Annotated in this window: 55 protein-coding genes and 1 tRNA gene (1 of these 56 running past the window's edge); 37 read left to right on the forward strand and 19 right to left on the reverse strand. The window is 62.8% G+C overall.

Going from position 1 to position 57,671, the window contains the following annotated elements; all coding sequences use genetic code 11:
• Both LO50_RS02120 and LO50_RS02125 read right to left on the reverse strand, forming a co-directional pair.
• The coding region (locus LO50_RS02120) for an AMP-binding protein (protein WP_044313955.1) at positions 1-388 on the reverse strand (388 nt) is incomplete at its 3' end.
• Between the two features lie 147 nt (positions 389-535).
• Complete coding sequence (locus LO50_RS02125) at positions 536-1,468, reverse strand: LysR substrate-binding domain-containing protein (RefSeq protein ID WP_044313956.1); 933 nt, start codon at positions 1,466-1,468, stop codon at positions 536-538.
• A 162-nt stretch (positions 1,469-1,630) separates the two neighbouring features.
• On the opposite strand from LO50_RS02125, the gene LO50_RS02130 reads away from it, so the two are divergent.
• Positions 1,631-3,055 (forward strand): aspartate ammonia-lyase, encoded by a 1,425-nt coding sequence (locus LO50_RS02130; protein ID WP_014822023.1) that lies wholly within the window; start codon positions 1,631-1,633, stop codon positions 3,053-3,055.
• A gap of 90 nt (positions 3,056-3,145) precedes the next feature.
• A complete protein-coding gene (locus LO50_RS02135) occupies positions 3,146-4,405 on the forward strand; it encodes a dicarboxylate/amino acid:cation symporter (RefSeq protein WP_044313957.1) in 1,260 nt (419 codons plus the stop codon).
• Positions 4,406-4,416: 11 nt separating this feature from the next.
• Here LO50_RS02135 and LO50_RS02140 read toward each other — a convergent pair whose 3' ends face one another.
• Positions 4,417-5,235, reverse strand: a complete 819-nt coding sequence (locus LO50_RS02140) for a helix-turn-helix domain-containing protein (RefSeq protein ID WP_044313958.1) — start codon at positions 5,233-5,235, stop codon at positions 4,417-4,419.
• Positions 5,236-5,404: 169 nt separating this feature from the next.
• Here LO50_RS02140 and LO50_RS02145 point away from each other — a divergent pair, with 169 nt between their 5' ends.
• The 3 genes from LO50_RS02145 (at position 5,405) to LO50_RS02155 (ending at position 8,843) form a co-directional block, all read left to right on the forward strand.
• The gene (locus LO50_RS02145; protein WP_044313959.1) at positions 5,405-6,826 is read left to right on the forward strand and encodes an alanine/glycine:cation symporter family protein; all 1,422 of its coding nucleotides are present in this window, start codon (positions 5,405-5,407) and stop codon (positions 6,824-6,826) included.
• Positions 6,827-6,928: 102 nt separating this feature from the next.
• Complete coding sequence (locus LO50_RS02150; RefSeq protein ID WP_044313960.1) at positions 6,929-7,912, forward strand: asparaginase; 984 nt, start codon at positions 6,929-6,931, stop codon at positions 7,910-7,912.
• Between the two features lie 121 nt (positions 7,913-8,033).
• Entirely contained in the window at positions 8,034-8,843 is an 810-nt protein-coding gene (locus tag LO50_RS02155) for a substrate-binding periplasmic protein (RefSeq protein WP_044313961.1), read from the forward strand.
• Positions 8,844-8,884: 41 nt separating this feature from the next.
• Here LO50_RS02155 and LO50_RS02160 read toward each other — a convergent pair whose 3' ends face one another.
• The 6 genes from LO50_RS02160 to LO50_RS02185 form a co-directional block, all read right to left on the reverse strand.
• A complete protein-coding gene (locus LO50_RS02160) occupies positions 8,885-9,583 on the reverse strand; it encodes a carbonic anhydrase (protein WP_014822032.1) in 699 nt (232 codons plus the stop codon).
• 52 nt (positions 9,584-9,635) lie between these two features.
• Complete coding sequence (glsB, locus tag LO50_RS02165) at positions 9,636-10,544, reverse strand: glutaminase B (protein ID WP_044313962.1); 909 nt, start codon at positions 10,542-10,544, stop codon at positions 9,636-9,638.
• 66 nt (positions 10,545-10,610) lie between these two features.
• Positions 10,611-10,913, reverse strand: coding sequence for a P-II family nitrogen regulator (locus tag LO50_RS02170; protein ID WP_014822034.1), 303 nt, complete (start codon positions 10,911-10,913; stop codon positions 10,611-10,613).
• Between the two features lies 1 nt (position 10,914).
• Positions 10,915-11,856 (reverse strand): sodium-dependent bicarbonate transport family permease, encoded by a 942-nt coding sequence (locus LO50_RS02175; protein WP_044313963.1) that lies wholly within the window; start codon positions 11,854-11,856, stop codon positions 10,915-10,917.
• 199 nt (positions 11,857-12,055) lie between these two features.
• On the reverse strand, positions 12,056-13,873 hold the full coding sequence (oadA, locus tag LO50_RS02180; RefSeq protein WP_044313964.1) for a sodium-extruding oxaloacetate decarboxylase subunit alpha: 1,818 nt from the start codon (positions 13,871-13,873) through the stop codon (positions 12,056-12,058).
• Positions 13,874-13,883: 10 nt separating this feature from the next.
• Complete coding sequence (locus LO50_RS02185; RefSeq protein WP_044313965.1) at positions 13,884-15,299, reverse strand: acetyl-CoA carboxylase biotin carboxylase subunit; 1,416 nt, start codon at positions 15,297-15,299, stop codon at positions 13,884-13,886.
• 239 nt (positions 15,300-15,538) lie between these two features.
• On the opposite strand from LO50_RS02185, the gene LO50_RS02190 reads away from it, so the two are divergent.
• Positions 15,539-16,498: a LysR family transcriptional regulator gene (locus LO50_RS02190; protein WP_044313966.1), complete on the forward strand. Its 960-nt coding sequence runs from the start codon at positions 15,539-15,541 to the stop codon at positions 16,496-16,498.
• On the opposite strand, the gene LO50_RS23970 is transcribed toward LO50_RS02190, so the two are convergent.
• Positions 16,443-16,655, reverse strand: coding sequence for a PA3496 family putative envelope integrity protein (locus LO50_RS23970; protein ID WP_041754611.1), 213 nt, complete (start codon positions 16,653-16,655; stop codon positions 16,443-16,445). The two genes, LO50_RS02190 and LO50_RS23970, sit on opposite strands and share 56 nt — an antisense overlap.
• Before the next feature lie 101 nt (positions 16,656-16,756).
• Positions 16,757-17,623 (reverse strand): transcriptional regulator HexR, encoded by an 867-nt coding sequence (gene hexR, locus LO50_RS02195; RefSeq protein ID WP_014822039.1) that lies wholly within the window; start codon positions 17,621-17,623, stop codon positions 16,757-16,759.
• 142 nt (positions 17,624-17,765) lie between these two features.
• Between hexR and zwf the strand changes: the two genes are divergently transcribed.
• The 8 genes from zwf (at position 17,766) to trhP (ending at position 26,492) form a co-directional block, all read left to right on the forward strand.
• Positions 17,766-19,208, forward strand: a complete 1,443-nt coding sequence (gene zwf / locus LO50_RS02200; protein ID WP_031297446.1) for a glucose-6-phosphate dehydrogenase — start codon at positions 17,766-17,768, stop codon at positions 19,206-19,208.
• 629 nt (positions 19,209-19,837) lie between these two features.
• Entirely contained in the window at positions 19,838-20,353 is a 516-nt protein-coding gene (gene ectA / locus LO50_RS02205; protein WP_003297792.1) for a diaminobutyrate acetyltransferase, read from the forward strand.
• Positions 20,350-21,627 carry a diaminobutyrate--2-oxoglutarate transaminase gene (ectB, locus tag LO50_RS02210; protein ID WP_044313967.1) on the forward strand — a complete coding sequence of 426 codons (1,278 nt, stop codon included), beginning with the start codon at positions 20,350-20,352 and terminating at the stop codon, positions 21,625-21,627. The genes ectA and ectB overlap by 4 nt, the downstream gene beginning before the upstream one ends.
• A gap of 10 nt (positions 21,628-21,637) precedes the next feature.
• On the forward strand, positions 21,638-22,039 hold the full coding sequence (locus tag LO50_RS02215) for an ectoine synthase (RefSeq protein ID WP_003284068.1): 402 nt from the start codon (positions 21,638-21,640) through the stop codon (positions 22,037-22,039).
• Between the two features lie 67 nt (positions 22,040-22,106).
• Positions 22,107-23,015 (forward strand): ectoine hydroxylase, encoded by a 909-nt coding sequence (thpD, locus tag LO50_RS02220; RefSeq protein WP_044313968.1) that lies wholly within the window; start codon positions 22,107-22,109, stop codon positions 23,013-23,015.
• Between the two features lie 153 nt (positions 23,016-23,168).
• Positions 23,169-24,599 (forward strand): aspartate kinase, encoded by a 1,431-nt coding sequence (locus LO50_RS02225; protein ID WP_044313969.1) that lies wholly within the window; start codon positions 23,169-23,171, stop codon positions 24,597-24,599.
• A gap of 173 nt (positions 24,600-24,772) precedes the next feature.
• Positions 24,773-24,991, forward strand: coding sequence for an HP1242/YdcH family protein (locus tag LO50_RS02230; RefSeq protein ID WP_041015392.1), 219 nt, complete (start codon positions 24,773-24,775; stop codon positions 24,989-24,991).
• A gap of 127 nt (positions 24,992-25,118) precedes the next feature.
• Positions 25,119-26,492, forward strand: coding sequence for a prephenate-dependent tRNA uridine(34) hydroxylase TrhP (trhP, locus tag LO50_RS02235; protein ID WP_044313970.1), 1,374 nt, complete (start codon positions 25,119-25,121; stop codon positions 26,490-26,492).
• A 34-nt stretch (positions 26,493-26,526) separates the two neighbouring features.
• Here the strand turns inward: trhP and LO50_RS02240 are convergent, their stop codons facing one another.
• Entirely contained in the window at positions 26,527-29,379 is a 2,853-nt protein-coding gene (locus LO50_RS02240; protein WP_044313971.1) for a putative bifunctional diguanylate cyclase/phosphodiesterase, read from the reverse strand.
• 255 nt (positions 29,380-29,634) lie between these two features.
• Here LO50_RS02240 and uvrD point away from each other — a divergent pair, with 255 nt between their 5' ends.
• From uvrD to LO50_RS02255, 3 genes are all read left to right on the forward strand, one after another.
• A complete protein-coding gene (gene uvrD / locus LO50_RS02245; protein WP_044313972.1) occupies positions 29,635-31,824 on the forward strand; it encodes a DNA helicase II in 2,190 nt (729 codons plus the stop codon).
• Between the two features lie 73 nt (positions 31,825-31,897).
• A complete protein-coding gene (locus tag LO50_RS02250; protein ID WP_014822045.1) occupies positions 31,898-33,001 on the forward strand; it encodes a TRAP transporter substrate-binding protein in 1,104 nt (367 codons plus the stop codon).
• 174 nt (positions 33,002-33,175) lie between these two features.
• Positions 33,176-34,018, forward strand: a complete 843-nt coding sequence (locus tag LO50_RS02255) for a Tim44 domain-containing protein (RefSeq protein WP_044313973.1) — start codon at positions 33,176-33,178, stop codon at positions 34,016-34,018.
• A 130-nt stretch (positions 34,019-34,148) separates the two neighbouring features.
• On the opposite strand, the gene LO50_RS02260 is transcribed toward LO50_RS02255, so the two are convergent.
• Together LO50_RS02260 and LO50_RS02265 are read right to left on the reverse strand one after the other, a co-directional pair.
• Positions 34,149-35,099 (reverse strand): alpha/beta fold hydrolase, encoded by a 951-nt coding sequence (locus LO50_RS02260; protein ID WP_044313974.1) that lies wholly within the window; start codon positions 35,097-35,099, stop codon positions 34,149-34,151.
• A 37-nt stretch (positions 35,100-35,136) separates the two neighbouring features.
• A complete protein-coding gene (locus tag LO50_RS02265) occupies positions 35,137-35,577 on the reverse strand; it encodes an organic hydroperoxide resistance protein (protein WP_044313975.1) in 441 nt (146 codons plus the stop codon).
• A gap of 119 nt (positions 35,578-35,696) precedes the next feature.
• On the opposite strand from LO50_RS02265, the gene LO50_RS02270 reads away from it, so the two are divergent.
• From LO50_RS02270 to selB, 7 genes are all read left to right on the forward strand, one after another.
• Positions 35,697-36,533, forward strand: coding sequence for an AraC family transcriptional regulator (locus tag LO50_RS02270; RefSeq protein WP_044313976.1), 837 nt, complete (start codon positions 35,697-35,699; stop codon positions 36,531-36,533).
• A 166-nt stretch (positions 36,534-36,699) separates the two neighbouring features.
• Positions 36,700-39,774 carry a formate dehydrogenase-N subunit alpha gene (gene fdnG, locus LO50_RS02280; RefSeq protein WP_152623947.1) on the forward strand — a complete coding sequence of 1,025 codons (3,075 nt, stop codon included), beginning with the start codon at positions 36,700-36,702 and terminating at the stop codon, positions 39,772-39,774.
• Positions 39,774-40,712, forward strand: a complete 939-nt coding sequence (gene fdxH, locus LO50_RS02285) for a formate dehydrogenase subunit beta (RefSeq protein WP_023444802.1) — start codon at positions 39,774-39,776, stop codon at positions 40,710-40,712. The genes fdnG and fdxH overlap by 1 nt, the downstream gene beginning before the upstream one ends.
• 57 nt (positions 40,713-40,769) lie before the next feature.
• Entirely contained in the window at positions 40,770-41,393 is a 624-nt protein-coding gene (locus tag LO50_RS02290; RefSeq protein ID WP_044313978.1) for a formate dehydrogenase subunit gamma, read from the forward strand.
• 130 nt (positions 41,394-41,523) lie between these two features.
• Complete coding sequence (gene fdhE / locus LO50_RS02295; RefSeq protein ID WP_044313979.1) at positions 41,524-42,441, forward strand: formate dehydrogenase accessory protein FdhE; 918 nt, start codon at positions 41,524-41,526, stop codon at positions 42,439-42,441.
• Entirely contained in the window at positions 42,438-43,847 is a 1,410-nt protein-coding gene (gene selA, locus LO50_RS02300; protein WP_044313980.1) for an L-seryl-tRNA(Sec) selenium transferase, read from the forward strand. Before fdhE ends, selA begins: the two co-directional genes overlap by 4 nt.
• The gene (gene selB, locus LO50_RS02305) at positions 43,844-45,760 is read left to right on the forward strand and encodes a selenocysteine-specific translation elongation factor (protein ID WP_044313981.1); all 1,917 of its coding nucleotides are present in this window, start codon (positions 43,844-43,846) and stop codon (positions 45,758-45,760) included. The genes selA and selB overlap by 4 nt, the downstream gene beginning before the upstream one ends.
• Positions 45,761-45,961: 201 nt before the next feature.
• On the opposite strand, the gene LO50_RS23975 is transcribed toward selB, so the two are convergent.
• From LO50_RS23975 to LO50_RS25275, 3 genes are all read right to left on the reverse strand, one after another.
• Positions 45,962-47,674 (reverse strand): ATP-dependent nuclease, encoded by a 1,713-nt coding sequence (locus LO50_RS23975; protein ID WP_080902061.1) that lies wholly within the window; start codon positions 47,672-47,674, stop codon positions 45,962-45,964.
• Positions 47,675-47,692: 18 nt separating this feature from the next.
• The gene (locus LO50_RS02315) at positions 47,693-48,199 is read right to left on the reverse strand and encodes a hypothetical protein (protein ID WP_044313983.1); all 507 of its coding nucleotides are present in this window, start codon (positions 48,197-48,199) and stop codon (positions 47,693-47,695) included.
• Between the two features lie 74 nt (positions 48,200-48,273).
• On the reverse strand, positions 48,274-48,543 hold the full coding sequence (locus LO50_RS25275; protein ID WP_044313984.1) for a hypothetical protein: 270 nt from the start codon (positions 48,541-48,543) through the stop codon (positions 48,274-48,276).
• Between the two features lie 142 nt (positions 48,544-48,685).
• Here LO50_RS25275 and LO50_RS02325 point away from each other — a divergent pair, with 142 nt between their 5' ends.
• The 13 genes from LO50_RS02325 (at position 48,686) to LO50_RS02385 (ending at position 56,839) form a co-directional block, all read left to right on the forward strand.
• Positions 48,686-48,901 (forward strand): hypothetical protein, encoded by a 216-nt coding sequence (locus LO50_RS02325; protein WP_044313985.1) that lies wholly within the window; start codon positions 48,686-48,688, stop codon positions 48,899-48,901.
• A 39-nt stretch (positions 48,902-48,940) separates the two neighbouring features.
• Positions 48,941-49,270, forward strand: a complete 330-nt coding sequence (pflM, locus tag LO50_RS23980; protein ID WP_080902062.1) for a lysogeny maintenance protein PflM — start codon at positions 48,941-48,943, stop codon at positions 49,268-49,270.
• A gap of 4 nt (positions 49,271-49,274) precedes the next feature.
• Entirely contained in the window at positions 49,275-50,051 is a 777-nt protein-coding gene (locus tag LO50_RS02330) for a DNA cytosine methyltransferase (protein ID WP_044313986.1), read from the forward strand.
• Positions 50,052-50,226: 175 nt separating this feature from the next.
• A complete protein-coding gene (locus LO50_RS02335; protein ID WP_044313987.1) occupies positions 50,227-50,589 on the forward strand; it encodes a hypothetical protein in 363 nt (120 codons plus the stop codon).
• 15 nt (positions 50,590-50,604) lie between these two features.
• On the forward strand, positions 50,605-50,784 hold the full coding sequence (locus LO50_RS02340; protein ID WP_044313988.1) for a hypothetical protein: 180 nt from the start codon (positions 50,605-50,607) through the stop codon (positions 50,782-50,784).
• The gene (locus tag LO50_RS02345) at positions 50,781-50,996 is read left to right on the forward strand and encodes a hypothetical protein (RefSeq protein ID WP_044313989.1); all 216 of its coding nucleotides are present in this window, start codon (positions 50,781-50,783) and stop codon (positions 50,994-50,996) included. Before LO50_RS02340 ends, LO50_RS02345 begins: the two co-directional genes overlap by 4 nt.
• Positions 50,997-51,007: 11 nt before the next feature.
• Positions 51,008-51,214 carry a major capsid protein gene (locus LO50_RS02350; protein ID WP_044313990.1) on the forward strand — a complete coding sequence of 69 codons (207 nt, stop codon included), beginning with the start codon at positions 51,008-51,010 and terminating at the stop codon, positions 51,212-51,214.
• Between the two features lie 150 nt (positions 51,215-51,364).
• Complete coding sequence (locus LO50_RS25010; RefSeq protein ID WP_162484530.1) at positions 51,365-52,768, forward strand: virulence factor TspB C-terminal domain-related protein; 1,404 nt, start codon at positions 51,365-51,367, stop codon at positions 52,766-52,768.
• Complete coding sequence (locus LO50_RS02365) at positions 52,768-53,082, forward strand: DUF2523 domain-containing protein (RefSeq protein ID WP_044313992.1); 315 nt, start codon at positions 52,768-52,770, stop codon at positions 53,080-53,082. The genes LO50_RS25010 and LO50_RS02365 overlap by 1 nt, the downstream gene beginning before the upstream one ends.
• 4 nt (positions 53,083-53,086) lie before the next feature.
• On the forward strand, positions 53,087-54,283 hold the full coding sequence (locus LO50_RS02370) for a zonular occludens toxin domain-containing protein (RefSeq protein WP_044313993.1): 1,197 nt from the start codon (positions 53,087-53,089) through the stop codon (positions 54,281-54,283).
• 131 nt (positions 54,284-54,414) lie between these two features.
• The gene (locus LO50_RS02375; protein WP_044313994.1) at positions 54,415-55,695 is read left to right on the forward strand and encodes a hypothetical protein; all 1,281 of its coding nucleotides are present in this window, start codon (positions 54,415-54,417) and stop codon (positions 55,693-55,695) included.
• The gene (locus tag LO50_RS02380; protein WP_044313995.1) at positions 55,695-56,735 is read left to right on the forward strand and encodes a phage integrase; all 1,041 of its coding nucleotides are present in this window, start codon (positions 55,695-55,697) and stop codon (positions 56,733-56,735) included. Before LO50_RS02375 ends, LO50_RS02380 begins: the two co-directional genes overlap by 1 nt.
• Positions 56,736-56,743: 8 nt before the next feature.
• Positions 56,744-56,839 (forward strand) — tRNA-Sec (locus LO50_RS02385).
• A 58-nt stretch (positions 56,840-56,897) separates the two neighbouring features.
• Here LO50_RS02385 and LO50_RS24590 read toward each other — a convergent pair.
• On the reverse strand, positions 56,898-57,605 hold the full coding sequence (locus tag LO50_RS24590; RefSeq protein WP_146067160.1) for a hypothetical protein: 708 nt from the start codon (positions 57,603-57,605) through the stop codon (positions 56,898-56,900).
• Between the two features lie 32 nt (positions 57,606-57,637).
• Positions 57,638-57,671, reverse strand: partial view of a DUF4062 domain-containing protein gene (locus LO50_RS02390; protein ID WP_044313996.1) — the final stretch only. 977 nt of this gene lie beyond the right edge of the window; the window shows 34 of its 1,011 coding nt (coding positions 978-1,011); its start codon lies beyond the right edge, outside the window — the gene reads right to left on this strand; it ends in the stop codon at positions 57,638-57,640.

A 57,671-nucleotide genomic window follows, 5' to 3' on the forward strand; every position in this document is an offset into this window, starting at 1 on the left:
GGGCATCGAGCGGCAGCTGCTGGAGAAACTGGTCCAACTCGGCCGGGCCAAGACGTGGATCGAGCGGGACGGCAACCGCTGAGCAGGCGACGGCAATGATCGCGACCGCCGCCTGCGGGGCTTCTGGCAGCAATACGCCGATGCGCGCGTCGCGGCCGAAGCCGGCCAGGCGCAACTGGCGACGGGTCTGCTCGATCATCTGCTGCAGGCCGCGATGGTCCAGCGGCGCGAAGCGTGTCGAAAGCACCGCCGATCGATCAGGCGCGCCATGCGCCACGCGGCTCAGCGCGGCATGCAAAGTGACGGGCTCGATGCCGGCGGTCGCCGGGTCGGGCACAGCAAAGACCGAGCCCGCAGGGGGCACGGCGGCGTCGGAGTCGTAATTCACGGCTGTCTGTCCTTGGCTAGAGTCCGGCCTGGCCATGGCACGGATTGCTCAGCTAAGACAGCGTCGCCCGAAAAAGTTGCCTCGCGCGAAGCAACAAAATGTGTGCAGTTAACCGCTTGTTACGCACATTTGGCCGCGTGGGGCGCTTTAACTTGCCGTTTCGCCCGCCTGTCGCTGCGCTTGCGCGGCACGGTTTTCCAGCCTTCGCCAGAGCAAGCGCACTGCACCCTTGCGCATCAGCGAGCAACGATAAAGGCGAATTTCCAGCGGTACGCGCCATTGCTCGCTACCACAGATCGCCAGCTCGCCACGCTGCAGCTCGGGCTCGACGCTCAGGCGCGGCACCCAGGCGATCCCCAGCCCCTGCAGTGCCATGCTCTTCAGGCTGTCGGCCATGGCCGTCTCGTAGACAGTGGTCGAGCGCAGCGCGCGCTGGCGCAGCAGCAGGTTCACCGAGCGACCGAGAAAGGCGCCAGCGCTGTAGGCCAGCAGCGGCACGGTCTGGCCGCTATCGACGTCGTACAGCGGCACGCCGTCAGCGCCCGCCGCGCAGACCGGCAGCATTTCGGTGCGCCCCAGGTGCAGCGAGGGGAACAGCTCTGGGTCGAGCTGCAGCGCGGCATCCGGGTCGTAGTAGGCGAGAATCAGGTCGCAGCCGCCTTCGCGCAGCACATGCACGGCTTCGCCGACGTTGGTGGCGATCAGCCGGGTGGCGATGTTCAGCCCGTCGTGGCGCAGGCCGGCGATCCACGCTGGGAAGAAGCCCAGCGCCAGCGAGTGCGCGGCGGATATCTGCAACACCTCGCCCTGCCGGCCCTCGACGTGGTGCAAATGGCGCACCACTTCGCCGAGCTGTTCGACCATGTTGCGCGCACTGATCAGGAACAGCTGGCCGGCCTCGGTCAGCTCGATCGGCGTGCGCGAGCGGTTGATCAGTTGCAGGCCGAGCGCCTCTTCCAGCGAGCGTATCCGCCGGCTGAAGGCCGGCTGCGTGACGAAGCGGCGTTGCGCGGCCTGGGAGAAGCTGCGGGTCGCCGCCAGCGCCACGAAATCCTCCAGCCACTTGGTTTCCAGATTCACCTGAACATCCCTCGATACGATTGCGACCGGTACAAAGTCACACGGACATTATGCCGTTTCGGCATAGGGCAGCCAGCAACGGCATTGGCCGCGAAACGCCTGAAAGCCTTATTTTAGGCGCACTGCAGCACTGCCTGCGCCTACCGAAGCCACATTACCATCATGTCCGAAGTTGCATCATCGCGAGTCGAAAAAGACCTGCTTGGCACCCTCCCCGTTCCTTCCGACGCCTACTACGGCATCCAGACCCTGCGCGCACTGCACAACTTCCGCCTCTCCGGCGTGCCGCTGGCGCATTACCCGAAGCTGATCGTCGCCCTGGCGATGGTCAAGCAGGCCGCCGCAGACGCCAACCGCGAGCTGGGCTACCTGCCCGAAGCCAAGCACGTGGCGATCAGCCAGGGTTGTGCACGACTGATTCGCGGCGAATTCCATGAGCAGTTCGTGGTGGACATGATCCAGGGCGGCGCCGGCACCTCGACCAACATGAACGCCAACGAAGTAATCGCCAACCTCGGCCTTGAGGCCATGGGCCACGCCAAGGGCGAGTATCAGTACCTGCACCCGAACAACGACGTGAACATGGCGCAGTCCACCAACGACGCCTATCCGACGGCGATTCGCCTGGGCCTGCTGCTCGGTCACGACACCCTGCTCGCCAGCCTGGAGAGCCTCTGCCAGTCGCTGACCGGCAAGGGCCATGCCTTCGCCCACGTGCTGAAGATGGGCCGTACCCAGCTACAGGACGCCGTGCCGATGACCCTCGGCCAGGAGTTCCACGCCTTCGCCACCACCCTCGGCGAGGATCTGCACCATCTGCGCGGCTTCGCCCCGGAGCTGCTGCTGGAAGTGAACCTCGGCGGCACCGCGATCGGCACGGGCATCAATGCCGATCCGCGCTACCAGGCCATTGCCGTGCAGCGCCTGGCGCAGATCAGCGGCCAGCCGCTGCGCCAGGCCGCGGACCTGATCGAAGCCACCTCGGACATGGGCTCGTTCGTGCTGTTCTCCGGCATGCTCAAGCGCCTGGCGGTGAAGCTGTCGAAGATCTGCAACGACCTGCGCCTGCTCTCCAGCGGCCCGCGCACCGGCTTCAACGAGATCAACCTGCCGCCGCGCCAGCCGGGCAGTTCGATCATGCCGGGCAAGGTCAATCCGGTGATCCCGGAAGCGGTCAACCAGGTCGCCTTCGAAGTCATCGGCAACGACCTCGCGCTGACCATGGCCGCCGAGGGCGGGCAGCTGCAGCTCAACGTCATGGAACCGTTGATCGCCTACAAGCTGTTCGATTCGATCCGCCTGCTGCAACGCGCCATGGACATGCTGCGCGAGCACTGCATCGAAGGCATCACTGCCAACGAAGACCGTTGCCGCGAGCTGATGGAAAGCTCCATTGGCCTGATCACCGCGCTGAACCCCTACATCGGCTACGACAACAGCACCCGCCTGGCTCGTGAGGCGCTGCTCGGCGGCCGCAGTGTGCTGGAGCTGGTGCGCGAGGAACGCTTGCTCGACGACGCCATGCTCGCCGAGATCCTGCGCCCGGAAAACATGATCGCGCCACGCCTGGCACCGCTGGTGGTGTGATCGTCCCAAGCGCCCGGCACCCATGCCGGGCGTTCGCTTTACGAGCCACCAGCCCGGCTCGTTCGCACAATAAAAACAACAGGAAAACCCATGACTCAGAGTACGACCCTCTCCGCTCCCCTGCGCCTGCTCGTCCGCCTGCCGCTCTGGCAGCAGATCCTCATCGGCCTGGCCCTCGGCGTCGCCGCCGGCATGGCCTTTGGCGCAGACGCGCAGCTGCTGGCACCGATCGGCACGCTGTTTCTCAATGCGATCAAGATGCTCATCGTGCCGCTGGTGTTCGTTTCGCTGGTGGCCGGCATAACCTCGATGCAGGACAGCGCCAAGCTCGGCCGCATCAGTCTGAAGACCATCGCCATCTACCTGGTGACCACCGCCTTCGCGGTCAGCATCGGCCTGCTGTTCGGCGCGCTGTTCACCCCGGGCGAAGGCATGAACATGGTCGCCAGTGGCAGCGAACAGGCCAAGCAGGCGCCCTCGCTGGTGTCGATTCTGGTCGGCTTGGTGCCTTCCAATCCGGTCACTGCCTTCGCCGAGGGCAACATCCTGCAGATCATCGTTTTCGCCATCGCCCTGGGCGTCAGCATCAACCTGATCGGCGAGCGCGGCGCGCCGGCGGTGCGCCTGTTCGATGCGCTGGCCGAGAGTTTCTACAAGCTCACCGATCTGGTGATGCGCGTCGCGCCGATTGGCGTCTTCGCCCTGACCGCCGGCGTCGTCGGCAGCCATGGTGCTGAAGTACTGCTGCCGCTGGCGGGCGTGATCGGCGTGATCTACCTGGCCAGCATCGCCCACGTGCTACTGGTCTACGGCGGCCTGCTCGGCCTGCTGGCGCGGCTCAATCCGCTGCGTTTCTTCCAGGGCATCGCCCCGGCGCTGGCGGTGGCCTTCAGCACCTCGAGCAGCTCCGGCACCCTGCCGGTGTCCATCGAATGCGCGCGCAAGAACCTCGGCGTATCCGAAGGTGTGGCGGGCTTCGTGCTGCCAGTAGGCGCGACCATCAACATGGACGGCACGGCGATCTATCAGGGCGTGCTCGCACTGTTCATCGCCCAGGCCTTCGGCATCGACCTCAGTGCCGGGCAGTACGCGATGATCATCCTCACCGCGACGCTGGCCTCCATCGGCACCGCCGGCATCCCCGGCGCCGGGCTGATCATGCTCGGGCTGGTGCTCACCGCTGCCGGCCTGCCGCTCGAAGGCGTGGCGCTGATCGCCGGGATCGACCGCATCCTCGACATGGCGCGCACCACGGTGAACGTCGCCGGCGACCTGATGACCACCACCCTGGTCGGTCGCAGCGAAGCCGAACTCGACCGCGCGGTATACGACAGCAGCAACAAGGAGTGAGGACGCACGACTCACTCGATGCCGAACAGCCCGTTCTCCACACGCGGCGTCGCCAGACGCTCGCGGATGTCCGGGTCGATACGCGGGTCGCCCGGGCTGTAGAGCATCACCTGGCGGTAGGCACTGACGCGGTTGATCTCGCTGCCCAGATATTCCCACACCACCGGCGTGCTGGCCGGGGTACGGCGGTCACCGGAGGAGACGCCGGTCTTCAGCCCATTGAGGCGGGTGATGCGGCTCTTGAAGCTGGGAATGAGGATGGTCTGGCTCATCTCGTTGAGCGTCAGCGACTCGTAGTCGATCAGGAACAGCCGGTCCTGCAGGCCGAACGCCGCGCCGAGGTAGCGGCAGCGTACCCAGTCCTCGGCGTGGCCGAGGGTAGGGCTGGCGCGTTCCTGGCGCTCCTGACGCTCGAACAGGTAGAGGCCGTTTTCCTCGCGCAGATGCACCAGCGAGATCAGGATGCTGCCCGGCACCGACATGCAGTTGGCGTATTCGAAGTAGTAGCCGCAATAGCGCGACAGACTCGCGGCGTGCTCGCGCAACGGCTGCAGCAGGGCCAGCAGCGGATCGGTCCGCGGCAGCGCCTGGGCTTCCGGATGGCGCGCCCCGACCAGCCGGGCGAACTGCTCGGGCGGCATTTCCAGCTCGTAGCCCTCGACCCCGAAGAAGTCGCCGATGCGTTTGAGGTTGAACGGCGTGGGACGGCTCTGCCCGCCCAGGTACTTGTTGAACTGCGCCCGATTGATTGCCAGCTTGCGGCACACCTCGGCAATCGAGCGGTAGTGACTGCAGAGCAACTTGAGGTTTTCGGCGAGGTGGGAGGTCATGGGATGCCCTGACGGTTGGCGCGAGTGTCGCCATTCTAGCATCAGGTCGCGTCACATCGCGGCCACCTGCGAAATTGTCCTGTTGTCGCTACTGTTGAAACATCCCCCGCTTGCACGGCGCAGCGGCGCGCGCCGGCACCCTAACAACGACAACAAGGTGAACATTGCCATGCTCGACCTTCTGAATGACCTCATTTGGAGCAAGCTGCTGATCGTCATGCTGATCGGCCTCGGTCTGCTCTTCACGATTCGCTCCGGCTTCGTCCAGTTCCGTTATTTCGGCAACATGTTCAGCATCTTCGGCCACGCCTTCGAGCGTCAGCCGGGACAGCTCTCTTCCTTCCAGGCCCTAATGCTCTCGGTCGCCGGCCGCGTCGGCGCCGGCAACATCGCCGGCGTCTCGGTGGCAATCATGCTCGGCGGCCCGGGCGCGATCTTCTGGATGTGGGTGGTGGCGCTGGTGGGCATGGCGACCAGCTACTTCGAGTGCTCGCTGGCGCAGCTGTACAAGCGTCGCGAGCCGGACGGCACCTACCGCGGCGGCCCGGCTTTCTACATCCAGCACGGACTCGGCCAGCGCTGGCTAGGCATCGTCGTCTCGATCCTGCTGCTGATGACCTTCGGCTTCGGCTTCAACGCCGTGCAGTCGTTCACCGTCGCCAGCTCGCTGCATGACACCTTCGGCGTGCCGACCGTGGCCAGCGGCATCGCGCTGACGCTGGTGATCGCCGGCATCATCTTCGGCGGCATCCGCCGTATCGCCAAGTGGGCCGACGTACTGGTGCCGGTCATGGCCTTCTCCTACCTGGGCATGGCGCTGTTCGTCATCGGCAGCAACTTCGGTGCCGTGCCGGAAACCTTCGGCCTGATCTTCCGCAGCGCCTTCGGTCTGGAGCAGGCCTTCGCCGGCGGCATCGGCGCGGCGATCCTGATGGGCGTCAAGCGCGGCCTGTTCTCCAACGAGGCCGGCCTGGGCAGTGCGCCGAACGTCGCCGCGGTCGCCGAGGTCAAGCACCCGGTGGCGCAGGGCATCGTGCAGTCGCTCTCGGTGTTCATCGACACCATCATCCTGTGCAGCTGCACCGCGCTGATCATCCTGCTCTCGGGCGTCTACGAGCCGGGTATGGACCAGGCCGGTGTGGTGCTGACGCAGACCGCCATGGCGGCCGTGGTTGGCGAGTGGGGTCGGGTATTCATCAGCATCGCGCTGCTGCTGTTCGTCTTCACCACGCTGATCTACAACTACTATCTGGGTGAAAACGCGCTGGGCTTCTTCACCGAGAAGCGCATGCCGGTGGTGATCTACCGCATCCTGGTGGTCATCCTTGTGCTCTGGGGTTCGGTGCAGGATCTGGGCACCGTGTTCGCCTTCGCTGACGTGACCATGGGTCTGCTGGCCATCGCCAACCTGATCGCCGTGGCCCTGCTGTTCAAGGTCGGCCTGCGCCTGATGCGCGACTACGACCGCCAGATCCGCGCCGGCATCGAGCAACCCGTGCTCGATCCGAAGGACTTCGCCGACCTGGATCTCGACCCGGCCGTGTGGAAGGCGAACATGCCCGCCACACCCGACACCACCGAGCGCCGCTAAGCGCTCCGACGCGACCGGCCAGCCCTCTGCGCAACCGTGCACGGGGCTGGCCCCATCCGCCTGTATTTCTGATGGTCTGCGCCGAACGAGCGAGGAGCGCGTGTGAATCAATCAATCGAACGCCTGCTGGTACTCTACACCGGTGGCACCATCGGCATGCAACAGAGCGCCGCCGGGTTGATGCCAGCCTCCGGCTTCGAAGCTCGCCTGCGCGCGCAGCAGGCGCTGGAAGCCGGGCCGCTGCCGAGCTGGACCTTCCGCGAACTGCAACCGCTGCTGGACAGCGCCAACATGCAGCCGACCCACTGGCTGCAGATGGCGTCCGCCGTCCGCGATGCCGTGGCGCAGGGCGACTGCGATGCGGTGCTGTTGCTGCACGGCACCGATACCCTGGCCTACAGCGCCGCTGCGTTGTCCTTCCTGCTGCTGGATCTTGAGATCCCCGTGCTGCTCACCGGCGCCATGCTGCCGGCGGGAAGCCCGGGCAGCGATGCCTGGCCCAACCTGTTCGGCGCCATGCGCGCCCTGCAGGCCGGGCAGGTGCACGGCGTGCAACTGTTCTTCAACGGCGTGCTGCTGCACGGCGCGCGGGTCAGCAAACTGCGCAGCGACGCCTTCGACGCCTTTGCCGAGGCGCCGCGCAAGCGCCTCGCCGCAGCGGCCAGCGAACGTCCGCCGGCGCTGTTGCCGCAGCGACCGGCGCAGGTCGTGGTGCTGCCGTTGTACCCCGGCGTCGGCGCCGCGCAGGTCCGGGCACTGGTCGCCAGCGGCGCTCAGGCGCTACTGCTCGAGTGCTATGGCAGCGGCACCGGCCCGGCGGACGACGTCCCGTTCATCGAAGCGCTGCGCCAGGCGCATCGACAGGGCGTGGTGCTGGCGGCGATCAGCCAGTGCCCGGGCGGCCATGTCGATTTCGACGTCTATGCCACCGGCAGCGGCTTGCGCGATGCCGGTCTGGTCTCCGGCGGCGGCATGACCCGTGAAGCAGCGCTGGGCAAGTTGTTCGCCCTGCTCGCCGCCGGGCTCGACCACGCCGAGGTGGAACACTGGTTCTGCCGCGACCTCTGCGGCGAAATGGCCGACTGAATACGACACCGGCAAAAATGCGCGCTGCCCCGCAGGGCAGCGCGGCCGGCTGGCGATGTGCCTGCAGCACCGCTACCCTTGCTCACGCCAACAACAAGAAAAGCGTCAAGGAGCCGATGCCATGGCCAGATCCCGAACTGCCGGGGCGCTGTTCGCCCTGCTCATCAGCGCTGCATGTGCCGCCCAGGCCGAACTGCCTGCCAACTATCAGATCACTCTGCAAACCGACAGCTTCCCGCCATTCAACATGGGCCCCAACAGCAAGGGCTTCGCCCGCGGCGACGATGTGCAGGGCATCGATGCCGACACCGTGCGAGACATCTTTCGCCGCGCCGGCATCGCCTACAACATGACCCTGCGCGGCCCCTGGAGCCGGCTCTACGAGCAGACCCGGCAGCAGCCCGCCCACGGCCTGTTCTCAGTGGCGCGCACGCCGCAGAACGCCGGTCAGTTCAAGTGGGTCGGGCCGCTGGCCCATCACGCCAGCGTGCTGCTGGCGCCGGCCGACAGTGGCCTGAAGTTCGACAGCCTGGAGCAGGCGCAGGGCTACCAGATCGGCGGCCACGCCAACGGCAGCGTCAGCCTGTTCCTGGAAAGCCAGGGCATCGCCACCAGCAACAGCCTCAACGACGCCGAAAACCTGCGCAAACTGCTGACCGGGCGCATCGACCTGTGGGCGGTGGCCGACCCGGTGTGGCGTCATTACGCGCGGCTGCAGGGCGTCGACGAGAGCCAGCTGCGCATCGCGCTGAGCTATCGCAGCGAACCGCTGTATCTGGCACTGAGCCCTGATACGCCGGACGAAGTGGTCAACCGCCTGCAGAAGGCACTTGAGGAAGTGATCGCCGAAGGCTACGCCGGCTGCAGCAAGACCCCTGACCTGTGCTACCTGATTCAGGAGCGCGGCACGACGCTGGCCGGCGGTCGCTGACCCCGCGCCTCGTCAGCAGACCGAAACCGCCCGGAAGCGCTTCAGCTCACCTGATAGCGCGCCCGCGGCGTGGCCATCGGCAGCGGGCCGTCGCCGACCAGGCGGAACTCGCCCTTCTCGGCATCGTAGGCACGAATCTCGCTGGTCCCGATGTTGTACACCCAGCCGTGGATGAACAGCTGACCGCTGGCCAGCCGCGCTGCCACCGAGGGATGCGTGCGCAGGTGGTCGAGCTGGGCCACCACGTTCTCCTCGGTAAGGATGCCGAGGGTGTTGTGGTCGGCGCAGCCACAGTTCTGCTCGACGACGATCTTCGCCACCTCGGCATGCCGCAGCCAGCCCTTGACCGTCGGCATGCGCTCCAGCTGAGCCGGGTTGAGCACCGCCTTCATCGCGCCGCAGTCGGAGTGGCCGCAGACGATGATGTGCTGCACGCCAAGCGCCATCACGGCGAACTCGATGGCGGTCGACACGCCACCGTTCATCTGCCCGTAGGGCGGCACCACGTTGCCGACGTTGCGGGTGACGAACAGGTCGCCGGGCGAACTCTGCGTGATCAGCTCGGGGATGATTCGCGAGTCGGCGCAGGTGATGAACATCGCCCGCGGTGTCTGCTCGTAGGCGAGCTTCTCGAACAGCTCGCGCTGCTCGGGATAGACCTCTTCGCGGAAGCGCTTGACGCCCGAGACGATGTGTTCGAGGGCCTCCTGGGCGGTTTCGCTCTTCTTGCCGTCATTCATGCTTGGTTCTCTCCAGAGGAATTCGAAGGGTAGGCGCCGCCGCGACGGCGCGTCAGAAGATGGACCAGCCGATACGCTGCGACAGCGCTTCGAGGGAGGCCATGCCAATCAGCGAATTGCCCGCGGCGTTGAGCTCCGGCGACCAGACGCAGACGGTGAAGCGGCCCGGCACCACCGCGACGATGCCGCCGCCCACCCCGCTCTTGCCGGGCAGGCCGACGCGATAGGCGAAGTTGCCCGCCTCGTCGTACAGCCCGCTGGTGGCCATGATCGCGTTGACCTGCTTGGCCTGGCGCGGCGCCAGCACCGTCTCGCCGCTTTGCGGGCAGGCACCATCGCGGGCGAGAAATGCGAACGCGCGGGCCAGGTCGACGCAGTTCATGCGCAGCGCGCAGTGATGAAAATAGCTGCGCAATACCGCTTCGACATCGTTGTGGAAGTTGCCGAAGGCCTGCATCAGGTAAGCCATGGCCGCATTGCGCGCGCGGTGCTGGTATTCGGATTCGGCGACGCGGGTGTCGGAGACGATCTGCCGGTTGCCGGACAGGTGCCGGACGAAATCGCGCATCGACAGCTCCGGGGTGGCGAAGCGCGACTGGTTGACGTCGCAGATCACCAGCGCCCCGGCGTTGATGAACGGGTTGCGCGGGCGGCCGCGTTCGAACTCGAGCTGCACCAGTGAATTGAACGGCTGCCCCGAAGGCTCGTGGCCCAGCCGCTCCCATAACGACTCACCGCGATGAGCGATGGCCTGCACCAGGCTGAACACTTTCGAAATGCTCTGGATCGAGAACGGCGTCCGCGCGTCGCCGGCTTCGAAAATCTCGCCCTCGGCACTGCACACGGCAATACCCAACTGGTTGGGCGGCACGTCGGCCAGCGCCGGGATGTAGCTGGCCACGCGACCTTGCCCGAGCAGCGGGCGTACATCGTCGAGAATTTCCTGCAGCAGGGCGTGCATCGAAGGCTCCATCGGTCCTGAGTCCAGGGTGGACGCCCGCCGGCCGAGGGGCATCACAGCACGCGGTCAGAACTTCTCGGGCCGCAGCACTTCCACCTCGGCCAGGTAGCAGACCATGGCGAAGTTCTCGTAGTAGCGCGCCTGCAGGTGCTCGGCGATACGCTCGGCGATCTCGCGGCTGCAGATCACCTCCAGGCGGATATTGCCGTCGGTATCCCAGCCGGCGCTGCGCACCCCGCGGCTGCCGCTGCCACGGGCGTCCGACAGGGTCCAGCCCGGAGCGCCCAGGTTTTTCAGGTCGGCTTCCAGCTTGTGTTCCAGCGCTGCCTCGCAGATCACGGTCAGCAGCGTACGATTGTGCGCGTTCATCTCAGAACCCCCAGGCGATCAGCCGCTCGGCCAGGGCCAGGTAGAGCGGAATGCCGATCAGGATGTTGAACGGAAAGGTGATGCCCAGCGACGCAGTCAGCGACAGCGACGGATTGGCTTCTGGCACCGCCAGGCGCATCGCCGCCGGCACCGCGATGTACGAAGCACTCGCCGCCAGCGTGGCGAGCATTGCCGTACCGCCCAGCGACAGGCCCATGAAGCGCGCCAGCAGCGCGCCGATCAGCGCACCGATCAGCGGCATCAGCAGCGCAAAGGCAGCGAGCTTGAAGCCGTAGCGCTTGAGCGAGCCGAGCTGGCCGGAGGCGATCAGGCCCATCTCCAGCAGGAAGAACGCCAGCACCGGTTTGAACATGCTGGTGTACAGCGGTTCGAGCGGTTTGATGGCCTCCTTGCCGGCGATCGCACCGATCAGCAGGCCACCGAGCAGCAGCATGATGCTCTTGCCAAGGAAGATCTCGCGGCCCAGTTCCTTCCAGTCGGTATCGCGCGACACGCCCTTGGCCAGCAGAATGCCGACCAGGATCGCCGGGATTTCGAGAATCGCCACGAACAGCGGGATGTAACTTTCGAAGAAGATTTCCCGCGCCGCCAGATAGGCCACCACGACGGCGAAGGTACCGGCGCTCACCGAACCGTAGTGCGCCGCCACCGCCGCCGCGTTGACCCGGTCGAAGCGCAACCCGCGCAGCAGGATGAAGGCCAGGATCGGCAGCAACACGCCCAGCCCCAGCACCAGCAGCGACTGGCCCAGAAGCGCCGCACTGGCCTGTTCGGCCAGCTCCACACCACCGTGCAGACCGATCGCCAGCAGCAGGATGATCGACAGCGTCTCGTAGAGCGCCGGCGGCAACTTCAACTCGCTCTTCACCAGGCCCGCAAACAGGCCGAACACGAAGAACAGCACTACTGGGTCGATACCCATCTACAGTCTCCACAGCTTGGACAATGGACCGATCCCTGGCAGACATTGGCTCGAAAAAAAGGAGCCGCAAGGGCTCCCAAAGGGGACACACTGCCCGCGCCGTCCGTTCCGCTGGCTGCCGCGCATGCTTGCGCAGCGCGGCCAAAACAGTCGAAACGACGCTGGCGTGGCGTGATCAGACCGCCACGCCACCCTTCACTCAGCCCTCGATCTCTATCAAGACATCGCCCGGGTTCACCCGGTCACCTTTGGCGACATGCACGGCCTTGACCGTTCCGCTCATGGGCGCCTGAATCTCGGTTTCCATCTTCATCGCTTCGCTGATCAGTACGGCCTGGCCAGCCTTGACCACGTCGCCTTCCTTGACCAGCACGTCGACCACGTTGCCCGGCATGCTGGTGCTGACGTCGCCCGGACCGCTGGCCTGCTTGCGCTGGCTGCCGCCGCTGCCGCCGACGAAGTTGTTCAATGGCTCGAACACCACCTCTTCCGGCATGCCGTCGATGGAAAGGAAGAAGTGCCGCTTGCCTTCGCCCTTGACGCCGACACCGGTGATATCCACGCGGTAGGTTTCGCCATGCACGTCGATGACGAACTCGGTCGGCACGCCCTGCCCGCCTGCAGCGGTCGCGGTGCTGCCGTCAGGGATCGGCAGCAGTGTTTCCGGTACCAGCGTACCGGCCTCACGCTCCTCGAGGAACTTGCGGCCGATGTCGGGAAACATGGCGTAGGTCAGCACGTCTTCTTCGGATCTGGCCAGCGCACCGACTTCCTGGCGCAGCTTGTCCAGCTCCGGCTTGATCAGGTCGGCCGGGCGCACGTCGATGATCTCTTCACCGCCGATGGCCTGGCGCTGCAGCTTGGCGTCGATGGTGCCCGGCGCCTTGCCGTAGCGGCCCTGCAGGTAGAGCTTCACCTCGTTGGTAATGGTCTTGTAGCGCTCGCCGGCGAGCACGTTGAAGAACGCCTGGGTGCCGACGATCTGCGAGGTCGGGGTTACCAGCGGCGGGTAGCCGAGGTCCTTGCGCACGCGCGGAATCTCGGCCAGCACTTCATCCATGCGGTCGAGCGCACCCTGCTCCTTCAGCTGGTTGGCCAGGTTGGAAATCATCCCGCCCGGCACCTGGTTGACCTGCACACGGGTATCGACGCCGGTGAATTCGCTTTCGAACTGGTGGTACTTCTTGCGCACCGCGTAGAAGTACAGGCCGATCTCCTGCAGCAGCTCCAGATCGAGGCCGGTGTCATAGGGCGTGCCGCGCAGCGCGGCAACCATGGATTCAGTGCCGGGATGACTGGTGCCCCAGGCCATGGAGGAAATGGCGGTGTCGATGTGGTCGGCGCCGTTCTCGATGGCTTTCAGCTGGCACATGCTGGCGACGCCAGCCGTGTCGTGGGAGTGAATGAACACCGGCAGGTCGATCTCAGCCTTCAGCGCGCGCACCAGCTCGCCGGTGGCAAACGGCGTGAGCAGGCCCGCCATGTCCTTGATGGCGATGGAATCGACGCCCATGCCGCGCATCGCCCGACCCTGCTCGACGAACAACTCGACGGTATGCACCGGGCTGGTGGTGTAGGCGATGGTGCCCTGGGCGTGCTTGCCGGTCTTCTTCACGGCCTTGATCGCGGTTTCCAGGTTTCGCACGTCGTTCATAGCGTCGAAGATGCGGAACACGTCGATGCCGTTCTGCGCCGCCTTGGCGCAGAACGCTTCGACCACATCATCGCTGTAATGGCGGTAGCCGAGCAAGTTCTGCCCGCGCAGCAGCATCTGTAGTCGGGTGTTGGGCAGCGCCGCCTTGAGCTGGCGCAGGCGCTCCCAGGGGTCTTCCTTGAGGAAGCGTACGCAGGCGTCGAACGTGGCGCCGCCCCAGACTTCCAGCGACCAGTAGCCGACACGGTCGAGCTTTTCGCAGATCGGCAGCATGTCTTCAGTGCGCATGCGGGTGGCCAGCAGCGACTGATGGGCGTCACGCAGGATGGTGTCGGTAACGGTGATTTTCTTCTGAGCAGTCATGGTTCGTTCCTCACAGTCCTGCGTGGGCGGCGATGGCGGCAGCGATGGCCAGGGCCAGCTCGCCCGGCTTGCGTTTGATCGAGTAGTTCAGCAGTTCCGGATGGTTCTCGACGAAGCTGGTGTTGAACTGGCCGCTACGAAAATCCGGACTGGCGAGAATCTGCTGGTAATAGGTGGCGGTGGTCTTCACGCCCTGCACGCGCATGTCGTCCAGTGCACGCGAACCGCGGGCCAGCGCCTCTTCCCAGGTCAGCGCCCAGACGATCAGCTTCAGGCACATGGAGTCGTAATACGGCGGAATGGTGTAGCCGGTATAGATCGCCGTGTCGGTGCGCACACCGGGGCCACCCGGCGCGTAATAACGGGTGATCTTGCCGAAGCAGGGCAGGAAGTCGTTGCGCGGCTCCTCGGCGTTGATGCGGAACTGCAGGGCGAAGCCGCGATACTGGATGTCCTCCTGCTTGACCGACAGTGGCTGGCCGGAGGCGATGCGGATCTGCTCGCGGACGATATCGATCCCGGTGATTTCCTCGGTGATGGTGTGTTCCACCTGCACCCGGGTGTTCATTTCCATGAAGTACACCTCGCCATCGGCGAGCAGGAACTCCACGGTGCCGGCGTTCTCGTATCCCACCGCCTTGGCCGCGCGCACGGCCAGGTCGCCGATATAAGCGCGCTGCTCGGGAGTGAGCTGCGGGCTCGGGGCGATCTCGATGAGCTTCTGGTTGCGGCGCTGGATCGAGCAGTCGCGCTCGAACAGGTGCACGGTGTTGCCGAACGAATCGGCGAGGATCTGCGCCTCGATATGCTTGGGTTCGACGATGCACTTTTCCAGGAAAACTTCGGCACTGCCGAAGGCCTTGGTCGCTTCGGAGATCACTCGCGGATAGGCCGATTCCAGCTCTGCCTGCGAGTTGCAGCGGCGAATGCCGCGACCCCCGCCACCGGAGGTGGCCTTGAGCATCACCGGATAGCCGATACGCTCGGCTTCACGCAGCGCTTCGGCAAGGTCGGCGACGTTGCCTTCGGTGCCCGGCGTGACCGGCACGCCCGCCTTGATCATGCTGCGCCGCGCTTCGGTCTTGTCGCCCATGCGGCGGATGACTTCGGCGCTCGGGCCTACGAAGCGGATGCCACGCTCGGCGCAGATCTCCGCCAGTTCGGCATTCTCGGAAAGAAATCCATAGCCCGGATGCAGCGCATCGCAGCCGGTTTCCACAGCCAGGTTCACCAGCTTGCGGGGGTTCAGGTAGCCGGCCAGCGGGTCTTCGCCAATGAAATGCGCCTCGTCGGCACGCTTGACGTGCAGCGCGTGGCGGTCGGCTTCGGAGAATACCGCCACCGAGCGGACACCCATTTCGGCACAGGCGCGGACGATACGCACCGCGATTTCCCCGCGGTTGGCGATCAGCAGCTTCTTGATCACGCTGTCTTTCCTCGGATCGTTGAGCAGGGGACCCGCGTGCGGGTCATGATCACTCGCATTTGCAACGAGCCGTTTCACCCTACGCCCGCTGGGGGGATTACTGAAAATGAATAATTGTTTGCTTGAGAATAAGTAATTACTTATAGATACACCCTGAGCAGCACTAATCTGGCCGAACGGTCAGCGCCGCCGGCAACGGTGCAACGGGGCTACGCTTCAATAATTTTGCGGAGAACGTGATGCGAAAATCGCTGATGCGCATGACATTGCGCCAGCTTCAGGTATTTCGCGCCGTGTGCGAAACGCACTCATACAGCCGTGCCGCCGAGGAAATGGCACTGACCCAGCCCGCCGTCAGTTTGCAGATTCGGCAGCTCGAGGAACTGGTCGGTCAACCGCTTTTCGAGTACCTCGGCAAGAAGCTCTACCTGACCGATGCGGCCGAGGCGCTACAGCGCGCCAGTACCGACATCTTCGGTCGCCTGGACAGCCTCGACATGCAGCTCTCGGATCTGCAGGGCTCGTTGCAGGGCCAGCTCAACCTGGCGGTGGAGTCCAGCGCCAAGTACGTCACGCCGCACCTGTTCGCCGCCTTCAAGCGCCTGCACCCTGAGGTCAGCCTGCAGCTGGTGGTGGTCAACCATGCCCAGGCGGTCAAGCGCCTGTCGGTGAGCCGTGACGACCTGCTGATCATGTCTCAGGTGCCTACCGACATGGACCTGGAGTTCATGCCCTTCCTGAACAACCCGATCATCGCCGTGGCGCCACCCGACCATCCGCTGTGCAACGCCGCCACACTGTCCCTGCAGGACCTCACGGACTATCCCCTGCTGGTGCGTGAGCCAGGCTCGGGCACGCGACGGGCCGGCGAGGACTACCTGCGCCAGAAGCGCGCGCATTTCGCGCAGAGCATTCAGGTCGCCTCGCTGGATGCGCTGCGCGAATGCGTGGTGGCCGGGCTCGGCCTGGCGCTGCTGCCGCGCCATGCGGTGCATCTGGAGCTGGCCAGCGGGCTGCTACGCGAGCTGCCGGTCGAGGAATTGCCGCTGTATCGCAGCTGGTGCGTGGTGCATTCGCGCGGCAAGCGCCTGAGTCCGGTAGCCCAGGCGTTCTTCGCCTTCCTCCGTGAAGAGCGCGCGCAGATCAGTGCGCTGGCGGAGCGCTTCGCCGGCTCGCCGACGACGAGCGCAGCGAGCTGATCACCAGCGCATCGGCGTAGTCGTTCAACTCGGCATGCAGCTGACGCTGCTCGGTATAGCTTTCGATGGCGCGGCGGAAACGCATGCGCCGCTCATCCTGCTGTTTGCGACGGGACTTGCTGTCGAGCTGGCTGCTGTCGTCGGTGTGCCGGAGCATGAGGCGATCTCCCAGAACAGGTAAGGAGAGATCAGCATCGACGTCATGGATGACAAACTGAAGTCAGGGCGATTACGCGACCGTGAAGGTGCAGCGGCGCCTCAGTCGTCGTGCGTCTTGACCTTCTGCGGCGACAGGCGAAGGCTGCGCAGGCTGCGCTTCACGCTCTTGAGGTGATTGACCAGACTCGGTCCGCGCGCCATGGCAACACCCATCGCCAGCACGTCGATCACTACCAAGTGAGCGATACGCGAGGTCAGCGGGGTGTAGATCTCGGTGTCTTCCTGTACGTCGATTGCCAGGTTGATGGTGGCCAGCTCGGCCAGCGGCGTCTGGCTCGGGCACAGGGTGATGAGCGTCGCGCCGGATTCACGCACCACGTTGGCGGTGATCAGCAGATCCTTGGAGCGCCCGGACTGCGAGATGCAGATCGCCACGTCGGTGGGCTTGAGCGTCACCGCCGACATGGCCTGCATGTGCGGATCGGAATAGGCGGCAGCTGACAGCAGCAGGCGGAAGAATTTGTGCTGGGCGTCGGTGGCCACCGCGCCGGATGCGCCGAAACCGTAGAACTCCACGCGCTCGGCCTTAGCCATGGCAGCGATGGCGCGCTGCAGCGCTTCGGGGTCGAGCCGCTCGCGCACTTCCATCAGGGTGTGCAGCGTGGTGTCGAAGATCTTCAAGGCGAAGTCGGCCACCGAATCGTTCTCGCTGATGGCGAACTGACCGAAGCTGGCGCCAGCCGCCAGGCTCTGCGCCAGTTTGAGCTTGAGATCCTGAAAACCCAGGCAACCGATGGCGCGACAGAAACGCACGATGGTGGGTTCGCTGACGCCGACCACGTGGGCCAGGTCGGCCATGGAGCTGTGCATCACCGACGCCGGATCGAGCAGGACATGGTCGGCCACTTTCAGCTCCGACTTCCGTAGCAGGCTTCTGGATTGGGCGATGTGCTGCAGCAGATTCACGTTCCGGACTCGCTATGCTCTCGTCTGATGGCTTTGCTCGGGCGCGATCGACGCCGCTCAGCCGTCAGCGGGTTGTAGTGGGGCGGTAGTTATACTACAAGCCTCGCCACGACGCCCATTTTTTGGCCCTGGGAGAGAATCGATGTCGATATCCTGTGACATGCTCGTGTTCGGCGGGACCGGTGACCTGACGCTGCACAAACTGCTTCCGGCGCTCTACCACCTGCACCGTGACGGGCGCCTGCACGCCGACGTACGGATACTCGCCCTGGCGCGCAAAAAGCTCGACCGCGACGGCTACCTGGCCCTGGCCGAGCGGCATTGCCGCGCGCAGGTCGCCCGCAGCGACTTCAGCCCTGACACCTGGCAGGCCTTTGCCCAGCGCCTGGACTATTTCGCCATGGACGCCAACCAGCGCGGCGACTACGTGCGCCTTGCCCATCACCTCGGTCAGGCCGACGGCCGTGTGCGGGTGTACTACCTGGCGACCGCGCCGGATCTGTTTGAACCCATCGCCGCCAACCTGGAAAGCGCCGGGCTGGCCGGTGACGATGCGCGCATCGTGCTGGAAAAGCCGATCGGCCATTCGCTGGACTCGGCGCTGGAAATCAACGAATCGATCGGTGCCGTGTTCCCCGAGTCGCGCATCTACCGGATCGATCACTACCTGGGCAAGGAAACGGTGCAGAACCTCATGGCGCTGCGCTTCGCCAACGCGCTGTTCGAGCCGATCTGGCGCTCCGGGCATATCGACCACGTGCAGATCACCGTCGCCGAAACCCTCGGCGTGGAGAACCGCGGCGGCTACTACGACAACGCCGGCGCGATGCGCGACATGCTGCAGAACCACCTCCTGCAGCTGCTCTGCCTGGTGGCAATGGAGGCGCCGGTGCGTTTCGATGCCAAGCACATCCGCGGCGAGAAGGTGAAGGTGCTCGAGGCGCTGAAGCCGATCACCGGCAACGACGTGCTGGACAAGACCGTGCGCGGCCAATACGGCGCCGGCCGCATCGGTGGCCACGACGTGCAGGCCTACTACTTCGAGCCGAACATCGACAACGACAGCGACACCGAAACCTTCGTCGCGGTGAAGGCCGAGATCGACAACTGGCGCTGGGCTGGTGTGCCCTTCTACCTGCGCACCGGCAAGCGCATGGCGCGCAAGCGCTCGGAGATCATCATCACCTTCAAACAGGTGCCGCACCTGCTGTTCAGCAAGGGTGAAGTGAACCGCCTGGTGATCAGCCTGCAGCCGGAAGAAAGCATCAGCCTGCAGCTGATGGCCAAGGCACCCGGCAAGGGCATGCAGCTGGAACCGGTGGAGCTGGATCTGAACCTGGCGCACGCCTTCAGCAGCACCCGTCGCTGGGAAGCCTACGAGCGGCTGCTGCTGGATGTGATCGAAGGCGACTCCACGCTGTTCATGCGCCGTGACGAGGTCGAGGCGGCCTGGAACTGGGTCGATCCGATCCTGCGCGGCTGGCACAGCTACTACCGCAAGCCGCGCCCCTATCCGGCCGGCGAGGACGGCCCGGAACAGGCCCATCAATTCATCGAACGCCAGGGTCATCGCTGGTGGCAATGAAGTTGTCTGGCACAACTTCCGACAACTTCGCCACAGCCCCCGTATAACGCGAGATAGAGCGGATCGGTAGACTTTCTGAAATCATCGATCGCGGCCACCACAACTACGCCGAGCAACTAGCTCGGCCGTGGCCAGATCGCGCCGACATACAGACGTCACATCAGCGAAATATCATCGGTAGTTCACGCCGCCATTTAGCGCTATTTCCGCGTCGATTCTCAGCCTGATTCTTCCCCGCACACTTATCCGCAGCACACCATGCCCAACAGCGCGTGCATGACGAACGATTCGGGCATCGCTCAACCACCGCAAATCCAGCATTCATGCTGCTTTCAGCTACGTCATGGCCACTCAAGGCGAACTTCTGTGCATCACTGCCATCGAACTTCTCGCGGCACTCCTGAAACTTCCCCTTAACTATCAGCCTTCACCGCCAGCCTGGCGAAATGAAACAGACTGAAACATCCACGGCGCAATCGCCGTAATTACGCGGGATCGAGCGATATATGCAGCGCTCTTAACTTCGCATATTCAGAAGTTCGGGTTGAGAAACTTCTCCGGATATGCCTACCCTAAAAAGGAATTCAATCAACAACCCCAAAGGCATTGTTTTGAGTTTCCCTACCGTAGTGCTCCGTCGCCCAACCGACGGCGACGGTTACAACCTGCATCAGCTGGTGGCGCGCTGCCAGCCCCTCGATACCAATTCGGTCTACTGCAACCTGCTGCAGTGCTCCGATTTCGCCGACACCGCCATCGCCGCAGAGAACGCCCAGGGCGAACTGGTTGGTTTCATCTCGGGTTACCGCCCCCCTGCCCGCCCGGACACCCTGTTCGTCTGGCAGGTCGCCGTCGATAGTTCGATGCGCGGCCAGGGCCTGGCCCTGCGCATGCTGCTCGCGCTGACGGCCCGTGTGGCCCGTGAGCACGACGTGCGCTTCATGGAAACCACCATTTCCCCGGACAACGCGGCGTCGCAGGCACTGTTCAAGCGGGCATTCGATCGGCTGGGTGCCGACTGCACCACGCGCACGCTGTTCTCCCGCGCCGCGCACTTTGGCGGTCAGCACGAGGACGAGGTGCTCTACCGCGCCGGCCCGTTCACCGTTTCCCATCTAGAAGAAGAGCTCAAGGAGCACGCATGAAAACTTTTGAACTGAACGAATCCAAGGTTCGTAGCTACTGCCGTTCCTTCCCCGTGGTCTTCAACCAGGCCCAGGGTGCCGAACTGGTCACCAGAGACGGCAAGCGTTACATCGACTTCCTCGCCGGTGCCGGCACGCTCAACTACGGGCACAACCACCCGGTACTCAAGAAGGCGCTACTCGAGTACATCCAGAACGACGGCATCACCCATGGCCTGGACATGTACACCGCAGCCAAGGAGCGTTTCCTCGAAACCTTCAACCGCCTGATCCTCGAACCGCGCGGCATGGGCGACTACCGCATGCAGTTCACCGGCCCGACCGGCACCAACGCGGTCGAAGCGGCGATGAAGCTGGCGCGCAAGGTCACCGGGCGCAACAACATCATCAGCTTCACTAACGGCTTCCACGGCTGCAGCATCGGCGCGCTGGCCGCGACCGGCAACCAGCATCACCGCGGCGGCTCCGGCATCAGCCTCACCGATGTCAGCCGCATGCCGTACGCCAACTATTTCGGCGACAAGACCAACACCATCGGCATGATGGACAAGCTGCTCTCCGACCCCTCCAGCGGCATCGACAAGCCGGCCGCGGTGATCGTCGAGGTGGTGCAGGGCGAAGGCGGTCTCAACACCGCGTCGACCGAGTGGATGCGCAAGCTCGACAAACTCTGCCGCAAGCACGAGATGCTGCTGATCGTCGATGACATCCAGGCCGGCTGCGGCCGCACCGGGACCTTCTTCAGCTTCGAGGAGATGGGCATCCATCCGGACATCGTGACCCTGTCCAAGTCGCTGTCCGGCTATGGCCTGCCATTCGCCATGGTGCTGCTGCGCCCAGAGCTGGACCAGTGGAAGCCAGGCGAGCACAACGGCACCTTCCGCGGTAACAACCATGCGTTCGTCACCGCTGCCGCAGCCGTCGAGCATTTCTGGCAGAACGACGAGTTCGCCAACAGCGTGAAGGCCAAGGGCAAGCGCATCGCCGACGGCATGCAACGCATCGTCCGCCGCCACGGCCCGGATTCGCTGTTCCTCAAGGGCCGCGGAATGATGATCGGCATCAGCTGCCCGGATGGTGATATCGCCTCCGCCGTCTGCCGTCACGCCTTCGAGAACGGCCTGGTTATCGAAACCAGCGGCGCCCACAGTGAAGTGGTCAAGTGTCTCTGCCCGCTAATCATCAGCGAAGAGCAGATCGACCGCGCACTCGCCATCCTCGACAAGGCCTTCGCCGCCGTGATGAGCGAGCAGACCGAAAACCAAGCTTCCTGAGGTATTTGCAATGATCGTCAGAACCCTCGCCGAGTGCGAGCAGACCGACCGCAAGGTCCACAGCAAGACCGGCACCTGGGACAGCACCCGCCTGTTGCTCAAAGACGACAACATGGGTTTCTCGTTCCACATCACCACCATCTACGCCGGCAGCGAGACGCACATCCACTACCAGAACCATCTGGAGTCGGTGTACTGCATGAGCGGCAACGGCGAGATCGAGACCATCGCCGACGGCAAGATCTACAAGATCGAACCCGGCACGCTGTACATCCTCGACAAGCACGACGAGCACCTGCTGCGTGGCGGTAGCGAGGACATGAAGATGGCCTGCGTCTTCAACCCGCCGCTCAACGGCAAGGAAGTGCATGACGAGAGCGGCGTCTATCCGCTGGAGGCCGAAACCGTCTGATACCGGTTTACCGGGGCGGCCGCCGAGCCGCCCCCCATCACAAGAAAAGGAGGTAAGCGTGAACCCTATGCAAGCCGACCTGTATCCCTCGCGCCAGGAAGACCAGCCCAGCTGGCAGGAACGCCTGGATCCGGTCGTCTACCGCAGCGACCTGGAGAATGCGCCGATAGCGGCGGAGCTGATCGAGCGTTTCGAGCGCGACGGCTACCTGGTCATTCCCAATCTGTTCAGCGCCGACGAAGTGGCGGTGTTCCGTGCCGAACTCGAGCGCATGCGCCAGGACCCCGCCGTCGCCGGTTCCGGCAAGACCATCAAGGAACCCGATAGCGGCGCAATCCGCTCGGTGTTCGACATTCATAGCGACAACGATCTGTTCGCCCGCGTGGCTGCCGACGAGCGCACCGCCGGCATCGCCCGCTTCATTCTCGGTGGTGATCTGTACGTGCATCAGTCGCGGATGAACTTCAAGCCCGGCTTCACCGGCAAGGAGTTCTACTGGCACTCAGACTTCGAGACCTGGCACGTCGAGGACGGCATGCCGCGCATGCGGTGCCTGTCCTGCTCGATTCTGTTGACCGACAACGAGCCGCACAACGGCCCGCTGATGCTGATGCCTGGCTCACACAAGCACTACGTGCGCTGCGTCGGCGCCACGCCGGAGAACCACTACGAGAAATCCCTGCGCAAGCAGGAGTTCGGTGTGCCTGACCAGAACAGCCTGAGCGAGCTGGCCAGCCGCTTCGGCATCGACTGCGCCACCGGCCCCGCGGGCAGCGTGGTGTTCTTCGACTGCAACACCATGCACGGCTCCAACGGCAACATCACACCCAGCGCGCGAAGCAATCTGTTCTACGTCTACAACCACGTGGATAATGCCGTGCAGCCGCCGTTCTGCGAGCAGAAACCCCGCCCGGCATTCGTCGCCGAGCGCGAGACGTTCAAGCCGCTGGACATTCAGCCGCAACAGTATCTCTGAGGCGATTGGGCGCGTCTGATGACGGGCCTGATCCCCCGGCCTGGCCGATCACTTACGGCCCAGGGATGAATTCACTTTCAGCTCGTTGATCGACAGGTGCGCCAGCCGCGCCGGGCCCGTCAACGGCCTGCCAGATTCGGACGCAATAAAAATATGCATACCGTAGAAAAGATCGGCGGCACGTCGATGAGCCGCTTCGAGGAAGTCCTCGACAACATCTTCATCGGCCACCGTGAAGGCGCAGCGCTGTACCAGCGCATCTTCGTCGTCTCGGCCTACAGCGGCATGACCAACCTGCTGCTGGAACACAAGAAGACCGGCGAGCCCGGTGTCTATCAGCGTTTCGCCGATGCGCAGAACGAAGGCGCCTGGCGTGAGGCACTGGAACAGGTGCGCCGGCGCATGCTGGAAAAAAATGCCGAGCTGTTCAGCTCCGAGTACGAACTGCACGCCGCCAACCAGTTCATCAACTCGCGCATCGACGATGCCAGCGAGTGCATGCACAGCCTGCAGAAGCTCTGCGCCTACGGCCACTTCCAGCTCTCCGAGCACCTGATGAAGGTGCGCGAAATGCTTGCCTCCCTCGGTGAGGCGCACAGCGCATTCAACTCGGTGCTGGCGCTCAAGCAGCGTGGTGTCAACGCCCGTCTGGCCGACCTCACCGGCTGGCAGCAGGAAGCGCCGCTGCCGTTCGAGGAGATGATCGCCAGCCATTTCGCCGGCTTCGACCTGAGTCGCGAACTGGTGGTCGCCACCGGCTATACGCACTGCGCCGAAGGCCTGATGAACACCTACGACCGCGGCTACAGCGAGATCACCTTCGCCCAGATCGCCGCTGCCACCGGCGCCCATGAGGCGATCATCCACAAGGAATTCCACCTCTCTTCCGCCGACCCGAATCTGGTGGGTGCCGACAAGGTGGTCACCATCGGCCGCACCAACTACGACGTCGCCGACCAGCTCTCGAACCTCGGCATGGAGGCGATCCACCCACGTGCGGCCAAGACCCTGCGCCGTGCCGGTGTCGAGCTGCGCATCAAGAATGCCTTCGAGCCCGAGCATGGCGGCACGCTGATCAGCCAGGACTACAAGTCCGAGAAGCCCTGCGTCGAGATCATCGCCGGGCGCAAGGACGTCTTCGGCATCGAGGTGTTCGACCAGGACATGCTCGGCGACATCAGCCACGACATGGAGATCAGCAAGCTGCTCAAACAGCTCAAGCTCTACGTGGTAAACAAGGATTCCGACGCCAACAGCATCACCTACTACGCCTCCGGTTCGCGCAAACTGATCAACCGCGCCGCGCGGCTGATCGAGGAGCACTACCCGGCCGCCGAGGTCACGGTGCACAACCTGGCCATCGTTTCGGCGATCGGCTCCGACCTCAAGGTCAAGGGTATCCTCGCCAAGACCGTAGCCGCTCTGGCCGAGGCGGGCATCAGCATCCAGGCGATCCACCAGTCTATCCGCCAGGTGGAGATGCAGTGTGTAGTCAACGAAGAGGACTACGACGCCGCCATCGCTGCGCTGCACCGCGCACTGATCGAGCCGGAAAATCACGGCGATGTGATCGCAGCGGCCTGATTCAGACGCAAGACCGAAACGCCGGGCCGTCCCGGCGTTTTGCTGTCCGGCTTCCCGACTGCGTATGACGCGGGTCAATACCACAGGCAAGCACCGGTACGACCATGGAAGCACGAGGCAGCTCGGCCCGAGCCGATCTGCCCAAGCCGCTCATCCATGCCGCAGGAGTTGCCATGTTCCCCGAGTACCGCGACCTGATCACCCGCCTGAAGGCGGAAAACAAGACCTTTGCCCGCCTGTTCGACGAGCACAACGAGCTGGATCAGCGGGTCAAGAACATCGAAGCGCACATCGTCCCGGGCACCGACAGCGAGGTCGAGACCCTGAAGAAGGAGAAGCTGCAGCTCAAGGACCGGCTCTACGCCATGCTCAAGGAAGCGCCCGCCGCCTGATCCTCGGCGTCCCGCTCAGGCGGGGCGCCATTGCGCCTCACCCCGAATATCGCAGACGACGCGCAATCGACCGCCGAGCGCAGTAAAATGCCGCGCTTCTTCGATGCCCTCCTGCGAGTCCCGCGCCATGAGCACCCCCTACCGCACCGAGCTGCTGTCGCCTGCCGGCACGCTGAAATCCATGCGCTATGCCTTCGCCTACGGCGCCGATGCGGTGTACGCCGGGCAGCCGCGCTACAGCCTGCGCGTGCGCAACAACGAGTTCGACCATGCCAACCTCAAGCTCGGCATCGACGAGGCGCATGCGCTGGGCAAGCAGTTCTACGTGGTGGTCAACATCGCCCCGCACAACGCCAAGCTGAAGACCTTCATCAAGGATCTGGAGCCGGTGGTGGCGATGGGACCGGATGCGCTGATCATGTCCGACCCCGGGCTGATCATGCTGGTGCGCCAGCATTTCCCGCAGCAGACCATCCACCTCTCGGTGCAGGCCAACGCAGTGAACTGGGCGACGGTGAAGTTCTGGGAAAGCCAGGGCGTCAGCCGGGTGATCCTGTCCCGCGAGCTGTCGCTGGAGGAGATCGGCGAGATCCGCGAACAGGTGCCGGGCATGGAGCTGGAAGTGTTCGTCCATGGCGCGCTGTGCATGGCCTATTCCGGCCGCTGCCTGCTGTCGGGCTACATCAACAAGCGCGATCCCAACCAGGGCACCTGCACCAACGCCTGCCGCTGGGAATACAAGACCCACGAGGCCAAGGAGAACGAAGTCGGCGACATCGTGCACAAGTACGAGCCCATCGTCGTGCAACCGGCACAGGCTGCCAGCCCCGAGCCGACTCTCGGCGTCGGCGCGCCGACCGATGAGGTATTCCTGCTCGAGGACAGTAGCCGTCCGGGCGAATTCATGTCCGCCTTCGAGGACGAGCACGGTACCTACATCATGAACTCCAAGGACCTGCGCGCCGTGCAGCACGTCGAGCGCCTGGTGCAGATGGGCGTCCACTCGCTGAAGATCGAAGGCCGCACCAAGAGCCACTACTACGTGGCACGCACCGCGCAGGTCTACCGCAAGGCCATCGACGATGCGCTCGCCGGCCGGCCGTTCGACAGGTCGCTGATGGACACCCTCGAATCACTGGCCCACCGCGGCTACACCGAAGGCTTCCTGCGTCGCCACGTGCATGACGAATACCAGAACTACGAACGCGGCTTCTCGCTCTCCGAGCGCCAGCAGTTCGTCGGCGAGCTGACCGGCGAGCGGCGCAACGGCCTGGCCGAGGTGAAGGTGAAGAACCGCTTCGCGGTGGGCGACCGGCTGGAGCTGATGACGCCGCAGGGCAATCTCAACCTGCGTCTTGAGCGGCTGGAGAACAAGCGCGGCGATGCCATCGAGGTGGCACCGGGCGACGGCCATACGGTATACCTGCCGGTGCCGGAAGACGTCGATCTGCGCTACGCCCTGCTGATGCGCGAGCTGGACGGCAGCACCACGCGCGGTTGAGCGCGTAGCTGGCGTCGCATCGCGACGCCGCAGCCTAGCGCAGCAGCTCGGCGAACTGCTCGGCCGGCACCGGCGGGCTGAGCAGGTAACCCTGGATTTCGTCGCACTGGTTGGCCTTGAGGAAATCCATCTGCGCCTGGGTTTCCACACCCTCGGCCACCACCTTGCGTTCCAGGCTGTGGACCATGGCGATGATCGCCCGGGTAATCGCCGCATCCTGGCTGGAATGCTCCAGCTCGCTGATGAACGAGCGGTCGATCTTCACGTAGTCCACCGGGAAGCGCTTGAGGTAACTCAGCGACGAGAAGCCGGTGCCGAAGTCGTCGATCGCCAGCCGCACGCCCAACGCGCGCAGCTGCTCGCTGATGCTGATGGCATTGTCGATGTCGTCCAGTAGCTGGCTTTCGGTCAACTCCAGCTCCAGCATGGTCGCCGGCAGCCCGGTTTCCTCCAGCACCTGGCGCACCAGGCTGACGAAGTTGCCCTGGCGCAGCTGCTTGACCGAAAGATTCACCGACACGCGAATCTCGGCCAGCCCGTCCTGCTGCCACTGGCGCGCCTGGCGGCAGGCCTCACGCAAGACGAACTCACCGAGCGGAATGATCAAACCGGTTTCTTCCGCCAGCGGAATGAAGTGCGCCGGCGCGACCAGTCCGCGCTGCGGATGACGCCAGCGCACCAGCGCTTCGGCGGCTTCCAGGGCATCGCCAGCCAGGCTCAGGCGTGGCTGGTAGAAGACCTCCAGCTGACCGACTTCCAGCGCCTTGCGCAGCTGATTCTCCAGCTGCAGGTACTGCATGCTCGACGCCTGCGGTCGGTCGGTGAAGAACTGCAGCGTGTTGCCGCCCAGGTGTTTGGCCTGCTGCATGGCCATGTTCGCCTGGCGCAGCAGCACTTCCGCATCACGGCTGTTGTCCGGCATCAGGCTGACGCCGATGGAGGCGCTGATGACCAGCTCCTGCTCATCGATGATCAGCGGCTTGCGGATTCGCTGCAGCAAACGGCTGCCCAGGTGCGCGAGGCTGCTGAGGCTGCCATAGGCATCGAACAGTACGACGAACTCGTCGCCGGACAGCCGCGCGATGGTGTCGGCATCGGCCAGGGTCTGGGTGATCCGCCGCGATATCTCGCGCAGCAATGCGTCAGCGGACTCATGGCCCAGGCTTTCGTTGAGCAGCTTGAAGCGGTCCAGATCGATGTAGAGCACCGCCATGTTGCGACCGTTGCGACGCACCCGCTGGCAGGCCTCGTGCAGACGCTCCTTGAGCAGGCCACGGTTGGCCAGCCCGGTGAGATCGTCGTAATGGGTCAGATAGCGCAGGCGTTCCTCGATCTTGCGCCGCACGCTGAGGTCGGAGATGAACGCGACCACATGAGTGACGCTGTCGCTGGCATCGCGCACTTCGCGCAGCTGCACCCACTGCGGGTAGACCTCGCCGCTCTTGCGGGTCTCGATCAGCTCGCCCTGCCAGTGACCGTGCAGCTCCAGCGCTTCGCGCATGGCCTGGTACTGACGCTGACTCTCCGGCGAGCCGGCGATGCGCGCCACGCTGTGCCCGAGCAGCTCCTCGCGGCTGTAGCCGGACAGCGCGCAGCAGGCGTCGTTGACCGCCAGCACGCGGTAGCGATCGTTCATGATCACCATGCCTTCGCTGGCGGCTTCGAACACCGTCGCCGCCAGGCGCTGCTGTTCGGCCTGGCGACGCAGTTCGCTGATGTCGCGGCGGGTACCGATCATGCGCAGGGCACGGCCAGCGGCATCGCGCTGGATCACCCGGCCACGGTCCTCGAGCCAGAGTTCGCTGCCGTCGGCACGCAGTGCACGGTATTCGACGGCGAACTGCTCGGTTTCACCCCGCAGGTGCGCGATCAGGGTGGCGCGCACGCCGTCCAGATCCTTGGGATGGATGTCCGGCAGCGGCGAGCCATCTTCGTCGTAACGGTGCTGCCGGCCGATGCCGAACACCACTTCCAGGCGGGAATGATGCACATGGTTGTTCTGCAGATCCCAGTCCCACAGCCCGAGGCCACTGGCATCCAGCGCCAGATTCAGCCGCGCCTCGCTCTCGCCCAGCTCGTCGGCGAGCTGCGCGAGTTCCGCGGTGCGCTCGGAGACGCGCTGTTCGAGGCCATCGAAGGCACTGCGCAGCTGCTTTTCGGCATGGCGGCGCTGCTCCACTTCCGAGGCCAGGCGGCGATTGAGCTGGTCGGCTTCGCGGCCGGCGGTTTCCAGCCGCTCGATCAGTTGCTGCTTGTGCAGTCGCTGTTCGAGCCCGTCGTTCACCAGCCGGCTGATCTGCCAGCCGATCAGGCTGAGGGTGGCCAGCACGATCATCGCCAGCAAGCCCCAGCCCTGCTGCAGCGGATGCCCGCTGGTCATCAGCAGAAGGCCGGTGGGCAACAGACTTGGCACGGCGAAACTGAAGAAAGCGGGAAGGCACACCCCGTAAGCGACGCTCGCGGCCACGACGACCGAACCGATCAGCCCATAAAGCAGCGCCTGGGTAACAAAGACATCAGCCGGCACCAGCACGACCATTGCGTAGCACAGGCTCAGCGCAGACGCGCCACTGCCCAGCAGAAAGCGCCAACGCCAGCACGGCGCGGCTTGCGCATCGAGGCTAGCCCGGTTGAAGGCGAAGATCTGCTGCAAGCGCAACAGTGCCAGCGCGCCCATCCAGCCCAGCCACAGCCCGAGCTCGACACCGCCCTGCTCGCCCCAGAGCACCACGCCGAGAACCAGTGTCGTCAGCAACAACAGCCAGGCAGGTACGCGCGAACCTCGATACAGCAGCCGGGTACGCTCGGCAACGATATCGGCCGCCGACACCCCGCGGGACAATGGCTGTGTTGATGCCGGGCAGGCGGCTCGGATGGAATCGGTCATGAATATTGTTCTAGTAATAACTGCACCTAAAACAGGCTCCCTCGGAACCATACCACCGTCGATAATGGCACGTTGATGGCGTCGCGTCATACCATGGTGCGTCGGAAAAACGGCGATCGGTACTCCAGCCGACCAGCGGAAGGTTCCACCAGGCGCGATCAACCAGGACCGTGCCCGCGCCGGTTTGCCGCAGACGGCATCCCCAAATGGACCGCAGGGCGAGCGCAGCGCAGGCATTTCCAATAGAATGCCGCGATGCATGACGATCTCTCTCTCCTCCTGAATTCCCTCAACGATGCTCAGCGCCAGGCCGTGGCCGCGCCGCTTGGCCGCCAGCTGGTATTGGCTGGCGCCGGCTCGGGCAAGACCCGCGTTCTGGTGCACCGTATCGCGTGGCTGCACCAGGTCGAACGCGCCTCGCTGCACTCGATCCTGTCGGTGACCTTCACCAACAAGGCTGCCGCCGAGATGCGCCAGCGCATCGAGCAGCTGCTGCACGTGAACCCGCAGGGCATGTGGGTGGGCACCTTTCACGGCCTGGCCCACCGCCTGCTGCGCGCGCACTGGCAGGAGGCCAAGCTGGCGCAGAACTTCCAGATCCTCGATTCCGACGACCAGCAGCGGCTGGTCAGGCGGGTGATCCGCGAACTCGGCCTCGACGAGCAACGCTGGCCAGCGCGCCAGGCGCAGTGGTGGATCAACGCGCAGAAGGACGAAGGCCTGCGTCCGCGCAACATCCAGGCCGGCGGTGATCTGTTCCTCGCCACCCAGCTGAAGATCTACGAAGCCTATGAAGAGGCCTGCGCCCGCGCCGGGGTGATCGACTTCTCCGAGCTGCTGCTGCGCGCCCTGGACCTGTGGCGCGACCACCCGGGCCTGCTCGATCACTACCAGCGGCGTTTCCGCCACGTGCTGGTGGACGAGTTCCAGGACACCAACGCCGTGCAGTACGCCTGGCTGCGGCTGCTGGCCAAGGGCGGCGAGAGCCTGATGGTGGTCGGCGACGACGACCAGTCTATCTACGGCTGGCGCGGCGCGCGGATCGAGAACCTGCACCAGTTCAGCCAGGACTTCCCCGACGCCGAAACCATCCGCCTGGAGCAGAACTACCGCTCCACCGCCTGCATCCTCAAGGCCGCCAACGCGCTGATCGCCAACAACCAGGGCCGTCTCGGCAAGGAGCTCTGGACTTCCGGCTGCGAGGGTGAGCCGATCAGCCTGTACGCCGCGTTCAACGAGCACGACGAAGCGCGCTACGTGGTCGAGAGCATCGAGAAGGCCATCCGCGACGGCATGAGCCGCAGCGAGATCGCCATCCTCTACCGCTCCAACGCCCAGTCGCGGGTGCTGGAAGAGGCGCTGCTGCGCGAGAAGATTCCCTACCGCATCTACGGCGGCCAGCGCTTCTTCGAGCGCGCCGAGATCAAGAACGCCATGGCCTACCTGCGCCTGATCCAGACCCGCGACAACGACGCGGCGCTGGAACGGGTGATCAACGTGCCGGCGCGCGGCATCGGCGAGAAGACCGTCGAAGCACTGCGCCAGCTGGCGCGTGATCAGGGCCTGTCGATGTGGGCGGCGCTGCATCAGGCGGTCGGTACCAAGGCGGTTTCCGGCCGCGCTGCCAGCGCGCTGAACGCCTTTGTCGAGCTGGTCGATACCCTGGCGCTGAAGGTCGAAGGCATGCAGCTGCACAGCATGGCGCAGCTGGTCATCGAGCAGTCCGGGCTGCTTGCCTATCACCGCGACGAAAAGGGCGAGAAAGCCCAGGCGCGGGTGGAAAACCTCGAGGAACTGGTCTCCGCCGCGCGCGCCTTCGACAGCTACAGCGAAGAGGACGACGACGTCCAGTCACCGCTGGCGGCCTTTCTCGACCACGCCTCGCTGGAGGCCGGCGAACAGCAGGCCGGCGACCACGAGGACAGCGTGCAGCTGATGACCCTGCACAGCGCCAAGGGCCTGGAGTTCCCGCTGGTGTTCCTGGTCGGCATGGAAGAAGGCCTGTTCCCGCACAAGATGAGCCTGGAGGAATCCGGCCGTCTGGAAGAAGAACGCCGCCTGGCCTACGTCGGCATCACCCGCGCCATGCAGCAGCTGGTGATCACCTACGCCGAAACGCGCCGGCTGTACGGCAGCGAGACCTATAACAAGATCTCGCGTTTCGTCCGCGAAGTGCCGCCGGCGCTGATCCAGGAAGTACGTCTGAGCAATACCGTGACGCGCTCGTTCAGCGGCAAGAGCATGAGCGGCTCGTCGCTGTTCGACGGCGCCGGCGTGCCGGAAACGCCGTTCAGCCTCGGCCAGCGTGTACGCCATTCGCTGTTCGGCGAAGGCACCATCCTCAACTTCGAAGGCTCCGGCGCCCAGGCGCGGGTGCAGGTGAATTTCGAGGACGAGGGCAGCAAATGGCTGATGCTCAGCTACGCAAAACTTGAAGCCCTGTGAGGTTGACGCTAACGTCAACCCGTCATACCGACAAGCCATTCCTATAAGAAGAATCTTCCAAGGATACCGACCCATGAAACGCCGCCATCTGTTCGGTGCTGCCGCTGCCTTGCTTGCTACCCTCGGCCTTGCCGGCTGCAATGACGACAAGAACGTCGAAACCGCAGGCCAACAAGCCGCCAGCGAACCCGCCAAGACCTACACCTGGAAGATGGTCACGGCCTGGCCGAAGAACTATCCCGGCCTGGGCACCGCCGCCGAGCGCCTGGCCGATCGCGTCAAGGTGATGAGCGACGGTCGCCTGACCATCAAGGTCTACGCCGCCGGTGAGCTGGTCCCAGCGCTGGAAGTGTTCGATGCCGTTTCCCGCGGCACCGCCGAACTGGGCCACGGCGCCGCCTACTACTGGAAGGGCAAGGTGCCCACCGCGCAGTTCTTCACCTCGGTACCGTTCGGCCTGTCCGCCATCGAAATGAACGCCTGGCTGAGCAAGGGCGAAGGCCAGAAGTTCTGGGAAGAGGCCTATGCACCTTTCGGCGTGAAGCCGATGGTGGTCGGCAACACCGGCATGCAGATGGGCGGCTGGTACAACAAGGAAATCGATTCGCTGGACGACCTGCGCGGGCTGAAGATCCGCATGCCGGGCCTCGGCGGCGAAGTGCTGGCGCGTCTCGGCGCGACCACCGTGAATCTGCCTGGCGGCGAAGTGTTCACCGCACTGCAGACCGGCGCGATCGACGCGACCGACTGGGTCAGCCCGTACAACGATCTGGCCTTCGGCCTGCACAAGGCCGCCAAGTATTACTACTACCCAGGCTGGCAGGAGCCGCAGGCGGTGCTGGAGCTGCTGGTGAACCAGAAGGCGATGGATACCCTGCCCGAGGACCTGCAGGCGATCCTCACCGAGGCGACCCGTGCGGCCAGCCGCGACATGATGGATGACTACGTCTACAACAACGCCCTGGCGCTGGACCAGCTCAAGCAGCAAGGCGTGGAGCTCAAGCGCTTCCCCGACGAAGTGCTCGGCGCCATGCAGGAGCAGTCGGAGCTGGTGCTCGGCGAGCTGGCCGAACAGAGCGAGCTGAACGGCCGCATCTGGGCGTCGATGAAAGCCTTCCAGGAACAGGTCAAGCCAATGCACGAAATCTCCGAGAAGGAGCTGTACAACTGGCGCTAAACCCGCTGCAGCACAGAACGGAGCCGTCAGGCTCCGTTTTCGCATCTTGCCCAGCGCTGACCTGGCGCGACCAACGGTCGCAAGCAAAAGCCGGTAACATACTGCCCCTGGCCAACCCCTGCCTGCCTCGGCAGGATGGCGCGCGTACTCCACTCTTTTCAGCGGGAACACTCAATGCAACGTGTGCTTAGCATCTTCATGGCGCTGTGTATCAGCCTGACCTTCGCGCTCGACGCCCACGCCAAGCGTTTCGGCGGCGGCAAGAGCTTCGGCTCGGCGCCCAGCCACCAGACCCGCCAGGCGCCCCAACAGACCCAGGCCGCACCGAATCAGGCTGGCCGTCAGACGCCCGCTGCCGCCAGCGGTGCTTCGCGCTGGCTCGGCCCGTTGGCCGGTCTGGCCGCCGGTGGTCTGCTCGCCTCGATGTTCATGGGCGACGGCTTCGAGGGCATCCAGTTCATGGATATCCTGATCTTCGGCGTGATCGCGTTCCTGCTGTTCCGCTTCCTCGCCGCCCGCCGTCGCCAGCAGCAGCCTGCCATGGCCGGCCATGCGCCGATGCAGCGTGACATGCCACAGCAGCCGTCGACCTCCATCTTCGGTGGCGGCGCCGCCCCGGTTGCCGCCGCCCCGGTGATCAACGCCCCGGCCTGGTTCAACGAGCAGAGCTTCGTCGCCGCAGCCCGCGAGCATTTCCTCTCGCTGCAGCAGCACTGGGACGCCAACGAGATGGACAAGATCTCCGAGTTCGTCACCCCGCAGCTGCTGGGCTTCCTCAAGCAGGAGCGCGCCGAGATCGGTGATGCCTATCAGTCGACCTACATCGACGATCTGCAAATCCAGCTCGACGGCGTCGACGACGATGCCGAGAAGACCACCGCGACCCTGACCTTCACCGGCACCGCGAAAACTTCGCGCTTCGACCAGGGCGAGCCGTTCAGTGAAAGCTGGCGCATGGAACGTGCCCAGGGCGAGAACCAGCCTTGGCTGGTCGCTGGTATCCGCCAGAACGCCTGATCGGCGTCGTGTAGAAAATCTGGTCTGCCTTAGCGCAGTCCACAGACAAACCCCGCCATCTAGCGGGGTTTGTCGTTTCTGAGCGGCAAGTGACGCGGTGCTGCGAGCCGCTCGATAAAGCCGCGGCGCATCACTCCTTGAGAAAGGCCAGCAGATCGTTGTTGAAGCGCTCCTTGTGGGTGTCGGTCAGGCCGTGCGGCGCGCCGGGATAGACGATCAGCTTCGCATCCTTGATCAGCGCTGCGGATGCCTTGCCCGAGCTGTCCAGCGGCACGATCTGGTCATCGTCGCCGTGGATCACCAGCGTCGGCACATCGAACTTCTTCAGGTCGCCGCGAAAATCGGTGGCCGAGAAGGCGGCGATGGAGTCGTAGGTGTTCTTGTGCCCGGCCTGGAGCCCTTGGGCACGCCAGCTGTCGATCAACCCCTGGGAGACCTTCGCCCCCGGACGATTGAAGCCATAGAACGGGCCGGAGGCGAGGTCGAGGTACAGCTGCGCGCGGTCCTCCAGCGATGCCTTGCGGATGCCGTCGAACACTTCCAGCGGCAGCCCACCCGGGTTATCCGCGGTTTTCAGCATCATCGGCGGCACGGCGCTGACCAGCACGGCCTTCTTCACCCGTTCGGTGCCGTGGCGGCCGATGTAGCGCGCCACCTCGCCGCCACCGGTGGAGAAGCCCACCAGGGTGACATCCTTCAGGTCCAGCGCCTCGATCACCGCGGCCAGGTCGTCGGCGTAGTGATCCATGTCGTTGCCTTCCCACGGTTGGCTGGAGCGGCCATGGCCGCGGCGGTCATGAGCGACCACTCGGTAGCCCTCGGATGCGAGGAACAGCATCTGTGATTCCCAGCTATCCGAGTTGAGCGGCCAGCCATGGCTGAAGGTGACCACCGGACCGTCCTTCGGGCCCCAGTCCTTGTAGTACAGCTGCACGCCATCGGCCGTGGTGATGGTGCTGGCGGTGCGAGCACTGGCGATACTGGATGTCGGTTGCGTGGTCTGCTCCGGCTGCGCGGCGAAAACTGGCTGCATCGCGATGGCCAGCAGCGGGAGGGTGAAGGTGCGGATGATGGCATTCATGGCGTGTGTCTCCTGTTAGTAGGTGCGGTGGGCTGGATCAGTCGGCGAGGATCAGGGTTACGTCGATGTTGCCGCGGGTGGCATTGGAGTACGGGCAGACCACGTGGGCCTGGTTGACCAGCTCCTGCAACACGTCGTGGGCAATGCCGGGCGCGCTGATGGTCAGCTCGGCTTCGATGCCGAAGCCGGTAGGGATCTGGCCGATGCCGACCTTGCCGGTGATGCGGGTGTCGGCCGGCAGGGCGACCTTCTGCTTGCCGGCGACGAATTTCAGCGCGCCGAGAAAGCAGGCCGAGTAGCCGGCAGCGAACAGCTGCTCGGGGTTGGTGCCGGGGCCGCCGGCGCCGCCCAGTTCACGCGGCGTGGACAGCTGCACGTCGAGCGCCTGATCGGAGGAGCTGGCGCGACCTTCACGGCCGCCGGTGGCGGTTGCAGTGGCGGTTGCAGTGGCGGTGTAGAGAATCTTTTCGATGGTCATGGCTACGGTTCCTGTTCTGTCGGTAGGCCAGGGCGTTGTTGCCCGGTGAGAGCTATTCTGCTCGCCAGAAAAAACTATTGGTGACGTAGAATCCGTAAAACATGACCAGGAGTACGAAGATGGCCGACCGGCTCGCTGCGCTGATGACCCACTTCCCGATGAGCGCACAGGTTTTCAATACCGGCCCCCTGTGCGGCATCAACACGCTGCAAAGCGATGGCGTGCACGGACAGCTGCATCTGGTGCGCAGCGGTGCCGTCGAGGTGCATTACGGCAGGGACAATCTGCAGGTCGAGCGCCCCAGCCTGTTACTTTTTCCGCGCCCGCTGACGCACCGTTTCATCATCGCCCCCGGGCAGAACGCCGATATGGTCTGCGCAAACCTGTCGTTCGAAGGCGGCACCAGCAACCCGATCGCCTCGGCGCTGGCCGATGTCGTCTGCCTGCCGCTGGATCAGGTCTGGGGCGCCGAGCCGATCCTCTCGCTGCTGTTCGAGGAGGCCTTCGAGCAACGCTGCGGTCGCGTGGCATTGGTCGAACGGTTGCTCGAAGTGGTGATGATCCAGGTTCTGCGCCAGCTGATGGAAAGCGACGAGGTGGATGGCGGGCTGCTGTCCGGGCTGGCGCACCCGCGCCTGCGCAATGCTCTGGTGGCGATGCACGAGGCGCCGGCACAGGACTGGACGCTCGAGGAGCTGGCCAGCGTTGCCGGGATGTCGCGCAGCGTGTTCGCCACGGCCTTCCGCGAGACCGTCGGCACCACGCCGGGCCAGTATCTGCAGGGCTGGCGCGTCCGCCTGGCGCAGAAGGCCCTGCGTCGCGGACGGCCGATCAAAATGATCGCGTTCGAAGTGGGCTACGGCAGCGAAGCCGCGTTCTCCCGGGCGTTCAAGGCGCACGCCGGGCATTCGCCTCGGGAGTGGAAAAAGCAGCTGGCCATGGCCGCCGATGCCTGAATGCCTGAATGCCTGAATGCCTGCCTCGACCCTGGCGCCTTCATCGGTGCAGCCAGACACAGCGGAACGTGGAATTAGTCCTTCACTTTGCCGATTGTTGACTAAGCTGCTTAGCAGACGCCGGCAAAGCATCGGCGTACCAGCCTGATAAGAAGGAGAACCTCCGATGGATATGAACCGTCGACAGTTCTTCAAGGTCTGCGGTGTGGGCCTTGGGGCGTCGAGCATGGCGGCATTGGGTATGGCCCCACCGACGGCGTATGCCGAGTCGATCCGGCATTTCAAACTGACCAACACGCGCGAAACCCGCAACACCTGCCCCTACTGCTCCGTCGGTTGCGGGCTGATCATCTACAGCCAGGGCAGCGGCGGCAAGAACGTCGCGCAGAACATCATCCACATCGAAGGCGACTCCGATCACCCGGTCAACCGCGGCACCCTGTGCCCGAAAGGCGCCGGCCTGCTCGACTTCGTTCACAGCCCCAACCGCCTGACCCACCCGGAAGTCCGCGAAGCCGGCAGCAACGAGTGGAAGCGCATCGAGTGGAGCGACGCCCTCGACCGCATCGCGCGGCTGATGAAGGACGACCGCGACGCCAACTTCGTCGAACGCAACGAAGAGGGTCAGACGGTCAACCGCTGGCTGAGCACCGGTTTCCTCGCCGCCTCGGCGTCATCCAACGAGGCTGGCTACATCACCCACAAGGTGGTTCGTTCACTCGGCATTCTGGGATTCGATAACCAGGCACGTGTCTGACACGGCCCGACGGTGGCAAGTCTTGCCCCGACGTTTGGCCGTGGAGCCATGACCAATCACTGGTCCGATATCCAGAACGCTGACCTGGTCCTGATCATGGGCGGTAACGCCGCCGAAGCGCACCCGTGCGGCTTCAAATGGGTCACCGAGGCCAAGGCGCGCAACAAGGCGCGGCTGGTGGTGGTCGATCCGCGCTTCACCCGTTCGGCCTCGGTGGCCGACATGTATGCGCCGATCCGCACCGGCACCGACATCGCCTTCCTCGGCGGGCTGATCAACTACCTGCTGGAAAACGACAAGATCCAGCACGAGTACGTGGTCAACTACACCGACGTCTCGTTCATCGTGAAGGAAGGCTTCGGCTTCGAGAATGGTCTGTTCAACGGCTACGACGGCGATCGGCGTACCTATACGGACAAGGCCAGCTGGAGCTACGAGCTGGACGATGAAGGCTTCGCCCGCGTCGACAAGAGCCTGACCCACCCACGCTGCGTGTTTAATCTGCTCAAGCAGCACTACAGCCGTTACACGCCGGAAGTGGTCAGCAACATCTGCGGCACACCGCAGGACAAGATGCTGCAGGTGTGGGAGACCATCGCCGAAACCTCGGCACCGGGCAAGGTCATGACCATCATGTACGCCCTGGGCTGGACGCAGCATTCGGTCGGTTCGCAGATGATCCGCACTGGCGCCATGGTGCAGCTGCTGCTCGGCAACATCGGCATGCCTGGCGGCGGGATGAACGCGCTGCGCGGGCACTCCAATATCCAGGGCCTGACCGATCTCGGCCTGCTCTCCAACCTGCTGCCGGGCTACATGACGCTGCCGCTGGAAGCCGAGCAGGACTACGCGGCCTACATCGCCAAGCGCACCGCCAAGCCGCTGCGCCCGGGGCAGCTGTCCTACTGGCAGCACTACGAGAAATTCCACGTCAGCCTGATGAAGGCCTGGTACGGCAAGAACGCCACCGCGGAGAACAACTGGGGCTACGACTGGCTGCCGAAGCTGGATATCCCCGGCTACGACGTGCTCAAGGTGTTCGACATGATGTACCAGGGGCAGGTCAACGGCTATTTCTGCCAGGGCTTCAACCCCATCGCCTCGTTCCCCAACAAGGCCAAGGTCAGCGCCGCGCTGGCCAAGCTCAAGTACCTGGTGATCATGGACCCGCTGGCCACCGAGACCTCGGAGTTCTGGCGCAACGCCGGCGAGTACAACGACGTCGACACCGCCGGCATCCAGACCACGGTGTTCCGCCTGCCGACCACCTGCTTCGCCGAGGAGGACGGCTCGCTGGTCAACAGCGGTCGCTGGCTGCAATGGCACTGGAAGGCCGCCGAGCCGCCGGGCCAGGCGCAGACGGACGTGGTGATCATGGGAGGGCTGTTCCATCGCCTGCGCGAGCTGTATCGCAAGGAAGGCGGCGCCTATGCCGAGCCGCTGCTCAACATCGACTGGGGCTATCGCCAGCCGGAAGAACCGACCGCCGAGGAAATCGCCCAGGAGTACAACGGAAAGGCCCTGAGCGACGTCTTCGACCTGCAGACCGGAGCGCAGGTGGCCAAGGCCGGGGAGCTGCTGCCAGGCTTCGGTCTGCTGCGTGCCGACGGCACCACCTCCAGCGGCTGCTGGATCTGGTGTGGCTCCTGGACCCAGGCCGGCAACCAGATGGCCCGACGCGACAATGCCGACCCCTACGGCATGGGGCAGACGCTGGGCTGGGCATGGGCCTGGCCGGCCAATCGGCGCATCCTCTACAACCGCGCCTCGGCCGACCCGGCCGGCGACCCGTGGGACCCGCAGAAGAAACGCTTGGTGTGGTGGGACGGCACCAAGTGGGGCGGCACCGACGTGCCCGACTTCAAGGTCGATTCACCACCCGAAGCCGGCATGAACCCGTTCATCATGAACCCCGAAGGGGTGGCGCGGCTGTTCGCCGTGGACAAGATGAACGAGGGGCCATTCCCCGAGCATTACGAGCCGTTTGAGACGCCCATCGGCCGCAATCCCATGCACCCGGATAACGTCCAGGCCATCAGCAATCCGGCCGCGCGGGTGTTCAAGAACGACATGGAGCTGTTCGGCACCGCGGAGGACTTCCCCTACGCGGCCACCACCTACCGGCTGACGGAGCACTTCCACTTCTGGACCAAACATTGCCGGCTCAATGCGATCACCCAGCCCGAGCAGTTCGTCGAGATCGGCGAGGTGCTGGCCAACGAGCTGGGCATCAAGGCCGGCGAGCGGGTCAAGGTGTCGTCCAACCGCGGCTACATCAAGGCGGTGGCGGTGGTGACCAAGCGCATCAAGCCGCTGACGGTGGACGGCCAGACCGTGCATCACATCGGCATCCCGCTGCACTGGGGCTTCGCCGGGGTGGCGCGCAACGGTTACCTGACCAACACGCTGACGCCGTTCGTCGGTGACGCCAACACCCAGACGCCGGAGTTCAAGTCGTTCCTGGTCAACGTGGAGAAGGCATGATGGCTACTCAAGACGTGATTGCCCGCTCCGCCACGACTACCGAGCGGCCGTCGATCCGCGAGATCGGCGAGGTGGCGAAACTAATCGACGTCTCCAAGTGCATCGGCTGCAAGGCCTGCCAGGTGGCGTGTTCGGAATGGAACGACCTGCGTGATGAAGTCGGCACCAGCAACGGGACCTACGACAACCCGATCGACCTCACCGCCGAATCCTGGACGGTGATGAAGTTCGCCGAGTACGAGAACCCCGGCAGCGGCAACCTCGAGTGGCTGATCCGCAAGGACGGCTGCATGCACTGCGCCGACCCGGGCTGCCTCAAGGCCTGCCCGGCGCCGGGGGCCATCGTGAAGTACGCCAACGGCATCGTCGACTTCAACCAGGACCACTGCATCGGCTGCGGCTACTGCATCACCGGTTGCCCGTTCGACATCCCGCGTATCTCCGAGAAGGACAAGAAGGCCTACAAGTGCACGCTCTGTTCCGACCGCGTGTCGGTCGGGCTCGAGCCGGCCTGCGTGAAGACCTGCCCCACCGGGGCAATTGTCTTCGGCAGCAAGGACGATATGAAGGATCACGCGGCCGGGCGTATCGCCGATCTGAAGGAACGCGGTTTCGACCAGGCCGGCCTGTACGACCCCGATGGTGTCGGCGGTACGCACGTGATGTACGTGCTGCACCATGCCGATCAGCCCTCGCTGTACAACGACCTGCCGAACGAGCCGACCATCAGTCCACTGGTCGGCCTGTGGAAAGGCGTGACCAAGCCCCTCGCCTTGCTGGGCATGGGCGCGGCGGTGCTGGCCGGCTTCTTCCACTACACACGAGTCGGGCCGATCCGCGTCGAGGAAGAGGATGACAAGGCCGAACTCAGCGAGCCCGTGGTGCACCAGGTCGATCCTTCGGTGCATGTGGTCGACCCCAAGGAACCGCGCCCCTGATCCCGGCGGCCCCGTTCACGGGGCCATCCTCGGAGTCGATCGCTCAAGGAGCCAACGATGAATAACAACGACATCGAACGCTACAACCCCTCGCAGCGAACCAATCACTGGATCGTTGCCATCCTCTTCGTACTCGCCGCGCTGTCCGGCCTGGCGCTGTTCCATCCGGCGCTGTTCGGCCTCTCCGGGCTGTTCGGCGGCGGCACCTGGACGCGCATCCTGCACCCCTTCATCGGGGTCGCGATGTTCGTCTTCTTCCTCTGGCTGGCGATCCGCTTCGCCGGGCATAACCGCATCGAAGCACGCGACCGCCAGTGGCTCAGGCAGATCAACGACGTGGTGTACAACCGCGAGGAAAAACTGCCGGAAGTCGGCCGCTACAACGCCGGACAGAAGGTGCTGTTCTGGGTGCTGATCCTCAGCATGCTGGTGTTGCTGCTCAGTGGCATTGTCATCTGGCGCGAGTATTTCAGCAGTTTCTTCGGCATCGTCTCGCTGCGCTGGGCCAGCCTGCTGCATGCCATCGCCGCCTTCGTGCTGATCGTCAGCATCATCGTGCACATCTACGCCGCCATCTGGATCAAGGGCTCGATGGGCGCGATGCTCTACGGCACCGTCAGCCGCGCCTGGGCGCGCAAGCACCACCCGGCCTGGTATCGGGAGATCACCGAGCGCAAATAAGCACACCGCTGTAGCCGAAGATTCCCCGCACACGCGCGGGAGTCTTCGACCTCGCGCATCATCGAAAGCCGAGCGACAGCCGGTGACGGACTATGCTGTTCGGCACAACCCCAAGAATAAGGAGTCCTGCGTGGCAGGCACCATTCTCGAACCCGGGCAGATCGAAGCCGCTGCCAGCAAACCACCCTTTCTCAACCTGCCACCGCTCAACCTGTTCGCCCTGCGCAGCGAGCGCCTGACCAGGCTCGCCGAAGGCCATCCGTTCGCCGACTACCTGCGCCTGCTGGCAGCGGTGTGCCAGGCGCAACAGCAGGTGCTGGACAACCCGCCGGCACTCGCCCCGCTGGATGAACACCGCACCCGTGAAAGCCTCAAACACAACCTGCCGCCCCTGGCTGCCGATACCCTGGTCCGCGACGATGCCTGGCTGACGATGCTGGATGCCTGGCTGGAAGCCTTCGTGGTGCCGGACAACCCTGCGGTAGCCGCTGCCATCGAGCAACTGCGCAAGACCGAAAGCGGCCAGCGCAAGGCCTGGGCCGTGGCACTGGTCAGCGGCCAGTACGACAGCCTGCCGCCGGCGCTGGTGCCCTTTCTCGGCGCCGCCCTGCAACTGGCCTGGAGCCACCGGCTGCTGCAGCTCGACCTCTCCGACCTGCGCGAGCGCGAAGACCAGACCCACTGCCCCTGCTGCGGCGCGCCACCGATGGCAGGCATCATCCGCCATCGCGGGCAGCTCAACGGCTTGCGTTATCTGGTCTGCTCGCTGTGCGCCTGCGAGTGGCATTACGTGCGCGTCAAATGCAGCCTCTGCCGCAGCACCAAGAAGCTCGACTACCTGCACTTCGAAGGCTCACCGCAGGGCATCAAGGCCGAGGTCTGCCCCGAGTGCAACGGCTACCTCAAACAGCTCTACCTTGACCTGGCGCCGGATGGCGAAAGCCTGTCCGCCGACCTCGCCACCCTGGACCTGGACCTGCTGCTGGCCGAGCAGGGTTTCCAGCGTCAGGCACCCAACCTGCTGCTGGCACCGGGGGGCGATGCATGAGCAGCAGCCACCTGCCCTCGGTCGACAAGCTGCTGCGCGACCCAGCCTGCCAACCGCTGCAACAGCGCTACGGTCGCCAGGCATTGCTGAGCACCCTGCGCGACCTGCTCGATGAACTGCGCGAGCCGGCCCGCCATGGCCAGCTGGCCGCACTGGAACTGTCCGAAGCGGTGCTCGCCGGGCGCGCCGGCGAACGCCTGGCCAGCCAGCACCGCAGCCGCGTGCGCCGGGTGTTCAACCTCACCGGCACGGTGCTGCACACCAACCTCGGCCGCGCCTTGCTGCCGGATGAAGCCATCGAGGCGATCACCCTTGCGGCGCGCTACCCGCTCAACCTGGAGTTCGATCTCGCCACTGGCAAGCGCGGCGACCGCGACGACCTCATCGAAGGGCTGATCCGCGAGCTGACCGGCGCCGAGGCCGTTACCGTGGTCAACAACAACGCCGCCGCCGTGCTGCTGGCCTTGAACAGTCTCGGCGCACGCAAGGAAGGCATCATTTCCCGCGGCGAGCTGATCGAGATCGGCGGTGCCTTCCGCATCCCCGACATCATGGCCCGCGCCGGCGTGAAGCTGCATGAAGTCGGCACCACCAACCGCACCCACGCCAAGGATTACGAAGCGGCCATCAACTCGCGCTCGGGTCTGTTGATGCGCGTGCACACCAGCAACTACAGCGTGCAAGGCTTCACCGCCAGCGTCGCCACCGCCGAACTGGCGCGCATCGCCCATGCCCACGACCTGCCGTTGCTGGAAGACCTCGGCAGCGGCAGCCTGCTCGACCTCTCGCGTTGGGGTCTGCCGAAGGAGCCGACGGTGCAGGAAGCGCTGCGCGACGGCGCCGATATCGTCACCTTCAGCGGCGACAAACTGCTCGGCGGCCCGCAGGCCGGGCTGATCGTCGGCAGCAAGGCGCTGATCCAGAAGATCAAGAAGAACCCCCTCAAGCGCGCCCTGCGCGTCGACAAGCTGACCCTCGCCGCGCTGGAAGCGGTGCTCAACCTCTATCGCGACCCCGACCGCCTCGCCGAGCGCCTTACCAGCCTGCGCCTGCTCAGTCGCCCGCAGACGGAGATCCGCGACCAGGCCGAACGCATCGCCCCGGCACTGGCCACCGTGCTCGGTAAAACCTGGCTAGTCTCCGTAACCGATGCCCTGGGCATGATCGGCAGCGGCGCGCAGCCGGTGGCACGCCTGCCCAGTGCCGCCCTGTGCATCCGCCCGCAGCAACCCAAGCGCCTGCGCGGCCGCAGCCTGCGCCAGCTGGAAGAAGCCCTGCGCTGCCTGCCGATTCCTGTGCTCGGGCGCATCGATGACGACGCCCTCTGGCTCGACCTGCGCCAGCTCGACGACGAACCGGCCTTCCTCCAGCAAATGGTGCACCTGCAAGAGGAGCTGGCCCGTTGATCGTCGGTACCGCCGGCCATATCGACCATGGCAAGACCGCACTGCTGCAAGCCCTCACCGGGCAACAGGGCGACCGCCGCCGCGAGGAGCGCGAGCGCGGCATCACCATCGACCTCGGCTACGTCTACGCCGACCTCGGTGAAGGCAGCCTCACCGGCTTTATCGACGTGCCGGGCCACGAGCGTTTCGTGCACAACATGCTGGCCGGCGCCAGCGGCATCGACTGCGTGCTGCTGGTGGTCGCCGCCGACGATGGCGTCATGCCGCAGACCCGCGAACACCTGGCCATCGTCGAGCTGCTCGGCATCCGTCGCGCGCTGGTAGCGCTGACCAAGATCGACCGCGTCGAGCCGGTGCGCATCGCCGAAGTCCAGCAGCAGATCGAAGCCCTGCTGGCCGCCGGACCACTGGCCGGCGCGCCGATCTTCCCGGTCTCAAGCATTCGCGGCGACGGCATCGACGCCCTGCGCACCGCGCTGATCGAAGAAGCCGCACGCACCGCCGCACGCAGCGACAGCGGCCACTTCCGCCTGGCCATCGACCGCGCCTTCAGCGTCACCGGCGCGGGTGTGGTGGTCACCGGCACCGCCTTTGCCGGGCGCGTACGAATCGGCGACGAACTATTGCTCGGCCCCGTCGGCAAACGCGTGCGCGTCCGTGGTCTGCACGCACAGAACCGTGAAGCGGGCGAAGCCCATGCCGGCCAGCGCGTGGCGCTGAATCTTGCCGGTGAGCGTTTGGCCGTCGAACAGATCCATCGCGGCGACTGGCTACTGCACCCCTTGCTGCACGCGCCGACGCAACGCATCGATATCGACTTCCAGCTGCTGCCCGGCGAGGCCCACGAACTCAAGCACTGGACGCCGGTGCACGTGCACCTCGGCGCCCAGGACGTCACCGCGCGCGTCGCCCTGCTCGAAGATGCGAGCCTGGCACCGGGCGAACGCGCCTTTGCCCAATTACTGCTGAATGCACCGAGCCACGCCGTGCATGGCGACCGCATCGTCCTGCGCGATCAGTCCGCCCAGCGCACCCTCGGCGGGGGCCGCGTGCTCGACCCGTACGCACCACCGCGCAATCGCCGCCGCGCCGCACGGCTGGAGCAACTTCGCGCCCTCGCCCAGCCGAGCCTGGAGCAGGCATTGCCGCCGCTGCTCGCCAGCGCCGCCAACGGCATCGACCCACAAAGCCTGGAACGCCAGTTCAACCGCCCGCGCGATGGCTGGCAGCTGCCGCACGGCGTAGTGGAAGTAGGTACACGACTGGGCCCACGACTGTTCGATCAGGCCCGCTGGAGCGAACTCGAAACCACCCTGCTCGCCACCCTGCAGCGTTTTCACGAAGAACAACCCGACGAACTCGGCCCCGACCGGGACCGCCTGCGCCGCTACGCCCTGCCGCAACTGGAACGGCCGGTGTTCATCGCCCTACTGGAACAGGCACTGGCCGCCGGCAGCATCGAAACCAGCGGCCCCTGGCTGCACCGCCCCGATCACCGGGTGCGCCTGAGCGATGCGGAAGAAGGTTTGAAGGAACGCCTGTGGCCGCTGCTCGAAGCCGGTCAGTTCGACCCGCCCTGGGTCCGCGACCTGGCACGGGGCCTCGGCGTCGATGAAACGCAGATGCGCAATCTGCTCCGCAAGCTCGCCCGCCTCGGCCTGTTGCAACAGGTGGTGAAAGATTTGTTCTACCCCGAGTTCACCATTCGCCAACTCGCGGGGCATGTACTGCAACTGGAAGCACAAAGCGGCGTGATCCGCGCCGCCGCCTTCCGCGACCGCATCCAGCTCGGCCGCAAACGCAGCATCCAGCTGCTCGAACACTTCGACCGCATCGGCCTCACCCGCCGCTTCGGCAACGAACGCAAAGTCCGCCAGGACAGTGCCTTGGCGATCCAGTCAGGCCTGGGGTAGGCTGGTCGTCGCTTCCTTTTCGCTTCTGGACCAAATAAGGAAGGCAATCGCACCCGGTGGTGCGGCCGGGCTTCAAATCCTGTTTTATTATCGCTCGTCAGGGAACATCATTGGTTAATACTGGCTACTCGGCCCCACCTCGAAATTGGTTTTGGCCATCTCAAGTCTTTAAAGGTCTTTATTTTCGACAGTTCTTCGACACTATTCGACCGGAGTGATCAGTTTTAAGAAACGTTCATCTCTGAGCGCTTCAGACGGCTCCAACAACAAATCTGGATCTGCCTTCAAAGTTTCTTGTATGAATTTCTTTGTTTTCCCAAGCAACTCCTTTCCAGGCGTCAGATACAAACCAAACTGGGCATACCAATCGTCTGCGATTCCGTCAGCGATAGCTACATCTATCTGCCCATCTTTATTAAGCGCTAGATCTCGTCTATGCCTATGAATAAAGTTACGCAGCTTTCTTTTCGTCTCACCCTCAAGCTCTTTGATATGCGCCTCATGCACCTCACGCGCATCCTCAACAGAAATTCCATATATATTTGAAACATGCTGAGGATCGCAAAAATATGATTCTATCTCTTGATACTTTGTCACAAATAAGGAGATGCTCTTTTTTTCACAATCATCAATTAGCTTTATTATATCTCTATCAGAGTCTATTTTTTCATCTCTATCAACGTGCAAAATTACTTCTGCAGTAGGAATTTGTTTATGCACAAACCCCTTTAATATTTTTGCGAAATCAACTTTCGCGCACCCTTCATAAGAATGAAGAACAAACTCATCTTCGCTCAGGCCGTTTGCGAGGATAAATTTTTTAAGGAATGCTTTTTTCTCTTTTATATTATCAACTTTATCTTCTGTGACGACTATGTATCTTAGCTTCTTTTTAGAAAACAAATAGTCAGCATCGGCAGCGCCAATATCTATGAGTATTTTACTTTCCTTTACATCTTCAAATACCCTGCCGCCTTGGAAGTGAACTACGTTCGCTTGATCTTCCAAGGCTTCCAAAATGTATCTAGAGTGAGTTGAAAAGACGATCTTCAAAGTCTCATTTGCTTTCGCCCGCTTGGCGAGCTCATGAGCTAGGTTCTTCTGTTTGGTCGGATGAATATGGGAGTCAGGCTCATCTAACAGAATTATCTTCGGACTGAAGTATTCTATATAAGCAAATATCTGTATGACTTGGAGCAGCCCAGTCCCTACGGAGTCCAGAGGGAGTTCGATTCCGGCGTAGTCAACATGCACATGAATATATTCAGACTTATTTTCATCAAACCTTACAATTACTTTCACCTCTTCATATATGTTATTTACAGAAGAATGGAAAGCCCTCCACTTTTGCACGTCTTTACTTATCGAGTAAAGAATGTTCCGTAAGTAGTTATTGCTATCCCCGCGAGTTGCTGACTTCTTAACAGTGATTGAAACTTCATATTTTTCTTGAGTTGGAATCCCAGCAATTCCCGGGACATAAACACAATACGGCTTGGCAATATTGCTTAACTCATCACCTAAAGCCTTTCCACCACTAAGCAAAGTACTAAATCCACCATTTTTTCCTTTAGATATTTTTAATGTGGATGAGTTGCCGTCAGAAAAAATAAACTCAATCCAAGCTCTATCTTTCTTTGTCCTAGAACCGGTTAGCCTTTTGCCGTGATAGAGATATTCAATGCTTTTAGTAGGTGTATATAGAAATTCACTAGAGTCAAGAGATAGCGTTTTCTGCCCCTTCGACCAAGTTCCGCCGGCCAAGCTTAGCGTTTGGCAACCAGAAATAGCGAACTGAATCCCTTGAATAAAGCTACTCTTCCCTGAGTTATTTGCCCCAATAAATATGTTCAGGGACTTAAGATGAATGGATGCCTCGTCAATCTTCTTAAACTTCTTGATTTGAATATCCATTACGTCTGCAACACCTTTTTAATTTCCGCAGGCTTTTAATTTTTTGATTGCAGTTCGTTCGGTGGGATTGTCGTTATGCTGCTCCCACCAGAATTTGCACTCCGCCGTCTGGTAGCGCCTTTCCTGCTGGAGTCTCGCTAGCTCTGCTTCGCGATTTTCCTGCTGTTGGGCCTGCTGCCGCGTTCGCGAACTGGCTTGCGCCGCTGCCCGTTGCCGCATTTCAATCTGCGACTGTCGAGTACTTTGCTCGGCTTGCTTGAAGGCTTGCTGCATATAGAGAGCAGCTTCGTTTACGGCTGCCCGCATCCGCTGCTCCTGGATGTAGTCATAGAAGAGCTTGCCGCCCCATAAGCCGCCGACAATGATGATGGCGGCCAAAATAATGGCCTGGCTGGTGTCCATAGGACGGTGGGCGTGTTGGGGGCTGATTGGTTGCCAGCCTCGACGCTCATTGCGATCGTCGATTTCCTCGTCCATGTCGAAGCTGAGGTTGTTCAGCTGCTCGTCGATATCACGTCTATCCATGTGATCCACCTCCTAACCGTTCCTTGTTCCATGTACTCGGGCGTACCAGCGCCTAGTCACTTCCTTGGTGATCGCTATCCCGCGTCTTGACTGGTCAAGTTTCGGTTGGCCTCGTCGTAGTCGGGGCTTGTTTGCCCGCACTCAGGGGCGACTTTTCCGCTGGCCAGCCAAAGCGCGTAGTGAGGAAAAACCCGCACAAGCACGTCCAGCTCTTCGCTGCTAACGCGAACAGTCTTATGTCTGATGTTCTTCCATCGGCTGTAGTTGATTTCGGAGGCACGGACTAACTCATCCAAGCCCGCCTTATAAATCAAAGCTATCGCTCTATCTTGTATTAATTCCATATCGATCTAACAGGCTTCGAGTTTAACAATTGAACTCTAGCGGGCAGGAAGCTATATTGTCTCTACGGTTTAACTATTAGACACAACAGTTAAACCAGCGTATGCCAACAATGACCAACATAGTGCAACAAAGGCCAAGGACATGGAAGGAAACCTACCGCCGAAAGACCTTCTCACCGCGCCACCTGTGATGCCGTGGCGGCAATTCGCTGACTGGATTCGCATGGGTGAAGAGCACGACGTGGTGTGGGGCTGGATTCGCAACGGCTACATCCCCTCTCACAAGGTCGGCAAATACGTGATGGTGAACGTCGCGCTTCTGACCAAGCAGCTCATGGAAAAGGAGTGGGACGCATGATCCGCGCCGCCTACGGAAAGCCAGCCCAGGGGATGACCCATGAACAGTTACCAGCGCCTTCCACATACTGCGGATTGCGCCTGCTCTGTCTGCTGGTCCAGACGCGAAATGGCGAAACCCGCTCGCTCCCAGTCCATACCCTGCGCCCAATGCCGCCCCGCATCTGCGGTGCCGATACGCACCTTACAAATGGGCCGCGTCGGTGGGATCTGGAAGCCCCTGCTTTCGGAATGGAAGGTGGAACCGACCTTTATCTGCGAGAAACACACGCGACCCGACCGACCGCCGAAGTATTGGAGCGTTGTGCTCGACACTGGCCGGCCAACGCCCTACGTCCCGATTCACGAACCGTTCGAGCTGGTGGGGTGATGGTATGAGACAGCCAACCGCTCTCGTCGCTTGTGAATTCTCCGGTCGCGTCCGTGATGCGCTGACCCGCGCCGGGTTCTACGCCGTCAGCTGCGACCTGCTGCCATCCGAGACCGAAGGTGAACACATCCAAGGTGATGTGCTGGAAGTGCTCGAATGGGGTTGGGATCTGCTGATTGCCCATCCGCCCTGCACGGATCTGGCAACGTCAGGTGCCCGGTGGTTTCCCGAGAAGATCGCTGACGGTCGCCAAGCACGCGCTCTGGATTTCGTACGCAAGCTGCTCGCCGCGCCGATCCCTTTCAAGGCGCTCGAGAACCCCAAGTCGGTTATCTCCGGTCAGATTCGCAAACCGGATCAGATCATCCAGCCCTGGATGTTTGGCCATGGCGAGCGCAAAGAGACCCACTTCTGGCTCCAGAACCTACCGCTCCTGGTACCGACCGAAATCGTCGACGGGCGCGAACCGACAGTGCATCACATGGCACCCGGACCGGACCGCTGGAAGAACCGCTCGCGAACCTACCAAGGCATTGCGGACGCTATCGCCGCGCAGTGGGGCGGGCATGTGATGAGTCAGCTCGCAAATCCAGCTCGACCTGTCCTGGTCCAGGGCCGCGCTCCCGGCTCGTCGGATCACGCTTCACCGATCCGTCGAACGGAAGCACGGGGCGAAGCCTTCACCCTTGACCCGGCACGAACCGAAACAGCCTCCGCTCGGGAGTGTGGGGAGTGCTTTTCCCCCCGCGCTCCTGAGCCCTCGGCGGCAAGAGTGGGATGACAAGGGCAAAGCCCTTGGTGTTAACCAACTAGAGAACACGCACAACGCGAACTTTTAACCCGTAGGCCAAGTAACAACCGAACAGCGGCAAAACGTGAAGTTGCCTGCTCGGGATCGCTCGGCCTGCAGAAAGCAAAGCAGCGCAATTAAGCGCAACTAGAGAGAGGAAACACAAATGGCACGTTCGACTATGGAAGTTGCATTTCTCGGCACTCAACGCTTCGACGGTGAAGCGGGCCAGAAGTACATCAAGGTCTTCTACGGCGATGAACCGGACGGCAAGACCGAACACGGCCTGTCGATCATCGGCATGGCAGCAGCGGACGAAGTAGCCGACGAAATCTTCGCAGCCGGCGCCAAGTTCGAGCCGCTGCAACTGGTGCGCATCCACTTCGAGATTGCCCGTGGTGGGCAGAACAAGGGCAAGAACCTAGCGCTGCAACTCGAAGCCGTGAAGCCACGCAACGGCACCGAAGCCCCGCGCACCCCGACCCCACAACCGCAAGCCAAAGCCGGCGAACCGGCCAAGGCCAACTAACCGGGAGGGGCGGCCATGTTGATCAGTGACCGAGTGATCTGCGACTGCTGCGGCAATGACATGGGCAAGCTCATGGCGCTGCCTGCGCCGCAAACCGATCTGCTGCCGGATCTCAGCCTGCCGCCCCATTTCGCCGTCTGCCCCGACTGCGAACCCCTCGAACAAGCCGCCGACCTCCTCGAGGCCGGTGCATGAATTTCCTTGCCTGTGATGGTGACTGGCTGCAGGGCGCTGATGGCTCGCCCATCTGCTCCGGCTCGCTGGTAGCCCTCACGGTCGAGGAAATGCAGAGCCTCTACGGCGCTGCACTCACCTGGGAACAGGTCACCGAGCTACAGGGCGAAGCCATTGTGTTGTTCGCCACCGTGTTTGGCTTCCTGGTCCTGAAAAAAGTCCTGAAACAGTGAGGTAACAACCCATGCAACACATCAAGACCCTGCGCCGCTCGCTCGGTGCCGCTGCTGCAACCGGCCTGCTGGCCGTTCAACAGGCCTACGCCGCTGTTCCGCCCGAAGCCACCGGCGCACTCGATGAAGCCGGCACCGACGTTGGCACCATCGGCTGGGCGGTGTTCGCCGTGATCATCGCCGCCATGGCGTTCAAGTACATGCGCCGCGCGCTGTAACCGGAAACCGCGCACTGCAAGTGCCGAAGCAAACAAACCCCGCTCCGGCGGGGTTTTCTCTTCAAGGGAAACGCCAATGAGCTACGAACTGTACGTCCTGATCCTTTCCACCCTGGCGTTTTACCTCGTGTTTTTTGGGCGGGTGTGAAGATGGACTATCTACGCTTTCATTCCTTTGTTCAGAAAACTTGGCGTTCTTTGCTGCTCTTGGTGCCATGGCTATTATTTTGTCAGGCCGTTAGTGCGGAGAATTATTATTGGCGCGCATCTAACACTCCGGCAGCCGGTACATTCCCTAGTTTTGCTGCCGCCATTGCCGGTTATATTGAGTACAGGGAGACGGACACTCTTTACTGGACTGAAACCTCACGCTCGATGACTAGTGCTACTGAGGGCATAGCTTCGTTTGATGCTATTACTAAGTCGACTGGCAAGGTATGGGGTACTCAATCGAATGTTTTATTTCAGCGTTTAGGAGATACTTGTCCAACTGGTACTGAATACGACTCTACAATTGGCGAGTGTGTTTCGCCTCCGAATACTTGCGAATCAACCAACGGCCAAACCATCCTTCACCAGCACCTGATCAAGAGTGCTGTCGGTCAGCCCTCGACCGAACCCCCTGGCAGCGTTTGCGCCAATAGCTGCCAGTACACCTGGGGCTTCACCGCGCCGACCAATGTCTACGCCTACACCAGCGGCAATCCTCCGGGCGTGTTCGGCTCCTACGAGTACAAAAGCGCCGGGCTTGAATGCACCGGTGGCGAACCCACTCGCACCGCACCTGCCGGTACGAGCGAAACCACCAACCCCGACGACACGCCGACGCCCGACCCGGATAACAGCTGTCCGGAGGGCTACGTCTGGAACGGGACGTTTTGCAGCAAGGAACCCCCAAAACCCTGCGACCCAGACGTTGAAGTAGGCGGCTGCGATGACACTGAAAACCCCAACCCGGAGGAGCCTACCGATCCCGAAGTTCCAGGCGAAGGGGATGGTGACGGCGACGGTGATGGAAGCGGTGACGGGGATGGCTCAGGGGACGGCGAGGGCGATGGTTCAGGGGATGGTGACGGCAGCGGTGATGGGACGGGCGAGGGAGAAGGTGACGGCCAATGCGACCCAGCCACCGATTCAGACAAGTGCATCAAGCCTGGGGTAACCGGCGAAGCCTGCGATGCCGAAATTAGCTGCAAGGGCGATGCGGTCCAATGCGCGATCCTCAAGCAGCAGAAACAGATGCGCTGCAACGCCGAAGAGCAGGCCAACTTCGAGAACAAAAAGACCGACATCCAAGGGCTGTTCCAGGGCGAAGAGTTCGAGTTGAAGGAGGCTGAGGTTCAAGCGCCGAGCTTCATCGACAGCGCTGGTCGCTTCCTGCCGTCCGGTTGCCCGTCACCCGAGAGCATGAACCTTCGCTCAAGCGGTGGCCGCACCCTGCAAATCAAGTACGAACCCCTCTGCCAAGCCGCTACGGACATGTCCTGGCTGATCGTGGCCTTTACCGCAATGTTCTGCGCCGTCTATGTAGGCCGCGCCTTTGGAGGTGCCTGATGCATTTCTATTACCTCGCCATGCTCGCGGTGATGATCGTCAAACCATTGGTGATGATGGTCCTGCGGGTACTTGGGATCGGCATGGTCAGCTACCTCGGCATCAACTTCGTGATCGGTGAAGCCAAGGACTACATGCTCGCCAACATGGGCAACGTCGCTCAGTCGATCCAAATGATCCTGGGGCTGGCGAAGATCGATGTGGCGCTGAACATGTACTTCGCCGCGATCACAACCCGAATGGTCCTGACCGGCATCGACAAGCTTGCCGATCGCCGTACCAAGCTCGGCAACGTCACCACTTTCACGGCCTGATCCCATGCTCATTATCCGCACGGGAAAGCCGGGGCACGGCAAGACCCTCAACACCATCCGCGAAGTCGATCAGAGCGCCCACGCGCAAGGGCGCGTCGTCTACTACCACAACATCAACGGCCTCAAACCCGAACAGCTCAAGGCCAGCTGGTTCGTGTTTGAAGATCCCGAGAAGTGGTTTGAGCTACCGGCCGACGCGATCATCGTGGTCGACGAAGCCCAAGGCTGGTTTGGCTCTCGCGATCCCAGGGCGCGGCCTCCCGAGCACATCACCCGCTTCGAGACCATGCGCCACCAGGGCCACGAAGTGCATCTGGTGACCCAAGACCCGCGCTACCTCGATGTTCACCTTCGCCGGTTGTGCAACTCGCATATTCATTACTGGCGCGTCTTCAAGTCATCCCAGTTGCTGCGCTTCGAGTCGGAAGTGGTGGTGGAAAAGGTCGAGGTGAAATCCAGCTTCAAGGATGCGGACAAGAAGTCGCTGCGGCTGGATAAGAAGTACTTCGGCGCGTACACCAGTACCAACGCCAAGCACCACTTCCAGGCCAAGGTGCCGACCAAGTTCCTGTTGGCCGCGGCGGTGATTATCGGAGCGGGGTTCTTGGTGTATCGCGCCTATGCCCGGTATGAGCAAGAGAAAACCGCGCCCCAACCAGCAGACCAGATCGGCGCGCCGATTGAATCCGCAAGCATGGTTGATCAGGCCAAAAGCGTTGTTGGCTCCTTCATCAACCCCATCGGCACCCAAGGCGCTGAACAGCCACAAACGCTCGAGCAGTACCTCGGCTCGCGTGTGCCTCGCATCCAGGATGTGCCCGGCTCCGCACCGATCTATGACCAGCTCAACGCCCCGCAATCCTTCCCTAAGCCCATCTGCATCGCCACCACTGACCGAGAGCTGATCAGCCGCAACCGAAGGCGAATGAGCATCGGTGACACCGAGGATGGGCTGACCGGGTGCCGATGCAACACCCAGCAAGGCACGTTGCTGGAGGTGTCGTTCGAGTTCTGCATGTCTGTTGTGCAGAACGGCTACTTCGACCCCACCAAACCCGACCGAGGCTCGATGCAGGACCAGAGCCGAAACAACCAGCTACCGGCAACGCAGCCGGTTGCACAGCCTCGCCAGAACCAGAACGAAGCCCAGGGCACACGCTTTACCCGCGTGCCCTATGAGAAGGGGGAGTTCCTGTGGTGAAGACCGTCAGCGTGCCCCTGGCACGCACGGCGAGGCACGAGCCGGCGTGCTGCGCGCGCTGACGTCCCTGTAGCACGTCAGATAAACAGAGTTGAAACCGTCCGTTAATGGACATTGTTGGAGATTCAAGAATGCGCGTTAAGGATCAAGCAAGACTGGATCGGGTAAGCGGAATTCCTTCCAAGGATGGGCGGCTATTTGTCGATCCGGGTACGGCAGCGATCACCGATCTATCGAAGGTCCGTTTGCTCCGGTGTGGCGTTGATACGGTCCGCCAGTTGTACCGGGGGCTGATCCGCCCGGAAATCATGGCGCTTTTCGAGGAACCGGGCGCGATGGTCGAGTTCGCCGGTGAGTTCTGGCATGCAGGACGTGTTGGCCGTGACTCGGGCTACCAATACAAGCTGCAGAACGCCGACCTCGGCTTCATCCTCCTGATCAAAAACTTCAACGCCAAGCTAGAACAAGTCGGACCACACCTGAAAATTGAGGTGTCGCCCCATGCCATCGACGCGCTGTCGCCCGAGCGCCTGCAAGAGCGTATGGATTATTACGCTGCTGCCGTGATGACCCATCGCGAACGCAATCAATGCGCCGTCCACCTCGCGTTGGATATTCAAGGCTGGGCGCCTCCCGCTGACCTGACCGCCCACATGCACTGCCGCGCACGCGCTGTACGCGATATTTCAGGCATCAAGGAAATTCAGTGGACGATGGAGTCTGCCACCTATGGCAAGGGCCAATCCTTCTTGTTTGGTTCCGCTAGTGGTGTGCAACTCGGCATCTACAACAAGACGCTCCAGGCTCGCGCTCATGACAAGCTCGATTTCTGGGAAAGCGTCTGGCGTCGCCGGGATTCATTCGATGCGACCGATCCAGATAACTACGATCCTGAATCGGATGTGTGGCGTGTCGAGCTGCGCTATCACCATTCGGTCATTCAGCAGTTCGCTAGCGGCTCAATCAGCGCTAAGACTGGCGAAGCCATCGAGACCGATTCGTTCGCAGCCCTTGCACCTCATCTCGATGGCCTGTGGCGCTACGGCCTGCGCCAATTCAAGTTGCTGCATCGTCCTGGACAATATGAGCCGATCTGGACACTCATTCGTGATGATGTGCGTGTCGATTTGCCCGTTGATTCGCTGGTCGATGAAACGGAATACAAGCGTTACTACAAGACCAGCCGCGGCTTCAGTGGCAAGAACGTCGAGCTGTTCCTGGGAAACTTTGTAAGCCTGCTGGCACGGGAGCGAGTGGGCGCTAAGCAAGCCTTTGACCGGCTGAAGGAGTGGGAATGCTGGCCGGTGATTCGCGATCACTACGCCTCTAAGGACATGAGCGAGCGCGACCTGTACAAGCACATCAAGAACCTGCTGCAAGAGCGCCATGTTCGTTGGGGGCGTGCTGTCTGATGGCGATTCAGCAATTGCCTGATGGCCGGTGGCGGGTCGATGTTGAGCCGATAAAGGGCAAGCGCTTCCGCAAGACGTTCAAGACCAAAGGCGAAGCCCAACGCTTCGAGGCGACCTGTCGATCCAAACTGATCGAAAGCCCGCAATGGTCACCCAAACCAAAGGATCGTCGTCGGCTGTCCGAACTGGTGGAGTGCTGGGGCCGTCTGCATGGCCGCTCGCTGGCCGACTATGAGGGTCGCCGCGTCATCATGGACCGCATGGTCGAACGCCTCAGGGACCCCGTGGCGATCACGTTCACGGCAACGGATTTCGCGGAGTACCGCGCCAAGCGGATCGCGACAGGCATCAGCCCGAAGACGCTGAACAACGAACTCTCCTACCTGCGAGCGTTGTTCAATGAGCTGCGGCGGCTCGGTGAGATCGAGTTCGAGAATCCGCTCGCCCTGCTCCGCGCGATACGGCTGCAAGAGCGGGAACTGTCGTACCTCGACGCACAGCAGATCAACCGGCTCTTCCAGGTGTTGCGTCGCATGACGCACCCGCATGTCGAGCTGATCGCCATGATCTGTCTGGTGACGGGCTGCCGTTGGGGTGAAGCGCAAGGGCTGACGGTCAGCCGGGTGAGCGATGGGATGGTCCAGTTCGTCAACACGAAGTCGAAGCGACGCCGGGTGGTGCCCATCGATCCGAAGCTGGCCGACCGCATCCGTGATCATCTGCGAGAGCATGGCGCATTCAGCAATTGCCGGGACCGATTCGATGAAGCCGTCTCGCGTGCGGGTCTCGGATTGCCTGCCGGACAGAAATCACATGTCCTTCGGCACACTTTCGCCTCCCACTTCATCGCGAACGGTGGCAACATACTGACCCTGCAAAAGATTTTGGGTCACTCGTCTTTGGCAATGACGATGCGCTACGCGCACCTGTCGCCAGATCACCTTCAAGACGTGCTAGCTTTCGGCCCTGCTAAGGATTTTCGACACTTCTTCGACACTACCGCTTCGGAGTCTCAACCGGAGAGGAAAAATCCTTTGTAAATCAATAAGGAAGGCAATCGCACCCGGTGGTGCGGCCGGGCTTCAAACCCGGTTGGGGACGGCAGCCGTTCCCGGGTGAGTTCGACTCTCACTGCCTTCCGCCATTTTGGCTACGGACGGCCCCCGCCTCGGAAAATAAATCTGTCCCCTTTTCCAATGTAATTACAAAGTTTGAGCTATATTGTCTAGCCGACGAATATAAGTCGTTATTCGCCTACTGCCGGAAAAAGCTGACTTAAGGAACGCGCCTACGTCATGTACATCACGTACCCCACGCCCTAGCCCCAGATTAGGACAATTTGGTCCCGTCACTACGGTCATAAGATTGTCATTCATTAGAGCCTTCGAATTTTTGCTTTGATGGGCAATAAAATTCCGAACAGAGTGCACTGTATCAATAAACCTTGAATCCGCCTCAGTCAGGTTCATGATGCCATCTTTATAAGGTGCAGCAATCCACTCATTGCACCGCTGCTTAAGAACCTCGACACTCTTAAAAGTTAGATTATAATTTTCAGGATCCAGCATCCTCTCTAGATCATCAATCCTGATATGTTTTACCGCATTAAATGGCGTGCGCGACCTTGCCCACCCACCAAACTTGCTATCTATAGATTGAGATATTCTAGTCGCTAGCACTCTTTGGTACTGAGAGAAATCTCTATTTATATATGCAACGATCAAGTCAGAGACGAAGCACTCGAAAGCCACATATGTTGAGTGAAGAGTCGTTTCAGCTAAAACGCTGATATCTCGCTTTTCATGTGGCGTGCCATTTAATGCCGTTTCGACACGATTGAAGTACGCCAATCGTTCGCTTACAAAAGCCGAGAATTGAGCTTTAACATCTTGCGGGTTAATCTTTCGCATTAATTACGACCTGAGTGACAGCTAACTTAGATTCACGACGCGCAGTCTTTGCTGCTATTACTTTTT

The organism is Stutzerimonas stutzeri, assembly GCF_000935215.1.
Taxonomy (GTDB): Bacteria; Pseudomonadota; Gammaproteobacteria; order Pseudomonadales; family Pseudomonadaceae; genus Stutzerimonas.

Coding starts and splice junctions, on each gene's coding strand:
- LO50_RS02130 (WP_014822023.1), top strand. CDS start 1,631: ATGTCCGAAGTTGCATCATCGCGAGTCGAAAAAGACCTGCTTGGCACC.
- LO50_RS02135 (WP_044313957.1), top strand. CDS start 3,146: ATGACTCAGAGTACGACCCTCTCCGCTCCCCTGCGCCTGCTCGTCCGC.
- LO50_RS02140 (WP_044313958.1), bottom strand. CDS start 5,235: ATGACCTCCCACCTCGCCGAAAACCTCAAGTTGCTCTGCAGTCACTAC.
- LO50_RS02145 (WP_044313959.1), top strand. CDS start 5,405: ATGCTCGACCTTCTGAATGACCTCATTTGGAGCAAGCTGCTGATCGTC.
- LO50_RS02155 (WP_044313961.1), top strand. CDS start 8,034: ATGGCCAGATCCCGAACTGCCGGGGCGCTGTTCGCCCTGCTCATCAGC.
- LO50_RS02160 (WP_014822032.1), bottom strand. CDS start 9,583: ATGAATGACGGCAAGAAGAGCGAAACCGCCCAGGAGGCCCTCGAACAC.
- glsB (WP_044313962.1), bottom strand. CDS start 10,544: ATGCACGCCCTGCTGCAGGAAATTCTCGACGATGTACGCCCGCTGCTC.
- LO50_RS02170 (WP_014822034.1), bottom strand. CDS start 10,913: ATGAACGCGCACAATCGTACGCTGCTGACCGTGATCTGCGAGGCAGCG.
- LO50_RS02175 (WP_044313963.1), bottom strand. CDS start 11,856: ATGGGTATCGACCCAGTAGTGCTGTTCTTCGTGTTCGGCCTGTTTGCG.
- oadA (WP_044313964.1), bottom strand. CDS start 13,873: ATGACTGCTCAGAAGAAAATCACCGTTACCGACACCATCCTGCGTGAC.
- LO50_RS02190 (WP_044313966.1), top strand. CDS start 15,539: ATGCGAAAATCGCTGATGCGCATGACATTGCGCCAGCTTCAGGTATTT.
- LO50_RS23970 (WP_041754611.1), bottom strand. CDS start 16,655: ATGCTCCGGCACACCGACGACAGCAGCCAGCTCGACAGCAAGTCCCGT.
- zwf (WP_031297446.1), top strand. CDS start 17,766: ATGTCGATATCCTGTGACATGCTCGTGTTCGGCGGGACCGGTGACCTG.
- ectB (WP_044313967.1), top strand. CDS start 20,350: ATGAAAACTTTTGAACTGAACGAATCCAAGGTTCGTAGCTACTGCCGT.
- LO50_RS02215 (WP_003284068.1), top strand. CDS start 21,638: ATGATCGTCAGAACCCTCGCCGAGTGCGAGCAGACCGACCGCAAGGTC.
- thpD (WP_044313968.1), top strand. CDS start 22,107: ATGCAAGCCGACCTGTATCCCTCGCGCCAGGAAGACCAGCCCAGCTGG.
- LO50_RS02225 (WP_044313969.1), top strand. CDS start 23,169: ATGCATACCGTAGAAAAGATCGGCGGCACGTCGATGAGCCGCTTCGAG.
- LO50_RS02230 (WP_041015392.1), top strand. CDS start 24,773: ATGTTCCCCGAGTACCGCGACCTGATCACCCGCCTGAAGGCGGAAAAC.
- trhP (WP_044313970.1), top strand. CDS start 25,119: ATGAGCACCCCCTACCGCACCGAGCTGCTGTCGCCTGCCGGCACGCTG.
- LO50_RS02240 (WP_044313971.1), bottom strand. CDS start 29,379: ATGACCGATTCCATCCGAGCCGCCTGCCCGGCATCAACACAGCCATTG.
- uvrD (WP_044313972.1), top strand. CDS start 29,635: ATGCATGACGATCTCTCTCTCCTCCTGAATTCCCTCAACGATGCTCAG.
- LO50_RS02250 (WP_014822045.1), top strand. CDS start 31,898: ATGAAACGCCGCCATCTGTTCGGTGCTGCCGCTGCCTTGCTTGCTACC.
- LO50_RS02255 (WP_044313973.1), top strand. CDS start 33,176: ATGCAACGTGTGCTTAGCATCTTCATGGCGCTGTGTATCAGCCTGACC.
- LO50_RS02260 (WP_044313974.1), bottom strand. CDS start 35,099: ATGAATGCCATCATCCGCACCTTCACCCTCCCGCTGCTGGCCATCGCG.
- LO50_RS02265 (WP_044313975.1), bottom strand. CDS start 35,577: ATGACCATCGAAAAGATTCTCTACACCGCCACTGCAACCGCCACTGCA.
- LO50_RS02270 (WP_044313976.1), top strand. CDS start 35,697: ATGGCCGACCGGCTCGCTGCGCTGATGACCCACTTCCCGATGAGCGCA.
- fdxH (WP_023444802.1), top strand. CDS start 39,774: ATGGCTACTCAAGACGTGATTGCCCGCTCCGCCACGACTACCGAGCGG.
- LO50_RS02290 (WP_044313978.1), top strand. CDS start 40,770: ATGAATAACAACGACATCGAACGCTACAACCCCTCGCAGCGAACCAAT.
- selA (WP_044313980.1), top strand. CDS start 42,438: ATGAGCAGCAGCCACCTGCCCTCGGTCGACAAGCTGCTGCGCGACCCA.
- LO50_RS23975 (WP_080902061.1), bottom strand. CDS start 47,674: ATGGATATTCAAATCAAGAAGTTTAAGAAGATTGACGAGGCATCCATT.
- LO50_RS02315 (WP_044313983.1), bottom strand. CDS start 48,199: ATGGATAGACGTGATATCGACGAGCAGCTGAACAACCTCAGCTTCGAC.
- LO50_RS25275 (WP_044313984.1), bottom strand. CDS start 48,543: ATGGAATTAATACAAGATAGAGCGATAGCTTTGATTTATAAGGCGGGC.
- LO50_RS02325 (WP_044313985.1), top strand. CDS start 48,686: ATGGAAGGAAACCTACCGCCGAAAGACCTTCTCACCGCGCCACCTGTG.
- pflM (WP_080902062.1), top strand. CDS start 48,941: ATGAACAGTTACCAGCGCCTTCCACATACTGCGGATTGCGCCTGCTCT.
- LO50_RS02330 (WP_044313986.1), top strand. CDS start 49,275: ATGAGACAGCCAACCGCTCTCGTCGCTTGTGAATTCTCCGGTCGCGTC.
- LO50_RS02335 (WP_044313987.1), top strand. CDS start 50,227: ATGGCACGTTCGACTATGGAAGTTGCATTTCTCGGCACTCAACGCTTC.
- LO50_RS02340 (WP_044313988.1), top strand. CDS start 50,605: ATGTTGATCAGTGACCGAGTGATCTGCGACTGCTGCGGCAATGACATG.
- LO50_RS02345 (WP_044313989.1), top strand. CDS start 50,781: ATGAATTTCCTTGCCTGTGATGGTGACTGGCTGCAGGGCGCTGATGGC.
- LO50_RS02350 (WP_044313990.1), top strand. CDS start 51,008: ATGCAACACATCAAGACCCTGCGCCGCTCGCTCGGTGCCGCTGCTGCA.
- LO50_RS25010 (WP_162484530.1), top strand. CDS start 51,365: ATGGACTATCTACGCTTTCATTCCTTTGTTCAGAAAACTTGGCGTTCT.
- LO50_RS02365 (WP_044313992.1), top strand. CDS start 52,768: ATGCATTTCTATTACCTCGCCATGCTCGCGGTGATGATCGTCAAACCA.
- LO50_RS02370 (WP_044313993.1), top strand. CDS start 53,087: ATGCTCATTATCCGCACGGGAAAGCCGGGGCACGGCAAGACCCTCAAC.
- LO50_RS02375 (WP_044313994.1), top strand. CDS start 54,415: ATGCGCGTTAAGGATCAAGCAAGACTGGATCGGGTAAGCGGAATTCCT.
- LO50_RS02380 (WP_044313995.1), top strand. CDS start 55,695: ATGGCGATTCAGCAATTGCCTGATGGCCGGTGGCGGGTCGATGTTGAG.
- LO50_RS24590 (WP_146067160.1), bottom strand. CDS start 57,605: ATGCGAAAGATTAACCCGCAAGATGTTAAAGCTCAATTCTCGGCTTTT.